The 54,285-nt window shown below is 59.0% G+C and carries 56 protein-coding genes, 3 tRNA genes and 1 pseudogene (1 of these 60 only partly in view); 32 read left to right on the top strand and 28 right to left on the bottom strand.

The window, feature by feature from the left end; genetic code table 11:
- The 4 genes in view from ACR1XY_RS03690 to ACR1XY_RS03675 are tightly spaced (at most 42 nt apart) and all read left to right on the top strand, a layout consistent with a single transcriptional unit that may run on beyond the window.
- Positions 1–266: the 3' portion of an N-acetyltransferase family protein gene (locus ACR1XY_RS03690; protein ID WP_480589994.1), read on the top strand. Its footprint begins 226 nt before the window's first position; the window shows 266 of its 492 coding nt (coding positions 227–492); the start codon falls outside the window, past its left edge; it ends in the stop codon at positions 264–266.
- A gap of 42 nt (positions 267–308) precedes the next feature.
- The gene (locus ACR1XY_RS03685; protein ID WP_480589993.1) at positions 309–989 is read left to right on the top strand and encodes a TerB family tellurite resistance protein; all 681 of its coding nucleotides are present in this window, start codon (positions 309–311) and stop codon (positions 987–989) included.
- 5 nt (positions 990–994) lie between these two features.
- Positions 995–1,972 (top strand): endonuclease/exonuclease/phosphatase family protein, encoded by a 978-nt coding sequence (locus ACR1XY_RS03680; protein WP_480589991.1) that lies wholly within the window; start codon positions 995–997, stop codon positions 1,970–1,972.
- A 38-nt stretch (positions 1,973–2,010) separates the two neighbouring features.
- Positions 2,011–2,385, top strand: coding sequence for a hypothetical protein (locus tag ACR1XY_RS03675; RefSeq protein ID WP_480589989.1), 375 nt, complete (start codon positions 2,011–2,013; stop codon positions 2,383–2,385).
- A gap of 3 nt (positions 2,386–2,388) precedes the next feature.
- Here the strand turns inward: ACR1XY_RS03675 and ACR1XY_RS03670 are convergent, their stop codons facing one another.
- The 5 genes from ACR1XY_RS03670 to ACR1XY_RS03650 all read right to left on the bottom strand — a co-directional run bounded on the left by ACR1XY_RS03670 (position 2,389) and on the right by ACR1XY_RS03650 (position 8,175).
- Entirely contained in the window at positions 2,389–3,933 is a 1,545-nt protein-coding gene (locus ACR1XY_RS03670; protein ID WP_480590533.1) for a Ppx/GppA family phosphatase, read from the bottom strand.
- A 49-nt stretch (positions 3,934–3,982) separates the two neighbouring features.
- Positions 3,983–4,672, bottom strand: coding sequence for an HdaA/DnaA family protein (locus ACR1XY_RS03665; protein ID WP_480589987.1), 690 nt, complete (start codon positions 4,670–4,672; stop codon positions 3,983–3,985).
- Positions 4,673–5,746, bottom strand: a complete 1,074-nt coding sequence (locus ACR1XY_RS03660) for an AI-2E family transporter (RefSeq protein ID WP_480589985.1) — start codon at positions 5,744–5,746, stop codon at positions 4,673–4,675. It lies immediately after the preceding gene.
- A gap of 90 nt (positions 5,747–5,836) precedes the next feature.
- Positions 5,837–6,811 carry an isopenicillin N synthase family dioxygenase gene (locus ACR1XY_RS03655; RefSeq protein WP_480589983.1) on the bottom strand — a complete coding sequence of 325 codons (975 nt, stop codon included), beginning with the start codon at positions 6,809–6,811 and terminating at the stop codon, positions 5,837–5,839.
- Positions 6,811–8,175 carry an FAD-dependent oxidoreductase gene (locus tag ACR1XY_RS03650; RefSeq protein WP_480589981.1) on the bottom strand — a complete coding sequence of 455 codons (1,365 nt, stop codon included), beginning with the start codon at positions 8,173–8,175 and terminating at the stop codon, positions 6,811–6,813. Before ACR1XY_RS03650 ends, ACR1XY_RS03655 begins: the two co-directional genes overlap by 1 nt.
- A gap of 169 nt (positions 8,176–8,344) precedes the next feature.
- Between ACR1XY_RS03650 and proS the strand changes: the two genes are divergently transcribed.
- Both proS and ACR1XY_RS03640 read left to right on the top strand, forming a co-directional pair.
- Entirely contained in the window at positions 8,345–9,691 is a 1,347-nt protein-coding gene (gene proS, locus ACR1XY_RS03645) for a proline--tRNA ligase (protein ID WP_480589980.1), read from the top strand.
- 1 nt (position 9,692) lies between these two features.
- Entirely contained in the window at positions 9,693–10,613 is a 921-nt protein-coding gene (locus tag ACR1XY_RS03640) for a glycosyltransferase family 2 protein (RefSeq protein ID WP_480589978.1), read from the top strand.
- A gap of 110 nt (positions 10,614–10,723) precedes the next feature.
- On the opposite strand, the gene ACR1XY_RS03635 is transcribed toward ACR1XY_RS03640, so the two are convergent.
- Positions 10,724–11,194 (bottom strand): hypothetical protein, encoded by a 471-nt coding sequence (locus ACR1XY_RS03635; protein WP_480589976.1) that lies wholly within the window; start codon positions 11,192–11,194, stop codon positions 10,724–10,726.
- 275 nt (positions 11,195–11,469) lie between these two features.
- On the opposite strand from ACR1XY_RS03635, the gene ACR1XY_RS03630 reads away from it, so the two are divergent.
- Positions 11,470–12,765, top strand: coding sequence for a lipoprotein-releasing ABC transporter permease subunit (locus ACR1XY_RS03630; protein ID WP_480589974.1), 1,296 nt, complete (start codon positions 11,470–11,472; stop codon positions 12,763–12,765).
- Complete coding sequence (locus ACR1XY_RS03625; RefSeq protein WP_480589972.1) at positions 12,758–13,444, top strand: ABC transporter ATP-binding protein; 687 nt, start codon at positions 12,758–12,760, stop codon at positions 13,442–13,444. Before ACR1XY_RS03630 ends, ACR1XY_RS03625 begins: the two co-directional genes overlap by 8 nt.
- Here ACR1XY_RS03625 and ACR1XY_RS03620 read toward each other — a convergent pair.
- The gene (locus tag ACR1XY_RS03620) at positions 13,428–13,865 is read right to left on the bottom strand and encodes a DMT family transporter (protein WP_480589970.1); all 438 of its coding nucleotides are present in this window, start codon (positions 13,863–13,865) and stop codon (positions 13,428–13,430) included. The two genes, ACR1XY_RS03625 and ACR1XY_RS03620, sit on opposite strands and share 17 nt — an antisense overlap.
- Before the next feature lie 92 nt (positions 13,866–13,957).
- Between ACR1XY_RS03620 and ACR1XY_RS03615 the strand changes: the two genes are divergently transcribed.
- A complete protein-coding gene (locus ACR1XY_RS03615) occupies positions 13,958–14,362 on the top strand; it encodes a c-type cytochrome (protein WP_480589968.1) in 405 nt (134 codons plus the stop codon).
- Positions 14,363–14,365: 3 nt separating this feature from the next.
- On the opposite strand, the gene ACR1XY_RS03610 is transcribed toward ACR1XY_RS03615, so the two are convergent.
- On the bottom strand, positions 14,366–15,034 hold the full coding sequence (locus tag ACR1XY_RS03610) for a hypothetical protein (protein ID WP_480589966.1): 669 nt from the start codon (positions 15,032–15,034) through the stop codon (positions 14,366–14,368).
- 59 nt (positions 15,035–15,093) lie between these two features.
- A complete protein-coding gene (locus ACR1XY_RS03605) occupies positions 15,094–15,756 on the bottom strand; it encodes a DNA-3-methyladenine glycosylase I (protein WP_480589964.1) in 663 nt (220 codons plus the stop codon).
- A gap of 150 nt (positions 15,757–15,906) precedes the next feature.
- Between ACR1XY_RS03605 and ACR1XY_RS03600 the strand changes: the two genes are divergently transcribed.
- From ACR1XY_RS03600 to ACR1XY_RS03585, 4 genes are all read left to right on the top strand, one after another.
- Positions 15,907–16,572 (top strand): NnrU family protein, encoded by a 666-nt coding sequence (locus ACR1XY_RS03600; RefSeq protein WP_480589962.1) that lies wholly within the window; start codon positions 15,907–15,909, stop codon positions 16,570–16,572.
- Positions 16,573–16,643: 71 nt separating this feature from the next.
- Complete coding sequence (locus ACR1XY_RS03595) at positions 16,644–17,165, top strand: DUF2478 domain-containing protein (RefSeq protein ID WP_480589960.1); 522 nt, start codon at positions 16,644–16,646, stop codon at positions 17,163–17,165.
- Between the two features lie 87 nt (positions 17,166–17,252).
- Complete coding sequence (locus tag ACR1XY_RS03590; protein ID WP_480589958.1) at positions 17,253–18,500, top strand: D-arabinono-1,4-lactone oxidase; 1,248 nt, start codon at positions 17,253–17,255, stop codon at positions 18,498–18,500.
- Positions 18,497–19,615, top strand: coding sequence for an alanine racemase (locus ACR1XY_RS03585; RefSeq protein WP_480589956.1), 1,119 nt, complete (start codon positions 18,497–18,499; stop codon positions 19,613–19,615). Before ACR1XY_RS03590 ends, ACR1XY_RS03585 begins: the two co-directional genes overlap by 4 nt.
- A 34-nt stretch (positions 19,616–19,649) precedes the next feature.
- Here the strand turns inward: ACR1XY_RS03585 and ACR1XY_RS03580 are convergent.
- Positions 19,650–19,733: transfer RNA gene (locus tag ACR1XY_RS03580), tRNA-Tyr, on the bottom strand.
- Positions 19,734–19,849: 116 nt separating this feature from the next.
- Here ACR1XY_RS03580 and rlmB point away from each other — a divergent pair.
- The 4 genes from rlmB to ACR1XY_RS03560 all read left to right on the top strand — a co-directional run bounded on the left by rlmB (position 19,850) and on the right by ACR1XY_RS03560 (position 22,146).
- Positions 19,850–20,623, top strand: a complete 774-nt coding sequence (rlmB, locus tag ACR1XY_RS03575; protein WP_480589954.1) for a 23S rRNA (guanosine(2251)-2'-O)-methyltransferase RlmB — start codon at positions 19,850–19,852, stop codon at positions 20,621–20,623.
- Positions 20,604–20,918 (top strand): hypothetical protein, encoded by a 315-nt coding sequence (locus ACR1XY_RS03570; RefSeq protein WP_480589952.1) that lies wholly within the window; start codon positions 20,604–20,606, stop codon positions 20,916–20,918. Before rlmB ends, ACR1XY_RS03570 begins: the two co-directional genes overlap by 20 nt.
- 178 nt (positions 20,919–21,096) lie before the next feature.
- Positions 21,097–21,477 (top strand): YHS domain-containing (seleno)protein, encoded by a 381-nt coding sequence (locus ACR1XY_RS03565; RefSeq protein ID WP_480589950.1) that lies wholly within the window; start codon positions 21,097–21,099, stop codon positions 21,475–21,477.
- Positions 21,478–21,675: 198 nt separating this feature from the next.
- A complete protein-coding gene (locus ACR1XY_RS03560; RefSeq protein ID WP_480589948.1) occupies positions 21,676–22,146 on the top strand; it encodes a CoA-binding protein in 471 nt (156 codons plus the stop codon).
- On the opposite strand, the gene ACR1XY_RS03555 is transcribed toward ACR1XY_RS03560, so the two are convergent.
- From ACR1XY_RS03555 to ACR1XY_RS03540, 4 genes are all read right to left on the bottom strand, one after another.
- Positions 22,143–22,709, bottom strand: coding sequence for a hypothetical protein (locus tag ACR1XY_RS03555; protein WP_480589946.1), 567 nt, complete (start codon positions 22,707–22,709; stop codon positions 22,143–22,145). The two genes, ACR1XY_RS03560 and ACR1XY_RS03555, sit on opposite strands and share 4 nt — an antisense overlap.
- A gap of 72 nt (positions 22,710–22,781) precedes the next feature.
- On the bottom strand, positions 22,782–23,099 hold the full coding sequence (locus ACR1XY_RS03550; protein WP_480589943.1) for a phosphoribosyl-ATP diphosphatase: 318 nt from the start codon (positions 23,097–23,099) through the stop codon (positions 22,782–22,784).
- Complete coding sequence (gene hisF / locus ACR1XY_RS03545) at positions 23,096–23,857, bottom strand: imidazole glycerol phosphate synthase subunit HisF (protein ID WP_117872606.1); 762 nt, start codon at positions 23,855–23,857, stop codon at positions 23,096–23,098. Before hisF ends, ACR1XY_RS03550 begins: the two co-directional genes overlap by 4 nt.
- Positions 23,858–23,949: 92 nt before the next feature.
- Complete coding sequence (locus ACR1XY_RS03540) at positions 23,950–25,992, bottom strand: fused MFS/spermidine synthase (protein WP_480589940.1); 2,043 nt, start codon at positions 25,990–25,992, stop codon at positions 23,950–23,952.
- 475 nt (positions 25,993–26,467) lie between these two features.
- Between ACR1XY_RS03540 and ACR1XY_RS03535 the strand changes: the two genes are divergently transcribed.
- Both ACR1XY_RS03535 and ACR1XY_RS03530 read left to right on the top strand, forming a co-directional pair.
- Positions 26,468–26,860 (top strand): DUF302 domain-containing protein, encoded by a 393-nt coding sequence (locus ACR1XY_RS03535; protein ID WP_480589937.1) that lies wholly within the window; start codon positions 26,468–26,470, stop codon positions 26,858–26,860.
- Between the two features lie 118 nt (positions 26,861–26,978).
- Positions 26,979–27,350 (top strand): hypothetical protein, encoded by a 372-nt coding sequence (locus ACR1XY_RS03530; protein ID WP_480589935.1) that lies wholly within the window; start codon positions 26,979–26,981, stop codon positions 27,348–27,350.
- 17 nt (positions 27,351–27,367) lie between these two features.
- Here the strand turns inward: ACR1XY_RS03530 and hisA are convergent, their stop codons facing one another.
- A complete protein-coding gene (gene hisA, locus ACR1XY_RS03525) occupies positions 27,368–28,090 on the bottom strand; it encodes a 1-(5-phosphoribosyl)-5-[(5-phosphoribosylamino)methylideneamino]imidazole-4-carboxamide isomerase (RefSeq protein WP_480589932.1) in 723 nt (240 codons plus the stop codon).
- Positions 28,091–28,224: 134 nt separating this feature from the next.
- Between hisA and ACR1XY_RS03520 the strand changes: the two genes are divergently transcribed.
- The gene (locus tag ACR1XY_RS03520) at positions 28,225–28,626 is read left to right on the top strand and encodes a DUF2147 domain-containing protein (protein ID WP_480589929.1); all 402 of its coding nucleotides are present in this window, start codon (positions 28,225–28,227) and stop codon (positions 28,624–28,626) included.
- A gap of 3 nt (positions 28,627–28,629) precedes the next feature.
- Here ACR1XY_RS03520 and hisH read toward each other — a convergent pair whose 3' ends face one another.
- Together hisH and hisB are read right to left on the bottom strand one after the other, a co-directional pair.
- On the bottom strand, positions 28,630–29,268 hold the full coding sequence (gene hisH, locus ACR1XY_RS03515; protein WP_480589926.1) for an imidazole glycerol phosphate synthase subunit HisH: 639 nt from the start codon (positions 29,266–29,268) through the stop codon (positions 28,630–28,632).
- Entirely contained in the window at positions 29,269–29,856 is a 588-nt protein-coding gene (gene hisB, locus ACR1XY_RS03510) for an imidazoleglycerol-phosphate dehydratase HisB (RefSeq protein WP_480589924.1), read from the bottom strand.
- A gap of 154 nt (positions 29,857–30,010) precedes the next feature.
- Between hisB and ACR1XY_RS03505 the strand changes: the two genes are divergently transcribed.
- Positions 30,011–30,250, top strand: a complete 240-nt coding sequence (locus ACR1XY_RS03505; protein ID WP_170325761.1) for an Lrp/AsnC family transcriptional regulator — start codon at positions 30,011–30,013, stop codon at positions 30,248–30,250.
- Here the strand turns inward: ACR1XY_RS03505 and ACR1XY_RS03500 are convergent.
- The 3 genes from ACR1XY_RS03500 to ACR1XY_RS03490 all read right to left on the bottom strand — a co-directional run bounded on the left by ACR1XY_RS03500 (position 30,247) and on the right by ACR1XY_RS03490 (position 31,371).
- A complete protein-coding gene (locus tag ACR1XY_RS03500; RefSeq protein ID WP_480589922.1) occupies positions 30,247–31,107 on the bottom strand; it encodes a GNAT family N-acetyltransferase in 861 nt (286 codons plus the stop codon). The two genes, ACR1XY_RS03505 and ACR1XY_RS03500, sit on opposite strands and share 4 nt — an antisense overlap.
- An 81-nt stretch (positions 31,108–31,188) precedes the next feature.
- Positions 31,189–31,263 (bottom strand) — tRNA-Gly (locus ACR1XY_RS03495).
- Between the two features lie 33 nt (positions 31,264–31,296).
- Positions 31,297–31,371 (bottom strand) — tRNA-Gly (locus ACR1XY_RS03490).
- A 148-nt stretch (positions 31,372–31,519) separates the two neighbouring features.
- On the opposite strand from ACR1XY_RS03490, the gene ACR1XY_RS03485 reads away from it, so the two are divergent.
- Positions 31,520–31,672 (top strand): hypothetical protein, encoded by a 153-nt coding sequence (locus ACR1XY_RS03485; RefSeq protein WP_480589919.1) that lies wholly within the window; start codon positions 31,520–31,522, stop codon positions 31,670–31,672.
- Positions 31,673–31,687: 15 nt separating this feature from the next.
- On the opposite strand, the gene ACR1XY_RS03480 is transcribed toward ACR1XY_RS03485, so the two are convergent.
- From ACR1XY_RS03480 to ACR1XY_RS03460, 5 genes and pseudogenes are all read right to left on the bottom strand, one after another.
- On the bottom strand, positions 31,688–32,071 hold the full coding sequence (locus ACR1XY_RS03480) for an MAPEG family protein (protein WP_480589916.1): 384 nt from the start codon (positions 32,069–32,071) through the stop codon (positions 31,688–31,690).
- Positions 32,072–32,149: 78 nt separating this feature from the next.
- Positions 32,150–35,587 (bottom strand): pyruvate carboxylase, encoded by a 3,438-nt coding sequence (locus ACR1XY_RS03475; protein WP_480589913.1) that lies wholly within the window; start codon positions 35,585–35,587, stop codon positions 32,150–32,152.
- A gap of 124 nt (positions 35,588–35,711) precedes the next feature.
- On the bottom strand, positions 35,712–36,869 hold the full coding sequence (locus tag ACR1XY_RS03470; RefSeq protein WP_480589911.1) for an alpha-hydroxy acid oxidase: 1,158 nt from the start codon (positions 36,867–36,869) through the stop codon (positions 35,712–35,714).
- Between the two features lie 39 nt (positions 36,870–36,908).
- Positions 36,909–37,431, bottom strand: a pseudogene (locus tag ACR1XY_RS03465) (GGDEF domain-containing protein); the annotation flags it as partial.
- Positions 37,432–38,417: 986 nt separating this feature from the next.
- Positions 38,418–38,570 carry a hypothetical protein gene (locus tag ACR1XY_RS03460; protein ID WP_480589908.1) on the bottom strand — a complete coding sequence of 51 codons (153 nt, stop codon included), beginning with the start codon at positions 38,568–38,570 and terminating at the stop codon, positions 38,418–38,420.
- Positions 38,571–38,879: 309 nt separating this feature from the next.
- Between ACR1XY_RS03460 and ACR1XY_RS03455 the strand changes: the two genes are divergently transcribed.
- Positions 38,880–41,273: an ATP-dependent helicase gene (locus ACR1XY_RS03455; RefSeq protein WP_480589905.1), complete on the top strand. Its 2,394-nt coding sequence runs from the start codon at positions 38,880–38,882 to the stop codon at positions 41,271–41,273.
- On the opposite strand, the gene ACR1XY_RS03450 is transcribed toward ACR1XY_RS03455, so the two are convergent.
- Together ACR1XY_RS03450 and ACR1XY_RS03445 are read right to left on the bottom strand one after the other, a co-directional pair.
- Positions 41,270–41,560 carry a DUF1330 domain-containing protein gene (locus ACR1XY_RS03450; protein WP_480589902.1) on the bottom strand — a complete coding sequence of 97 codons (291 nt, stop codon included), beginning with the start codon at positions 41,558–41,560 and terminating at the stop codon, positions 41,270–41,272. The two genes, ACR1XY_RS03455 and ACR1XY_RS03450, sit on opposite strands and share 4 nt — an antisense overlap.
- A 376-nt stretch (positions 41,561–41,936) precedes the next feature.
- Positions 41,937–42,161, bottom strand: coding sequence for a DUF1127 domain-containing protein (locus ACR1XY_RS03445; protein ID WP_480589900.1), 225 nt, complete (start codon positions 42,159–42,161; stop codon positions 41,937–41,939).
- 906 nt (positions 42,162–43,067) lie between these two features.
- On the opposite strand from ACR1XY_RS03445, the gene mraZ reads away from it, so the two are divergent.
- The 9 genes from mraZ to ACR1XY_RS03400 all read left to right on the top strand — a co-directional run bounded on the left by mraZ (position 43,068) and on the right by ACR1XY_RS03400 (position 52,750).
- Positions 43,068–43,571, top strand: a complete 504-nt coding sequence (gene mraZ, locus ACR1XY_RS03440; RefSeq protein WP_480589898.1) for a division/cell wall cluster transcriptional repressor MraZ — start codon at positions 43,068–43,070, stop codon at positions 43,569–43,571.
- A gap of 4 nt (positions 43,572–43,575) precedes the next feature.
- Positions 43,576–44,568, top strand: a complete 993-nt coding sequence (gene rsmH / locus ACR1XY_RS03435; RefSeq protein WP_480589896.1) for a 16S rRNA (cytosine(1402)-N(4))-methyltransferase RsmH — start codon at positions 43,576–43,578, stop codon at positions 44,566–44,568.
- Positions 44,565–44,933 carry a cell division protein FtsL gene (gene ftsL, locus ACR1XY_RS03430; RefSeq protein WP_480589894.1) on the top strand — a complete coding sequence of 123 codons (369 nt, stop codon included), beginning with the start codon at positions 44,565–44,567 and terminating at the stop codon, positions 44,931–44,933. The genes rsmH and ftsL overlap by 4 nt, the downstream gene beginning before the upstream one ends.
- Positions 44,930–46,717 (top strand): peptidoglycan D,D-transpeptidase FtsI family protein, encoded by a 1,788-nt coding sequence (locus tag ACR1XY_RS03425; RefSeq protein ID WP_480589891.1) that lies wholly within the window; start codon positions 44,930–44,932, stop codon positions 46,715–46,717. Before ftsL ends, ACR1XY_RS03425 begins: the two co-directional genes overlap by 4 nt.
- 22 nt (positions 46,718–46,739) lie before the next feature.
- Positions 46,740–48,221 carry a UDP-N-acetylmuramoyl-L-alanyl-D-glutamate--2,6-diaminopimelate ligase gene (locus ACR1XY_RS03420; protein ID WP_480589889.1) on the top strand — a complete coding sequence of 494 codons (1,482 nt, stop codon included), beginning with the start codon at positions 46,740–46,742 and terminating at the stop codon, positions 48,219–48,221.
- On the top strand, positions 48,218–49,612 hold the full coding sequence (locus ACR1XY_RS03415) for a UDP-N-acetylmuramoyl-tripeptide--D-alanyl-D-alanine ligase (RefSeq protein WP_480589887.1): 1,395 nt from the start codon (positions 48,218–48,220) through the stop codon (positions 49,610–49,612). The genes ACR1XY_RS03420 and ACR1XY_RS03415 overlap by 4 nt, the downstream gene beginning before the upstream one ends.
- 24 nt (positions 49,613–49,636) lie before the next feature.
- A complete protein-coding gene (gene mraY, locus ACR1XY_RS03410; RefSeq protein WP_480589885.1) occupies positions 49,637–50,719 on the top strand; it encodes a phospho-N-acetylmuramoyl-pentapeptide-transferase in 1,083 nt (360 codons plus the stop codon).
- A 150-nt stretch (positions 50,720–50,869) separates the two neighbouring features.
- Positions 50,870–52,270, top strand: coding sequence for a UDP-N-acetylmuramoyl-L-alanine--D-glutamate ligase (murD, locus tag ACR1XY_RS03405; RefSeq protein WP_480589882.1), 1,401 nt, complete (start codon positions 50,870–50,872; stop codon positions 52,268–52,270).
- A 105-nt stretch (positions 52,271–52,375) separates the two neighbouring features.
- Positions 52,376–52,750, top strand: a complete 375-nt coding sequence (locus tag ACR1XY_RS03400) for a glycine zipper family protein (protein ID WP_480589880.1) — start codon at positions 52,376–52,378, stop codon at positions 52,748–52,750.
- Here the strand turns inward: ACR1XY_RS03400 and ACR1XY_RS03395 are convergent.
- Positions 52,747–53,925, bottom strand: coding sequence for a BaiN/RdsA family NAD(P)/FAD-dependent oxidoreductase (locus tag ACR1XY_RS03395; RefSeq protein ID WP_480589878.1), 1,179 nt, complete (start codon positions 53,923–53,925; stop codon positions 52,747–52,749). The two genes, ACR1XY_RS03400 and ACR1XY_RS03395, sit on opposite strands and share 4 nt — an antisense overlap.
- Between the last annotated feature and the right edge of the window lie 360 nt (positions 53,926–54,285).

The raw sequence follows: 54,285 nt of genomic DNA, 5'->3' as shown, positions 1-54,285 counted from the left end.
ATTGCCGCGAGCATACAATCCTGCTGGCCCCTGAGGCGCGCGGGCAGGGCGCAGGGCGGGCCTTGATGTCTGCGCTTGAGGGTGCGGCGCAGGCAGAGGGCGTGCACGTGTTGGTCGCCGGGATTTCCTCGGCCAACCCAGGGGCGGTCGCGTTTCACGCCGCGCTTGGGTACACGCAGGTGGGTCTCATGCCCGAGGTCGGGCGCAAATGGGGCAAACGGTTGGACCTTGTGCTGATGCAGAAAATTCTTTCGACTGACGAATAGGTTGCACCTGACAGTTGCGATTTGGGGCGCTAGGGTGCGCTCATGTCGATCTGGACCCGTATATCCGACGCTCTGAGCGCGCTTGCCCAAGGCGAAAGCCTGACGGCTGTTTTTGAGAAACTGCGCACGCCGCCCGAACGCTCGGTGGCATTTGCGATTGCCGTGATTGCGCTGGGCGCAAAGATGGCAAAGGCCGATGGTCAGGTGACGCGCGACGAGGTGACAGCCTTCCGCGACGTTTTCCAGATCGCGCGCGAAGACGAGGCTGGCGCGGCAAGAGTTTTCGACATGGCCCGAACGGATGTTGCTGGCTATCAGGACTATGCTCGCAAGATTGCCCGCATGTTCGCCGATGACAGCACCACCCTTTGCGATCTGATGGAGGGGCTGTTTCACATTGCCATGGCCGACGGGTTCTATCATCCCAACGAGAACGAGTTCCTGGAAGAGGTCAGCCGCATTTTCGGTCAGTCAGAGGCGCAGTTCCTCGCCCTGCGCGCGCGGTTTGTGCCCGACGCGCCCAAGGACCCTTACACGGTTCTGGGTGTGCCCCGAGACATGCCGCTGCCCGATATCCGTACGGTCTGGCGGCAATTGGTACGAGACACGCATCCCGATGCGATGATGGCGCGCGGTGTGCCCGAGGAAGCCATCCGTTTGGCCGAAAAGAAGATGATCGACATCAACCGCGCCTGGGACGAGATCAACGGCGCGCGGGCTTAACCGCGATGCGACTGGCGACCTACAATATCGAATGGTTCGCCAACCTGTTCGATCGCAACGACAATCTGGTCGTCGATGACAGCTGGTCCGGCCGCCACAACGTCACCAAAGCGCAGCAGGTCGAGGCCATCGCCAAGGTTCTGACGGCGGTCGACGCAGACGCGATCCTGATCGTCGAGGCACCGAACTCTGGCAAGACACAGGACACCATCCGCGCGTTGCAGGGCTTTGCCGAGGCATTCGATCTGCGCACCTCGCACGCGATTATGGGATTTGCAAACGACACCCATCAGGAACTTGCCCTTCTTTACGACCCCAATGCGCTGACCGTGCGGCACGATCCGGTCGCGGGCGAAAGAGCGGCGCCGCGTTTTGACGGGGTGTTTCAAATCGACCTCGATATCGACGCCACCGAAGACCATGTTCGTTTTTCCAAGCCGCCGATGGAGTTGGCGGTGCAGATCCGGGCCGGGGCGCAGGTTCGGCTGATCGGAGCGCACCTGAAATCCAAGGCACCGCACGGCGCCGGATCGCGGGACGAGGCGATCCGAATCTCGATTGCGAATCGCAGAAAGCAACTGGCGCAGGCCGTTTGGCTGTCCCGTAGGGTAAGGACGCATATTGCGGAAGGAGAGCAGGTCATTCTTTTGGGGGATTTGAACGACGGGCCGGGGCTGGATGAGTTTGAGCATCTGTTCGGGCGGTCTTCGGTCGAGATTTTGCTGCAGGCCGGATTGTTCGATCCACACGCGAAAGGAGCGGGTCCGGCCCTGTCTACAGCCCGGTTTGCTCGCGAGGGCGGCCAATTCCTCGAGGCGCTGCTGGATTATATCATGGTCAGTGATAACCTACGCGCCCGGCGTCCTGCCTGGCGGATATGGCACCCGCTGAAGGACGCCGGCCTCCGCGCCTTGCCGGACCTGCAACAGGCACTGCTGACGGCATCCGACCATTTCCCGGTTACGCTGGATATCGACCTCTGACCTTTAATCATGGGGCATCACGGCTTATATTTCGGGTCATGAAACTTTTTTTTCCGATCTGCGCGGTAACAGCGGCTCTGGCATTGCCCGCCCATGCCGAGGAAGAAACCGGCAAATCTCTGATGGAGCAGGGCGCCGAGCTGTTTTTTGAGGGCCTGCGACAGGAAATGGAGCCCGCGCTGGATGACCTGCAAGGTCTGGTCACTCAATTCGGTCCGGCGATGCAATCTTTCTTTGAGCAGATGGGGCCTGCTTTGACAGAGCTGGCGGGTGAGATCGAGGATTGGAGCGCCTATGAAGCGCCCGAAATCTTGCCGAACGGAGACATCATCATCCGCAAGAAACCCGAGCAAGATCAACCCGTCCCCCCGGCAAACACCGAAGAGGAAACGGACGAGGGAACGGAAATCTGATCCTCAATCCCGGACGACTACGCGGGTGTTCGACCTCAGCGCGTTTGCCAGTGATGTCAGCCGCGCCTCGGCCACTTCGTTGAACAACGGGCGTGCTTCAGGTGGCAGCAGCAGGTCAAGCTGACGCTTTTTTGGAAAAAAGCGCAAAGTCCCCATAGGGGCGTCATTCTGCATCCAGAGCATGGCGCCAAAGCGCATGGCCTTGCCCAGAACCTCTGCCTGTTTCTGACCCTTCTCGTCCAGCAGCTTGTAAATCGGCTCGAACCTGTTGCCCTCGCGTTTGTTGCGATACCGGTGCTGCAGGGCGAGGCCGATGAAGACCCGTTCAGAGTGCTTCAGCCCGCCCAGATTGGCACGGGTGACATAGTCAAAACAGACTTCGGCCCGGTAATCGGGATGAGCGCGCCAACTGACGTCATGCAGCAAACAGGCCGCTTTGATCAGGCGCACGCGCGCCTCGGGGGCCGATTTGAAAAGTGGCATGACGAAATCGAACAAGTGCTTGCCGAAGCCCGGCAGGCGGGCGTCCTTGGCCTCGGAAAACCGGCTGGCCTCGATCAGTGGGTCGCAGTCGCGCAGGGATTGCGGCATTTGCTCGTAAAGCAACCCCTCGCGTATGCCATAGCTTGAGATCGCAATGTCTTTTGGTTTGAACGTCCGGATCAGACGCGCCAGCACATCCATCGCATAGGGGATCAGCGCCATACGGGAACTGGAAACACCGGCAAGGCTGCGCATTTCGTCCGGGTCGCCCTTTTCGATGAACTTGATGGTCTGGTGAACCTGCTTGGTGGTCATGCGGTATTCATGCAGTACGTTCAGCGGGTAACCCCGGCGCAGCATGTCCAGCCGGGCGAAGGCGCGCCAACTGCCGCCGACAAGGAACAGACGGTCACGTTGCCTGCCCATCTGGTTGCGCAACTCTTCCATGGTGGCCTTGATGTGGGCTTTACGCGCGCGCCGACCGCCCTTGATGTCACGCAGTTTCAGTGGACCCAGGGCAGAGGTCACACGGCGTCCCACGTCACCGGCACCGATCTCGGCCAGTTCCATGGACGAACCACCGATGTCGCAGATCAATCCATAGGCGCCGGGCCAGCCCAAAAGCACGCCCTGCGCTGACAGCCGCGCCTCTTCCCCACCATCAATGATCGAGACAGTCAGGCCTGTTTCTGATCTGACCTCATCGCAGAAGTCCGGCCCGTCTTTTGCCTCGCGCACGGCGGCGGTGGCGACAACATGTAGACCTGGAAGGCCCAGATCGTCGGACAGACGCCGGAACCGGCGCAGCGCGGCCAGTGCGCGCACCCGTCCGCGGGGATTCAGGCGGCCGGTCTCAGACAGACCCGCGCCCAGTTCGCACATGACTTTTTCGTTGTAGAAATAGGCCGGTGATCGCGCAGCGCCGTCAAAAATCACCATCCGGACAGAGTTTGAACCAACGTCGACCACACCCACACGCGACAGGGCGCGGGCTTCGGGGTTGTCAAACAATGGCTTACCGAAAGACCCCCAGTCTGGAATTTTGGTTTCGACGGTCTGATCCATGTCTTTTCCAAGTGTTCCGGTCACAGTTTGCGAAATCACCGGGTGTGGGTCAATTGTCTGGTTCGACATCGTTTCCGTCCGAATTCAATACTCTGACTGCCAGCGTGCGCGTTATTTCGCGCTTTTCCGAGAGGGCAATTTGATCCAGTCGCGCAACGACCTCGGCGGCGGTTTCAAAGCGACGGTCCATGTGCTTGACCAGATAGGCAATGACCTCGGGCCCCGGGTTAAGCTGTCGGTCGATGAACAGCTTGGCCAGAACAGCCCCCAGCAGCGCGTCGTCGGGCGGGTCGAGCGCCACGTGATGCGCGCCTTCGATTCGGCTTTGCAGGTCGGGCAGCGGCAGTTGCCATAGCTTTGGGGTCAGTCGCCCGGTCATCAGCAGGGCGTGCCCCTCGGCCAGAACCAGGTTGTGCAGGTGGAACAGGGTTTTTTGTTGCTCGGGATCCTCCGCGATCATCGGCACGTCTTCGACCGCAACCGGGGTTTGGGCCAAGGCGGGCACGTCGTCATATCGCAGGTCGTGGGCCTGAATGATGCGCCCTCCGGTATCGGCCGCCCAGACATGAGCCAGATGCGTCTTGCCAGCCCCGGCCGGGCCGCTGAGCACCAGTTTGTTGCCTGGCCACGAGGTTGCTGAAATCATCGCAACGGCGAGTGCATTGGCAGGCGAGACAAAGAAATCTTCACGGCCCAGAGCGGTTTTGGCCGGCAGATCAAAGCTCAGTTGTCGGGGCATTTATTCGTCTTCCTGATTCAGCCCTTCAAGGCCGGTGTACAAACGGCTTTCCAGATAGAGCGAGGTCAGGAACCGGGCCACGACACCCAGCGCCGCAGCAACAGGCACAGCAACCAGCATACCCACAAAGCCGAACAATGCGCCGAACACCGACAATGCCAACAGCAGCCAGACAGGGTGCAGACCCACCGAGCTGCCGACCAGTTTGGGGGTCAGGAAATTGCCCTCGGTCACCTGACCCAAGGCAAAAATACCGGCGACCAGCCCGATATGAATCCAATCCCCCCAGAACTGGAAAAGCGCGAGACCAATCGCCAGCGTGCCGCCGATCAGGGCGCCCAGATAAGGGATGAAGGTGACCAATCCGGCAATGAACCCGACGATCAGGCCGAATTGCAGACCAACGATCATCAGCGCTACTGCGTAATAAGTTCCAAGGATCAGACAGACTGTCCCCATGCCGCGCACGAACGAGGCCAGAACGTCATCGATCTCACCTGCCAGACGTTTGATCGTGGGGGCGTGGTCGCGGGGCAGAAGCTCTCCGATGCGGGCGATCATGCGGTCCCAGTCCATCAACAGGTAAACCGCCACGACAGGCGCGATCACCAGCAGAACGGCTACGTTGATGGCAGAGCCAAGCGATGCGACGACCGATTGCAGCAAATCGCCGGTTTTCGATTGCAGGGTTTCGCCGATTGAGACCAAAGCCTGATGCGAACTGGAATTGCTGTCCAGCAGCGACGGGAATCGCTTCTCGATAAAGCCGCGCAGCTCTTTGAACAGGCTGGGCAGGACCTCGACCAGATCGATCAGCTGGGTGATCAATGCCGGTACCACCATCAGAATCATCAGGACAAAGCCCAAAACGCCGACAATGGTGATGATCCCGGTTGCCGCCATGCGCGACAGACCCAGATTTTCCAGACGGTCTGCAACTGGATCAAGGAAATAGGCGATCGCTCCGCCGATGACGAAGGGCAGCAAAACGTCACCAAGTGCCCACATCAGCAGCACAAATACTGCAGCGGCAACCCCCCAGTACCTGAGCTGATCTTTCACCGGCAAAGCCATGGCTGTCCCCTTGTTGTCGGCTCTTGCAGGTGTTCTTCGCTTATGCAGCGCCTTGATGCAAGCGCTTCATGCCCCTGGGATTTCGGCGTTTCAGTCGCTGAGCGTGCCCAGTTCAGGGGTCGCCTCGTCTGCTTTTTCATCCGGCCAGTTGGTGCGCCAGATTTCCGCCGACCAGTGACCGCAATGCACGGAAGGACGGTCGAAGCTGGGCAGGGAGGACAGCAATGGCGCGACCACCACATCATGACGGGGCACCGCGAAATAGGGAAACGAGTAGCGTTCGTGGCCCGAGCGATTGACGACGCGGTGCGGCGTGGATTTCAGACGACCGCCCGACCACAGCTCCAACATGTCGCCAATGTTGACGACGAAGCCGCCCGGCGGGCAGTTGGGGGTGATCCAGCCGCCGTCGCGGGTCTGAACCTCAAGCCCGCCCACAGGATCGGGGGCGATGATGGTCAGCGCGTCGGTATCCTTGTGCGGGTGGATGCCAAAGCCGTCCTCATCCGGCGCTTGAGGAGGGTAGCGCAGCAGCGTCATGTTGGTCATCGGTTCGTGGAATGTGTCGCGCAGGTGGCGTTCGGGCAAACCCAACCCCACCTCAAGTGCACCAAGCAACATGTCCGCCACGCGATCCAGTTGCGTCCAATAGCCAAGGATGACCGGGCCTGCCTCGGGCACTTCGGGCGGCCAGATATTCGGGCCGTAGAGCGTGCAGTCCTTGCGAATGGGCGCGTCCGGCGCGGTCTCGTAGTGCAGCTTGTAGCCTTCGTACTTGTCGGCCTTGCCGGACCCGTCGTTGGGCGTGAAGAACCCCATCGGAATAAACCCGCGATAGTTCTCGCGGGTGATCGCCTGATCCCATTTGGCGCTTTCGTCGATGGCAAAGATGGCCTGAACGCAGCTGCGGACCTCGGCGATCGTTTGCTGGGCAATACCTGTACCGGTGATCGACAGAAATCCGATCTCGGTACAGGCGTCCATCACCTGCCGGACGGTTCGATCATAGTCGGCATGGGCGGGATCATGCAGCGGGATGATGTCGATTGTGGGGATATGGTCCATCAATGAATCCTCACACCCTGACGGTCCAGCTCGGCATGGACCGGAGCAAGGTTCAACTCGTGCACATCCTGATTGCTTTTCAGAGACAGTGCCGCAGCGATCCCTGCGCCTTGTCCCATAACGGCGCAGCACGCCATGTTACGGGTGGCGGCATGGGCCACCTTGTCTGCACCGTGCGACCGGCCTGCGACCAGTAGGCCCTTTATCCCCTTGGGAAGCATTGAGCGATAGGGGACCTGCATATACCGCCCAGTGGTCGGCAGGATCAGGATGCCATAGCCGTCGATGAATTCGGGGTAGATGCCGATGGTGTCCTCAAACCGGCCCTGATGGCGGGCGTCGTTCTCGGTCATGTTGTAAACGGCGTCGATCTTGCGGGTGTCGCGGATGCCGATGGTCATACCGAAATTCCGTAACCGCGCATTTTCGCAGCCGGGCATGTATCGACGCAGCGCTTCGATGGCCAGCATTGACTGACAGCGGCCTTCCATCTCACCACGGGTCAAGCTGTCGGGGTCGGTGCCGTCAATCTCGGCCAGATGGATGAGGTTCATATAGGTCAGTTCACCCGTGTCATGCATTGCCCCCCATGTGCCCGCGATGGTGTTCAGATGCGGCGGGATCAGACCCTCTTTGATGGCCTGCTGGAACGGCTTCTTGACGAAGGGCGAGAACATGTCGTCCTCCTTGCCACTGGTTTCGATGTTCCATTCTCCACCGCCGCCCCAGTCTTTGTAGGTCTGTGGATCGGCCTTGACGCCCTCCATGAAGGCGCGCTTGTCGACTCCGGCCAGGTGGAACATGACAGAGGCGGCCATCATCTCTTCGCGAGGGGTCTTGAGCGTGGGTGCACCGGCACGATGGGCCACATCGGCATCACCAGTGGCGTCGATCACGACCTTGGCCAGGATCGCCTCGCGTCCGGCCTTGGATTCGGTGATGATGCCGGTGATCTGGTCACCATCCATAATGGGCGCGACGAACTGGCGATGCAGCATCGGGTGCACACCTGCTTCTTCGACCAGCTTGTCGGCAACCAGTTTGAAACCTTCACTGTCTAGCTCATAGCTGAGCGATTGGCTTTCCGGCACCGCCGCGCCCATGTCCTTGGCGCGAGCTTCGAACTCCATACCGATCCCACCGGCCTCAACTGTCTGTTCGTGGCGATACCAGGCGAAGCCCTCGACACCCACGGCGGTGATGTTACCGCCCATACAGCCGAAGCGGTCGACCAGAGACACCTCGGCCCCGGCACGCGCTGCGGCCAACGCGGCGGCCAGACCAGCGGGGCCGGAGCCAACGACCAGAACATCGGATTGGTGGACTACAGGGATTTGACGGGCGGGTTCCTGAATGGTCTGCATCGGCGCCTCTTGAGTTTTACATTCCTGTCACAATTGAAAACCCCAACTGGCGGGTCAATCAGAAAACCGACTGACCTCAGGTCGCAAAATCGCCAATGGCCGATTGCCCCCGGCGGGGCTTTGGAATAAGGACCTTTGAAGTCGAATTCACACCTTTAAAGGTTCATCAATGCGCCTCAGCCGTTACTTTCTGCCCGTTCTCAAGGAAAACCCCTCCGAGGCCCAGATCGTCAGCCACCGGCTGATGCTGCGCGCGGGGATGATCAAGCAAGCATCCGCTGGAATTTACTCTTGGTTGCCGCTGGGCTTCAAAGTGCTGCGCAAGCTGGAAAACATCATCCACGAAGAACAGGCGCGCGCGGGCCACATCGCGATCCAGATGCCCATTATCCAATCGGCGGACCTTTGGCGCGAGTCCGGTCGTTACGACGATTACGGTCAGGAAATGCTGCGTATGAAGGACCGCCACGATCGTGACATGCTGTTTACGCCGACTGCCGAAGAACTGGTGACCGATATCTTCCGCGGCCACGTCAACAGCTACAAAGATCTGCCGCTGACGCTCTACCAGATCCAGTGGAAGTTCCGTGACGAGATCCGCCCACGTTTCGGCGTGATGCGGGGCCGCGAATTCTATATGAAGGACGGCTACAATTTCGACCTGACCAAAGAAGACGCGCTGCACGCTTATAACCGCCATCTGGTCAGCTACCTGCGCACTTACGAACGTATGGGCCTGCAAGCCATCCCGATGCGCGCCGATTCCGGGCCCATCGGCGGTGACGATACGCATGAATTCCTCGTACTGGCCGACACTGGTGAATCCGAGGTCTTTTATGACAGCGCCGTCACCGACCTGACCTTTGGCGACCGTCAGATCGACTATGACAACCGTGAACAGTGCCAGGCCATTCTGGAAGAGTTCACTTCGAAATACGCCCGCACGGATGAAACTCATGATGAAGCGCTGTTCAACCAAGTGCCCGAAGAGCGTCGCCGCGTGGCCCGCGGGATCGAGGTCGGCCAGATCTTCTATTTCGGCACCAAGTATTCCGAGGCGATGGGCGCGACAGTGCAAGGCCCCGATGGCAAACCGACGCCAGTCCACATGGGAAGCCACGGCATCGGAGTCAGCCGCCTGATCGGTGCGATCATTGAGGCCAGCCATGACGAAAAGGGTATCATCTGGCCCGAAGGCGTGACTCCGTTCCATTGCGGTATCGTCAATCTCAAACAAGGCGACGAAGAAGCGGATGCTGCGTGTGAGAAGCTCTACGGCGCCCTGACCGCGCTGGGGCTGGAGCCGCTGTATGACGACCGCAACGAACGGGCAGGGGGCAAGTTTGCCACCATGGACCTGATCGGCCTGCCGTGGCGCATCACTGTCGGTCCGCGTGGCCTGAAGAACGGCGTGGTCGAACTGACCAGCCGCCGCACCGGCGAAAGTGAAGAGCTGAGCCCCGAAGCCGCAGTGACCAAGATCGCTGAAATTTACCAGCTTGCAAACAGCGCCTGATATGGCTGGATCGGACATAGATCTGCCTACGGTTTCCATCATTACCGTAACGCGCAACCTCATTGATGAGGGACGTGTCGAGGCGATACGGGCGGCACTGGAGGCCGCCCAAGATCAAGGCGACGCGATTGTCGAGCATGTCATTTGGGATGGTGCGTCAACCGACGGAACAGTTGCGCTTCTGAAAGAACTGATCGCCGAGATTGAGGCGCGCCCAAGCTTTGTCCCGATCCGCTTTCAAAGTTTGCCGGACAAAAGTCTTTATGACGCCATGAACCGGGGGGTTGAGATTTCCCAGGGCGAGTACGTGGTCTTCCTCAATTCGGATGATCAGCTGGCGTCGCCGGATTGTCTGCAAAAGGCACGTGAAGAGATTGGTTCGGGCCGTCCCGATTTCTGCTTTGGACGAACCATCTTTGTTGAAAAGGATGGAAGCAAGCGGTTGTCGCGAGAGCGCAAGGTCCACTCGATTTTGCAACGCATTCCGTTTTGCCACAATTCCATGTTGATACGGCGCGACGTGTTTGACCGTTTCGGAGGTCACGATCTGGATCTTCGCATTGTGGCTGACTATGACCTCGTGCTGCGCATGTTGTTTGCAGGATGCGAATACCAGATGCTGTCGGTTCCGATTGCGGTTTTCCATCCCGGAGGCGTCTCGGCGGATCAGATGAAAACGGCGCTGGAAATGACGAAGAGCTGGCGCAAGAACTACGCTCCGTTCTTCGGTGGGCGGATGTATTCCGAAGACGAAATGCTGAATTGGTTCCGGATAGGTCAGTTGCCGCTTGGGTTCTGCGTAAATCTGCTGCGCCAGTCCCGGAACCGGCCGCAATTGCGCAAAGCTGCCCTGCATAGTTTGAAAGTGACTTTGAGGCGCACGCTTCAGCCGTGGCGAACCTGGGATTACTTTTCGGACTGACCACCAGAACTCTGCGTCAATGGCTGCGCGCTAGGCATCAACCTCAATACAGCTGAGCACCCGGGGTTGCTAAAACCCTTGTAACGCTTACTCAAGGTCTGGCCGGGCTTCTATGTTCTTTTCGGTTCAGGGCGTTCGGCCAGAACGTCTCCATCCGCGCTGTTGCCGCGTGGCACAACGATCGGACGACCCAGACGCCTTACCAGTTCCCTGAATTCAAATCCCAGAAAATGCAATCCGCAGACCCTTGCGTCAGTTGCGCGATCCGTGATGCACAACCGCCCCTGACGGAACGCGAGGCGATAACCTTTGTCTTTCAGGATATCGGTCAAACTTGCCCAACTTGCCGCAGTGTCGAAAAGTGGGCGCATCGTAGCGCGCAACAGCGCCGCGGTTTCACAATCCAATTCTGAAGATGCGTTTCGGACCAAAATAGGGTCCAACAATTCCGTATTACTCTTTACAAACATGAGCGACCCCCGCTCTTTAAAATGGTTAATTACTTTCCCCCTAATGATAGGGTGACAAAGTTTCGCAAAATAAGCAAAGGACGAAATAATATTGCTTAACGAATGTTGCATTTTGAGTTCAGTACCTCACGCAACTGCCGTATTGAATTCATAACTGAAACAATCAGGGTTTGTCTGTGAACGGTATCACAACCAAAGGTGTAGCCCTCGGTTTTACCATCTCCTAATACCAGTGCGGGAGCTTCGGATTCAGAGGTGATTCGTCCCATATCGCACCCCGAACTGATCGCAAGGCCGCTCATCCCAGGGCAGGGCGCGCATAACCAGCTTGACCATCCGGTGAAATGCCGAAAGGGTCGCGCCGAACAAAAAAGTCCGGAGCAGACATGGCCAAGACGCCCCCGCCCTTTGCCCCATTCGAATGGAAAATCGCCTGGCGATACCTGCGCGCGCGCAAGGCCGAAGGCGGCGTCAGCGTGATGACGTGGATTTCGCTGATCGGGATCACACTGGCCGTGTTCGCTCTTATTGCCACGCTGGCCGTGCGGTCGGGTTTCCGGTCAGAGTTCGTGGGCACCATTCTGGGGGCCAATGCGCATGTCACGGTCTACTCGGCAGGAAGCTTGGATGCGCAGGGGCGTCTGGACCGCACAATCGAGGATTTTGACGGTGTGGCCGACCGGGTCGCGCAGGTGCCGGGTGTGGTGCGCGCGGCACCTTTGGTCAAGGGTCAAGTGTTGATCACCAATCGCGAGCGCAGCAGCGGTGTCGAGGTGTTCGGCATCCAGCCTGACGATCTGCTTGACCTGCCGGGTATTGCTGAAAGTGAACAGGCGGCGGGCGATCTCTCCGAATTTCGCAATGACGAGTTCGTTATCGCCATCGGCTCAGGCGTGGCACGCAGCATTGGGGCCACGGTTGGCGATACGGTCAAGCTGACCTCACCCAACGGGGTGAAGACAGCCTTTGGCACTTCACCGCGCGTCAGTGCCTATCGGGTGGTTTATGTATTTTCGGCTGGACGCTATGACATTGACCGCACGCGCGTCTACATGCCGTTCGAACAGGCGCAGAGCTTTTTCAACCGCGAGGGTGTGGCAGACGAGATCGAAGTGATGGTCGAGCGTCCCGAGGAGCTGACCCCGATCCTGATCCCGATCCTCGAAGCTGCGGGTGAGCGCAGCCAGATATGGACATGGCAGGACGCCTCGGGCGGGTTCCTGCGCGCGCTTGAGGTCGAAGACAACGTGATGTTCATCATCCTGTCGATCCTCGTTCTGATCGCAGCTATGAACATCGTCTCGGGTCTGATCATGTTGGTCAAAAACAAGGGCCGGGATATTGGCATCCTGCGTACCATCGGCCTGAGCGAAGGGTCGGTCCTGCGGGTGTTCTTCATCTGCGGTGCGTTCACCGGCATCATAGGCACGGTGATGGGCGTCGTTCTGGGCTGCGTGTTTGCGATCTATATCGATCCGATCTTTTCGTTTGTGAACTTCGTCATGGGCGGCGGCGTCTGGGATCCGTCCATTCGTGGCATCTATGCCCTGCCGGCGGAACTGCACCTGTCGGACGTACTCAAAGCAATTGGATTGTCGCTGGGTCTGTCCTTTTTTGTCACCTATTTTCCCGCCCGCCGCGCGGCGCGGCTAAACCCGGTCGAGGCGCTGCGCTATGAATGATGTGACGTTGCGGTTGAACGGTCTGACCAAGACCTATCTGAAAGACACGCCAGGCGAGGTTCAGGTGCTGCGCGGTGCCGATCTGGACTTGCGCGCGGGTGAGGCGGTGGCGCTGGTTGCGCCGTCCGGCGCGGGCAAGTCGACCTTGTTGCACATAGCTGGTCTGCTGGACACGCCTGATGAGGGCTCGGTCGAGATCGCAGGCCAGAGTGTGACGGGCAAAGGCGACCGTACCCGCACCGCTCTGCGGCGGCGGGATGTGGGGTTTGTTTATCAGTTCCACCATCTGCTGCCTGAATTCACCGCGCTGGAGAATATCACCCTACCGCAACTGGCCAATGGCGTGTCCGAAAAGGCGGCACAAGAAAGGGCGATGGCTCTGCTGGACCGCGTCGGGGTAGCGCCGCGCGCGGATCACCGCCCAGCGGCCTTGTCGGGGGGCGAGCAACAGCGTGTGGCCTTCTGCCGGGCCTTGGCCAATAAACCGCGCGTCCTGCTTGCGGATGAGCCGACAGGCAATCTGGACCCCGAGACCTCGGATCAGGTGTTTGATGCGTTGATGGCACTGGTTCGGGACGAGGGACTCTCGGCGCTGATCGCCACGCACAACATGGACCTTGCAGCGCGGATGGATCGAAAACTGCGGTTGGACGGGGGCGTGCTTAGGCCAGTTGAGTAATGGCAACCCCTGCGGCCATCACGGCGATCCCGCCTGCGCGTACCCATGTGAGCGGGGTCACCTGCGCCCCGAACAGGCCAAAATGGTCGATCGCTGCTGTGCTGATCAGCTGACCCAGAAGAACAAAGAACACCGCGTTTCCGACGCCGAAATGCGGGGCGACATGGGTGATCGACAGCACGTAGAAGGCGATCAGGACGCCAGCCAGCAACAGATGTTTTGGTGCCTGAGCGACTTTGGATAGCGCTCCGAACCCCGGAAACAGCATCATCACGAGAGCGGATGCGCCGAAGGCGATGGCAAACAGGACAACGGCGGCAGTGGTCGGAGAGCCAATCAGCCGACCCAGGGCCGCGTTCAGCGCCGCAAGGATCGGCACGCCAATCCCGGCGGCCAACATGATGGCTACATATTGTGTCATTGCCCGTATCCTCTCGCTGCGTTGATCTGGATCATTGCGGCAAGCTGGCCCTCGGGCAAGCCTGTAAATGTCAATCAGGGCAGGAGGATGCGATGATCGGACCGATACGCAATGCAGTTTCAATAGGCTTGGTGGCATTGGCATCACAAGCTGTCGCTCAAGACGTTGAGACGGGCGCAGAGTTGTATCAGCATTACTGCGCGACGTGTCACGGGATCGACGCAACCGGTCATGGACCGATGGCTGGCGTGCTGGTCATTCAACCGGTCGACCTGACCAAATTGGCCGGGGAAGATGGCGTGTTTCCGACCGCTCGAGTCGTGGCGCGGATTGACGGGCGCGACCCGCTGGTCAGCCATGGTAGTCCGATGCCGGTCTATGGGCCTTATTTCGACGGTCAGGACACATCGATGAAAACGCCCGAGGGTCAACCGATCCTGACCAGCCAGCCGATTGTGGATCTGGTCGCATATCTGCAGACATTGCAGGGGCAGTAGGCGTTAGCGGCAGATTCCGTCGATTTCGGCGCCGCTCCAGGGGATCACGATGTCGCGCTCGCGCGGCTGACCCGGCAAGGGCGACAGATCGAAATGCGCACCCAGCATGTCATGCAGGCGCTGGGTGCGGGGGGCCTTTGGGTCCAGAGCCCGGCAGCAGACATATTCTTCGACAATCGCGCCCTGCTGTTCGAACCCGTAAGACAGAAAATCGGATGAGGTCTCGATATCGAACAGATACGGGTCCTTGTTGCCGCCGTGTTCGGCCGCGGCCCGCAGCGGGTGATAGCCGGTGGTTTCCCGGTTCTGCCATTGCCAGACGTGAGTCAGCTCATGCGCCAGCAGCATCGCCGCGATCAGATTCATCTGCTCGGGGAAGTCGGACATATAGTCGTCAAGATACCAGTCGCGCGTGAAATAGACTTTGTTGAACAAGGCAACGGCGGCGGGTTTTGCGGTCACGACACCCTCGACCGGTGGTGGAAGGATACGTTCACGGCAGGCGAGACGCGGGCGTTCCTTGCGGTAAAAGGTGATCGGCGCGACAGGGGCACCTTCGACCAGACGCACGTGGTCCAGGTTCAAGGTCTCGCCCTGAACGGCACCGGCAAAGGCGCGCTCCTGATCCGTCAGCGGACGACCGCAGGAGGCGAGCAGGAATAGTAACGTCATCAAAATACGCCAGGCCATGCTCAAAGCCTAATGTGAAGCGCCTTCGCTGCAACCGGTTTTCACAAGCTCATCGCTAATACGCGGCTTATTTCCGTCAGTGATCGCCCGGATTGGTCCATCCATGTGTTAAAGGCCTGTTGTACAGCCGCCATCGCCTTTTTCGAACTGGGGGCTTTGTCGACCACGCCCTCGGCAATCAACCGTGTGGTAACATCGCGCGACAGGATGAAACTGTCCCGCCCGGCAAAGCGCATGGCGTATTGGGCCGAGGCCCCGCCCAGACGCGACCCGCGTTTGCCCAACATCGCCAGCAGACCCACATAATCGGTCGAGGGCCAGCCGCCCAGAATCTGACCGACCCCGCCTTCCTGCCGCAGTTCCAGCAGAAACGCGGCATTGTCCCGAACGGTAGCGATCTTGGTGCCATTGCGCACAATGCGCGTATCCTGCAGCAGCGAGTCGAATTTCTCGTCATCCATGAAGGCACAGCGGCCAATATCGAACCCGTCAAAAGCGGTCTCGAACCCGTCCCACTTGTTTTCGATGACCTTCCAGTTGAATCCGGCCTGAAAGACGCATTTGGTGATGATCGAAAGCCATCGATCATCCGGCATGGCCGTCAATTCGGCCACGCTTTTGGGTTTGCTCAGCTTGGCCTCCAAGGCGTCGGGCCCGCCGTGGCGGTCGGCGGCCATGGTAAAGATGTCGTCGAAATGGTGCATCAGAGTCCTCCGACGGCAAGGTCGCGTGTTCGCCGCCGGGTTGCAAGTATTGGTTCCGAGCCGAATAGTGCTTGTGCGTTCGACTTGACTTCGGACAAAGACCACCCCTCATTCGGCGCCTAAACCGGGCCAACACTCACGGAGACCACTATGCTGGGCTGGAGCCTTTTCCTTGCTGCGCTGATTACATTCCTGCTGACCCACGCCATACCGGCGCGGCCCGCGATGCGTGGGCGGTTGATCGAGGTGATGGGGCGCAGAGGCTATTTTGTCGCCTACTCTGTTTTATCCCTGCTTGTTCTCGGCTGGCTGATCGTCGCCGCCGCGCAGGCGCCTTACGTCGAGGTGATCCCGCCCTTTGCCGTTCTGCGCTGGGTGCCGCTGCTGGTGATGCCGGTCGTGTGCTGGTTAGCCTTGGCGGGGATGTCGATTCAGAATCCGTTTTCGTTCGGCGGGCTGGGGCACCGCCGGTTTGATCCGGAAAATCCCGGCATCCTGCGCACAACGCGCCACCCTTTGCTGGCGGCGCTGATGCTGTGGGCGCTGGCGCATCTGCTGGCCAATGGCAGCCTGTCGCATGTCATCCTGTTTGGTTTGTTCGCGGGCTTTGCCGTGCTGGGCATGTCTCTGATCGACCGCCGCAAGGCGCGTGAGATGGGGATCGAATGGACACGCCTGTCCCGCAATACCGCGCGGTTTTCCCTGCGGGCTCCGCGCCCTTGGCCCGGCATTTGGATTGGGTTGGTTTCACTTGCCGTATTTGCGGCACTGCTTCATCTGCACGCACCTGCGATCGGCCTGTCTCCGTTACCGTAACGCGAGGGAGTGGTCGGGCAGGGTCATGCGTGCTATCTGGAATGTCACAGTTTTAATTCGAGGGTCTTTCAATGTACCTGGCCTATGTCACCACCACCGAACGCGGCGCCACCGACCGCCTGCTGAGCGCCGTTGCCGAGCATCTGCAGGCCAAGGGTGCCCATCTTGCCGGTGTGGTTCAAACCAACAGCGAATGCGCGGACAGCAGCAAATGCGACATGGACGTACGTGTCCTGCCGGACGGAGAGGTCATACGAATCTCGCAGTCCTTGGGTGAACACGCGCGCGGCTGCCGGTTGGACCCGGCGGCGCTGGAACAGGCGGTGGGATATGTCACCAACTCGCTTGAAGACGCGCCGCAACTGCTGATCATCAACAAGTTCGGCAAGCACGAGGCTGATGGGCGCGGTTTCCGCCCGGTGATCGCCGAGGCGCTGGCGCAGGATATCCCGGTTTTGGTCGGCGTGAACGGTCTGAACACTGAAAAGTTCCAGGAGTTCACCGGCGACGCGGCTGAACAAATTGAGCCAAGCGTCGAGGCCGTTACTGAATGGTTTGACCGTGTCACAGCGCAACGCGCGGCTGCGGCCTGACGTAAGTTTCGTTGGGTAACGCACTGTAAACCTGACTTGTTTCAACATTCATGTGCTGCAATCCTCTGACCGCGGAGGAGGCAGCACATGTGGACCAACTGGGCCGGAAACCAGAGAGCCGAAACAGCGGTCAGACGCCCTGTCTCGATTGCCGAATTGCGGCAGGCAATAGCGGAAACACCCAGCCTGCGCGTTGTGGGGTCAGGGCATTCATTCACGCCGATCGTTGCGGGCGGGAACCGGGTTCTGGACCTGTCTGAACTGGATCTACCGACGCTGGGCGACCGGGACGGTGACCGGATTTGGGTCAACGCAAATTCACGGCTGCGGGATCTGTCACCGGAGCTGGCCGCGCGGGGGCTGGCTTTTCGCAACCTCGGCGATATCAACGCACAATCTTTGGCCGGGGCGGCCTCGACCGCGACACATGGCACCGGGCGGACGCTGCCGTGTCTTGCCGCCGAAATCACCGCCGCGAAACTGGTCAGCGCGGGCGGAGATATCCTGTCCACCGACGACATACCGCTTGAGATGGCGCAAGTCACGCTTGGGATGCTGGGCGTGCTGACCGAAGCGCAAATCTCGGTCGTGCCAAAATACAACCTGCGCCGCCGGGTGCGATTGGCCGATTTGCAGGATAGTCTCGCCGACATGCACCAAAACTGGGCGCAGAACCGGAATTTCGAGTTCTTCTACATTCCCTTCACTGGCAAGGCGGTCGAAATCCGTCACGACCTGACTGACGCGCCCGAGGAGGCGGCGCCGCGTGATCTGGACATGATCGCCGTCAAGGTGCTGAAGCTCGCGCGCAACGCAGGCCGGCTTAGTGGCGGGTTGCGCAGTATGCTGCTGAAGTTGCTGATCTTGGCCCACTCGAACGAAGATTATGTCGGTGAAAGTTGGCGAGTACTGTGCAGCGACCGGCATGTTCGGTTCAACGAGATGGAGTACCACTTACCGCCCGACGTGGCCGGAGACGTGATGAAAGAAGTCATCACTCGTCTGCATCGCGATCACAAGGATATCTACTTCCCGATCGAGGTGCGCCAGACTGCGGGCGACACGGCCTGGCTGTCTCCGTTCCAGGGCGGTCCTCGGATATCGATTGCCGTGCACACGGATGCGAATGAAGGCCATCGCCGATACTTCGACGCGCTGGAGCCTTTGTTTGTCGAGGCAGGCGGACGTCCGCACTGGGGAAAGATACACAGTCTGACCTACAAGGAGCTGTCAGGTATTTACCCGGATTTCGACCGCTTCTGCGCGTTGCGGGAACAATTCGATACCGGCGGCAAATTCCTGACACCCGCTTTGACCAAACTGTTTCGGCCATGACTGAGTATCTGAAGGATCTGTCCGACACGTTGCGCGCGTATGGTGTCGACAAACCGGTCACGGTGGTCGATCTGGATCGGCTGGAGACGAATTGTACACTTGCCGTCAGAGGTACGGATGCCGTGTTGGACTGCCGTCTGGTCGCTAAGTCTCTGCCCTGTTTGCCACTTCTCGACCACATCCGCGGGCGGATTTCCACCTCGGGCCTGATGACCTTTTCCGAGCCGATGCTGCTGGCGCTGTTGCAAGCCGAGCCCAAGACGGATCATCTGATCGGCAAACCGCTTCCGGTCAGTTCGGCCGCTCGGGTTCTAGCCGCGTGCCCTGACGCCGCGGCGCGCGTTCAGTGGCTGATCGACACGCCGGAACGGTTGCAGGACTATCTGGCGCTTGCAACGGACAAACAATCCGCCCTCCGGTTGTCGCTGGAGGTGGATATCGGTCTGCACCGCGGAGGTTTTCAACCTGAACACATCGCGGATATCGCACAGGAAATCGATGCCAGCCCCAACGCGCGCCTGTCGGGCCTGATGGGGTATGAGGCACATCTGGCCAAACTGCCGGGGTTTTTGAGAAAACGCGCCACCCTTATGAGTGCAGTTGCCTGTCGGCAGGCTGTTTCCGGTTTGCCCAATGGCGGAAAAGGGCTGTGCCTGAATACCGGCGGCAGCCTGACCTTTCAGTCCTATGGGGCCGACGGCGATGCGACCGAAGTTGCCGTCGGATCGGTTCTGGTCAAGCCAGGCGATTTCGACCACACTTCGACGCAAGAGTTTCAGCCTGCGGCGTTCATCGCCACGCCGATTCTCAAGGCGATGCCTGGTAATTCTCTGCCCGGGTTGGATTTTCTAAGGCGAACCAAAACGGATATCGCAGTGTTCGGCGGGCATTTTCTGGCACAACCCGTCTTTCCCAAGGGGTTTCACTATTCCACGATCTTTGGCCGCTCCAGCAATCAGGAGGTCTGGACAGGGCCACGCGCGGCCATGGTTGCGCCCGGAGATATCGCCATACTGCGCCCGACCCAAAGCGAGGCCGTGCTGAACCAGTTCGGAACCATGCTGGCAGTACGGGATAATCAGGTGGTCGCAGAATGGGAATGCCTGCCGAATTAGCGGCCCGTTGCACTTTGTCATCATCTAAGGAAGATGGTGGGCGACCCTGGAATCGAACCAGGCGTGCGTCTCCGCGAGGGAGTTACAGTCCCCTGCCACACCTTGCGGCCTGTCGCCCACTGTCAGGCGTTGCACCTGACGTGGAGGCGTGATTACTAGCGCACCAAAGGAGCGTCAACAGGAAAATACCGCTTTGACGCAGGAAACCGAATTCCCGGCCCGGAGGCCCAAGAAATGAAGAAACCCAAGTGGGTCGTTGAAAAGGAACAGGCGCGCAAAGCGGCTGCTGCGGAAACTGTTTGGCTGTTCGGTCTGCACGCAGTTCGCGATGCGCTGATGAACCACAAGCGGCAGAAACTGCGCCTGATCGTGACGCGAAATGCGCGTGATAAACTGGCCGAAGCGATTGAATTTGCGGGGATCGAGTCCGAAATGGTTGATCCGCGCAAGTTCTCGGCGCCGATTGATCCGGGGTCTGTTCATCAGGGCGCCGCACTGGAGGTCAAGCCGTTGGACTGGGGCAGTTTGGCCGAGAACTGTATTGGGCGCGAACACCCCCGCGTGATTCTGCTGGATCGAGTGACCGACCCGCACAATGTCGGGGCGATTCTGCGCTCGGCTGAGGTTCTGGGAGCTAGTGCGGTGATCGGCACGCGACACCATTCAGCTCCGGAAACTGGTGCGCTGGCCAAAACGGCAAGCGGCGCGCTGGAACGGCAACCTTATCTGCGGGTTCGCAATCTGGCGGACGCGATCATGGAATTGCAGAACATGGGCTTTTTGGTGCTGGGTCTGGATGGAGAAGCCGGCGACACTGTCGAGTCGGCTCTGGGCGGAAAGCTGGACCAGCCTGTTGCGTTGGTGCTGGGGGCCGAAGGGCCGGGATTGCGACAGAAAACCAAGGAAACCGTGGACCGGCTGGTGAAAATCGACGCAGCTGGCGGATTTGGCTCGCTTAACGTCTCAAATGCTGCCGCAGTCGCATTATATGCCTCAAGGCACAGATAAACAGGAGAGACCCATTCCCAGCCCGTCAAAAATCGCCACCTGCTGCTATTGCGGAACCCGCGCTGCGCTGGTTCTGAAAGGAAAGCAACGTCAAGAGCTGAGTTGTTCAAGCTGCGGTGCGCCGTTGCATGACCTAAAGATGGTGCCAAAACGCAAATTGAACGAGAACAAGTCAAGACGGGACACCATGAACGCAGCCGGTAACAACAAGAAAAAGAAACAGAAAAAGAAGAATGGTGTCTTTTTACGTGTTCTGGATGAAGCATGGGACGTCATCGAAGATATCTTCGACTGAAATGACGTCTGGGCGACACAGTCGATCACAACCCCGTTAAATGGGGTTCCACTGGGCCGCAAAAATTGCATCTTGAGACCCTGATGTCTGAAGACCTAACACCGTTATGCTAACCCGACGTTTCCTTTTTGGCGTGATAGCCGCCGCTTTGATTGCTCCTGCCGCGACGGCGCAAGAGATGCCCGTATACTATGAGGCCGATGGCGCGGCCCTCGCAGGGTATGATCCGGTTTCTTATTTTGAAAGCGACGCACCCGTGCTGGGTCAGCCGGAATACGCAGTCATGTGGAAAGGGGTGGAATGGCACTTTGCCTCAGATGAAAACCGTGAAGCGTTCGAACGTGATCCGCGCGCCTTTGCGCCTCAGTTCGGTGGGTATTGTGCCTATGCCATGTCCAAGGGGATTCTGGTCGGCACAGACCCGATGGCATGGCAGGTGGTCGACGGTCGTTTGTATCTGACCCACTCACTTGAGATAGAGGAAATGTGGCGCGAAGCGACGGCCGAGTACATCCGCATGGCCGAGGCGCACTGGCCCGTTGTCCTGTACGAGCAATAGGCGGCGGTCCGCTTTTTGTGATATGTCATCACAAAAATGCGCACCCCCTCTTTTTTTCTCTAAACTTATGCCTAAATGTCACAGTGACCGCGGAACGGAACTGCCGCGGGTCATTTCACTGTCCCTCGTTCCAACAACTGGCGCTCAGGTTCGACCTGGGCGCTTTTTTCTTTTTTGCAGCCAGATTAGGGTGGCCGCATGAGCGAATATTCCGATGCGTTTCTGAAAGACATCCTACAGCGCACCAAGGTGATTGCTGTGGTCGGCGTTTCAATGAATCCGGTCAGGCCCAGTTATTACGTGGCGAGGTATCTGTCGTTGAAGGGGTTTACGGTCATTCCGGTTAACCCGGGCCATGCCGGGACTGAGCTGTTTGGTCAGACCGTCCGGGCCTCATTGACCGAGATACCCGAGCCTGTGGATATGGTCGATATCTTCCGCCGGTCCGAGGCCGTACCGCCAATCGTCGATGAGGCGCTGGCCGCCTTCCCGAACCTACGCACGGTCTGGATGCAAATCGGTGTCAAGAACGCAGATGCGGCCGCCAAAGCACAGGCGCGCGGCGTGGATGTGATCATGAACCGCTGTCCTAAGATTGAATATCAGCGCCTGTTTGGAGAGCTGCGCATGGGCGGGTTCGCCACCGGTGTAATCTCGTCCAAAATCTAGCCGCCGACATAGGGCAGCAATTCACCGTATTGTTCCACCCGGCGCTTTTCCAAGACAACGTCGCGCGGCACCCATTCGTATTTCGTGTCTTCGATCAGTGGCGACCAGAACAGCACACCGCCATAGCGCCATGGGTCCAGCACCACGCCTTCAAACATCGACTCACCCTTGCGGCTGATGATGGCGGTGCTGTGGTCGATTCTGAATGGGTTGTCGGCATTGGCAATGGCGCGGTGCAGCTCAAGCGTCTGGAAGTTCTCTTGCTTCAACCGGCGTTCGATATCTTCGGCCCAGTGCCAGCACAGCCCGCGCGGGCGCAGGCCCTTGTTGACCTTGGCGTTATGGACCAGAGGAGGGTCGGTGATTTCATATTCCTGCACCAGTTGCGCGGTATAGGAATAGGCGACACGGGCGGCGCGGTCGGCCTCTTCCGGGTCGATATCCGGGCCTAGGCTGCGGATTTCGGTCGCCAGCCGCTGCACCTCGTTCCCCGTGGATGGCGGAGGGGCAGAACACGCGCCCAGTGTCACAAGGGCCAGAACAATGGCCAAAGCTCTGATCATTATTTGCCCTTCGATCTGTGGACCGTGAGGCCCGATCATAATGGGTAGGGCGGGGGGACGAAACCCCGCCGATTAGCCCTTGGGGCGGGCGGCTTTTTCAGCGATGCCGCTGGTGCCCTGGCGCCGCGCCAACTCGGCCAGCACGTCATCCAGCGCCACGTCCCGCGAGGCCAGCATTACCAGCAGATGATAGAGCACATCCGCAGCCTCAGCCGTCAGCCCGGCTTTGTCGTTCTTGACGGCTTCGATGATGGCTTCAACGGCCTCTTCTCCGAATTTCTCGGCGCATTTCTCCGGGCCTTTGGCCAGCAGCTTGGCGGTCCAGCTGGAATCGGGATCGGCGCCCTTGCGGGCCTCGATAGTAGCGGCCAGATCGTGCAGAGTGCTCATGTCAGCCTCATGGGGATGCCTGCGGCGGCCATGTGTTCCTTGGCCTCGCGGATGGTGTATTCACCAAAATGGAAGATCGAGGCGGCAAGCACCGCGCTGGCCCCGCCCTCGGTCACGCCTTCGACAAGGTGATCGAGATTGCCGACGCCGCCTGAGGCGATCACCGGCACGTCCACCGCGTCCGAGATAGCGCGAGTCAGGGGCAGGTTGAACCCAGCCTTGGTGCCGTCGCGGTCCATAGACGTTAACAGGATTTCTCCGGCGCCTTTGGCAACGACGGTCTTGGCGAATTCCACCGCGTCGATGCCGGTGGGTTTGCGACCGCCATGGGTGAAAATCTCCCACTTTCCGGGGCTGACGGTCTTGGCGTCGATGGCGCAGACGATGCACTGACTGCCGAACTGATCCGCCGATTCCGCGATCACATCCGGGTTCGCCACCGCGGCCGAGTTGAAGCTAACCTTGTCAGCGCCCGCCAGCAACAGGGCACGCACGTCATCCTTGGTGCGAACGCCGCCGCCCACGGTCAGGGGGACAAAACACTGTTCTGCCGTGCGCTGGACGACATCGAACATGGTGCCGCGGTTTTCATGGGTGGCGTGAATGTCCAAAAAACAGATTTCGTCCGCGCCGGCGGCGTCATAGGCCTTTGCCGATTCCACCGGGTCACCTGCATCGCGCAGGCCAACGAAATTCACGCCCTTGACCACGCGGCCATCGGCGACATCCAGACAGGGAATGATGCGGGTTTTCAGCATGTCGGCGTCCTTTGTTGCCGCACCTCTACCGACAAAGCTCTGCCGATGCCAGACCTGAGAGTTTTGAAGATGCCGCGCCGCGAGGCGTTGCATTAATGCGGAGTCAGTATTCTTAGTGCCGACAGAAGGTTACCCTTGTTGTCTGTCCACGGAACCCGACCATCTGTGGTCAGCTTCGTCCACCTGCCGGTGTCGACAAACGTTGCGACGCGGTTTTCGTCACGGCTCAGGATTACGACATGCGTATCTGACGCGCCCTGACTTTTGGCCTGCTCGTCGGCGTTGTACTTCTGAAGCGCGGCATGCAGGTCAAGCGTTGCAGCGGAACGCGCCAATTGCGGAGCAAGGTCATAGTACTGGTTCGAGATGTGAAAGACCAAAGTGCCGCCCTGGTTCAACTGGCTTAGATAGGTCTCGATCGCTTCGCGTGTAATCAGGTGCAGTGGAATTGCATCCGAGCTGTAAGCGTCGAGCACCAAGATATCAAACGCGAACTTCTGGTGTTCCAGCACGACTCGCGCATCACCCATATGAGTTTCCGAATCCGGGGCGCATTCGGACATATACGTGAACAGGTTCGGATTGCGGGCAATACGATCGACAGTTTCATCGATCTCAAAGAACTCCCACGTTTGATGGGGTTGCCCGTAGCAGGCCAGCGCACCAGTCCCGAGGCCGACAATGCCAACGCTATCAGTGCTCAAACCGTATTCGGATGTCAGGACTTCCGCCATCGGCCCGTTTGGGTGGTAATACGAAGAAGCAACTGGTCGAGTGCCGGGGTCGGTTGGCGTTTGCCAGCCATGCATGGTGGTGCCGTTCTGATAGACACGGAAACCGCCGCTATCAAAAACAGCATGGGTTCCAAAAAAGCTTCGGTCGCGGTAGAGCATCTCGTATTTTGGGAGCACGGTTGGCACCAGGAACACTACTAGCACCGTTGCAACGCGGGTCGGTGCGTTCCGGAAGGTCAGCAATACCATGGCGACCAATGCGGCAGTTACGATCGTAGTGATGGCGTTTGCATCCGCTGCGCGTCCTTCGTTCAATACGCTGATCGCGACTGAAATCGGGGCGGCAACGGCAACCCCGATCAGGGCATGGCGAAGACTGAATGTTCCAGCCTGAAGCAGAAACAAACCTCCTGCTGCAAGAAGTGTCAGGCCAAACTCAATTTCCCGGTTAAACATCGCAGGCGCGATGATCGAGTTGAACAGCCCGCCGCAGGCACCTCCGACCGACAGTGCAAGGTAGAATATTGTGAGATGTTCTGCCGGTGGTCGGAATTCATAGAGAAGCCTGTGAGCGAACAGGGCCACCAAAAACAGCAGCGGAATATACACCAGCATAGCGGCCAAAGGCTGTTGCGAAGAACCGATTTTGGACAACATTGCAATGCCGATCGCCATCACAAGCAAAACCGAAGTCCTTAGGCCGTCCAGAGTATGTCGGCGCCATTTTGCGAAAGCAAGAATGAACGTCAGGATGTAGGTCGCAAGCGGCACGACCCAGATCAGTGGGATGGCGCCAAGGTCGGTGCTGAGCTTGGTTGTCGTGGCCAGCATCAGGGACGAGGGGATGAAGGCAATAAACACCCACGAGGCAATCGTTTTCGCGCTTAACGCTTTACCCACCTTGCGGGGTTCTTCCGGGTTCGCCGTTTCGGCAGGTCCGCGCAATGCAATCAGGCCGCTGAGTGCCAGAAGGACGCCAAAAACGACAAATCCGATAGACCAGAACAGGCTGATTTCCCGCGCGCCAAAGAAGGGATCGGCAAGCAGCGGAAAAGACAATAAGGCCATCAGCGATCCAACATTGCTCGCCGCATACAGGAAATACGGATCATTGGCCGACGGACCACCCGATCGCGAATACCAGGCCTGCAGCAATGGCGCGTTGGCAGACAGAACGGCAAATGGAACTCCCACGCCGGCCGCAAATAACAAAAGTGTTTGCAGAGCGATGGATTGCGAGGCCTCGAACCTCCAGCCTTCCTGCGTGGCCAAAGGCAGAAAACTAAGCGCCACCAGCCACAAGGCCAGATGTGTTACAAGTTGCCAGCGCAGGGTTAACCAGCGGGTCAACATGTGGGCATACAGGTATCCCAGGATCAGCATCAGCTGAAAAAACAGCATGGCGGTGGTCCAGACTGCTGGGGTGCCGCCGATTTTGGGCAATACGAGTTTGGCAAACAGCGGTTGAACAAAGAACAGTAGGCTAGCGCTGACGAAAATTGACGCACAAAAACTGATGACCGGAGCGTAACTGTGCCAATTTGCCGTTGGCTGTGATGCGTTCGAAAAAGACAAGGTGAAACTCCGGCATAAGCTAGCGGTCCAGCCGTATTGGCGAATCTTGACCTTTTTGCGGCTTATCAGTGCAAATTCACTGCGTTTGTGCGGAATTGTTTACGTTTCGAGATCGAAAGGCGCGCTTGGATGGTCTTCAGGTAAGTGTTCCCCGCAACCGGCAAAGCCCCGCCGATGCCGGACTTGTGATTGCCACATCCCTCAAACCTGTGAACACTGTCCCCAAATTCATCAGGAGATCAATGAGATGCGTAAACTCTTTTTGGCAACCGCTTTCGTAATTGGAGGAGCTGTCACAGCAATGGCAGACGATATCGTCAAGGTGAACACCGACAAATCCGTGTCCGAGGCGTTGGATGCGCTTGAGGCGGCTGTTGGCAACGCGGGCGCGACGGTGTTCGCTCGGATTGATCACGCAGCGGGGGCCGAAAAGGTCGGGCTGACCATTCCGGCCAATCAGGTTCTGATTTTCGGCAACCCGGCGCTGGGCACGCCCGCCATGCAGCTCGATCCGCGTGCCGGACTTTTTTTGCCGCTGAAAGTGCAGGCCTACGAAGATGAAAACGGCCAAGTCTGGTTGGCTTATGAAGACCCGAAAGAGACCATGGACGAGCTGGACGCTGTCGAAAAATCCCCCGTCATTGAAAAGATGCGCGGTGCGTTGGCTAAGTTGACTGCAGTCGCGGCGCAATAACAAAAAACGGATGTGCCGGAAGCATTGACTGCTGGCACATCTTCCCCTCGGCAATTTGTTTGATTGCCGGGATTATGGTAAATTCCCCCCATTTCAGAAATTTAGGGAGGAGTTTTCCATGAAACTATCATTGCATATGATGTGGATTGCTGGAGCGTTTGTTGTGGCTGTATCAGGTGTCGCGCAGGCCCAGGACTTCATGACACAAAAAGAAATTTTGGCGACCATTCCGGGCTCGACGATTTACGGTATTTCGAACCAGGATAACAAAACCCAATGGGCGCAGGCCTACAGCAAAGGCCGCAAAAAGGGAAAGCTTGCCGGTAACTCTGGTGGCAATAAGTATGAAGGCAAATGGTATGTCGATGGCGACATGTGGTGTGAAGAGACCGGCGATTGGGTGGGGTGCTTTCAATTCGTTCGCATAAGCGAAAAGGAACTGCAGCCGTACAAAGACGGGCAGCCCAGGAACAAATGGAAAATACAGTAACCCGCTGCTGAGCGGCTCTATTTACTCAGAGTGGACAAGGCTTCTTCCAGGTCAATCGCGCCGTCATAAAGCGCACGGCCGGAAATTGCGCCGTTCAGTTCCACACCGCAATCGCGCAGCGCTATCAGGTCGTCCAGTGAGCTGACGCCGCCCGAAGCAATCACCGGGATCGACACGGCGCGGGCCAAGTCGGCGGTGGCTTCGATGTTCGGTCCTTGCATCGCGCCGTCGCGATTGATGTCGGTATAGATGATGGCGGCGACGCCAGCGTCTTCGAAACTGCGAGCCAGATCGGTGACCTGCACGTCAGTTTCCTCGGCCCAACCTTTGGTGGCGACCATGCCATTGCGGGCGTCGATACCCACCGCGACCTTGCCGGGGAACTCCCTCGCGGCGTTGCGCACCAGATCAGGGTTTTCGACTGCGACCGTGCCCAGAATCACGCGGGCTAATCCTTTGCCGATCCAGGTCTCGATGGTTGCCATATCGCGAATGCCGCCGCCCAGCTGGGCAGGCACATCACAGGCCTTCAGAATGGCTTCGACCGGGGCTGCGTTGACCGGTTCACCCGCGAAGGCGCCGTTCAGGTCCACAAGGTGCAGCCATTCGCAACCAGCCTCGACAAAGGCACGTGCCTGTGCGGCCGGGTCTTCGTTGAACACGGTTGCCTTGTCCATTTCTCCGCGCAGTAGGCGCACGGCCTGGCCGTCTTTGAGGTCGATGGCGGGGTAAAGGATCATGATCGGCGGCCCTATATCAATGTTACACGCGCGGGATATCGCACAGGCGGGGCAGGGGATGCAACGCGACGCTAAGTCATTCTTGCCCCGGCTGGCGCGGCTCGTCAGACTGGCGGCAAAACAGGGAGGATATGATGAAGAAACTTCTACTCGCAGCAGGATTGGCAGGGCTGGCGACCTCTGCATTTGCCGCCGATCCGGTTGATGGGCTGTGGAAGACCCAGCCGGGCGATACCGGGGGCTATTTGCACGTTTCTATTGGAGAATGCGGCAGCGCGATTTGCGGGACCATCGACAGCGCGTTTGACGGCGAGGGCAACCAGCAACTGGAATATGAAAATCTCGGCAAACAGATCATTTGGGACATGCTGCCCGAGGGCGGTGGCCAATATGACAGTGGCAAGATCTGGGCGCCGGATCGCGACAAGACCTACAACTCGAAAATGACCCTCGACAACCAGAACAAGCTGACTGTCAAAGGCTGTGTCGCGGGTGGTCTGGTTTGCCGTGGGCAGACCTGGACGCGCGTTCAGTAACCTTTACGGAGCCCAGGTCAGGAAATTCCCGATCATACGCAGGCCAACATCCTGGCTTTTCTCGGGGTGGAACTGCATTCCAACCATAGTGTCGCGGCCGATCACGGCCGTGACCTCTTGACCATATTCCACATAAGCTAACCGCTGCGCCGGATTTCTGACGCGGAAATGGTAGGAGTGGACGAAATAGGTGTGGTCACCCGATTTAACCCCGTTGAACACGGGATGCTCGCTTTCCACAACCAGATCGTTCCAGCCCATATGCGGAACTTTCAGCGCGCGGTCCGAAGGTTCGATCCGTACCACATCACCTGCGACCCAGCCCAAACCATCCGTTTCGACGTACTCGTGGCCTTTTGAGGCCATCAGTTGCATCCCGACACAGATGCCCAGAAACGGGCGGCCTTTTTGTTCGACCGCCTCGACCATCGCATCATAGATGCCCTTATGCCCGCGCAACTCGGCGGCGCAGGCCGGAAAAGCGCCGTCACCGGGCAAAACCAACCGATCAGCCCGCGCAACAACATCCGCATCCGAGGTCACAACAACCTGGCCGGCGTCCACCTCGCGCGCCATGCGCTGAAACGCCTTCTCGGCCGAGTGCAGGTTGCCGCTCTCGTAGTCAATAATGGCAGTCAGCATTTACAGCGCGCCCTTGGTCGACGGGATCGCATCGGCCTTGCGCGGATCGGTTTCGACCGCCAGCCGCAAGGCGCGGGCGACGGCCTTGAAGGCGGCCTCGGCGATGTGGTGGCTGTTGAACCCGTGCAACTGATCGATATGCAGCGTGATGCCGCCATGTGTGCTGAGCGCCTGAAAGAACTCGCGCACCAACTCGGTGTCGAACGTGCCAATCTTGGGCGTAGGTAGGTCAACATTCCAGATCAGGAACGGACGGCCCGACAGGTCCAGCGCGCAGCGGACTTGTGCGTCGTCCATAGGCAGGTGGCACTCGCCATAGCGGCGGATGCCCTTCTTGTCGCCCAATGCCTGCGTCAGCGCCTGACCCAGCGCGATACCGGTGTCTTCGACCGTGTGGTGGTCGTCGATGTGATAGTCGCCTTTGGCGCGGATTGTCATGTCGATCAGCGAATGGCGCGCCAGCTGGTCCAGCATATGGTCAAAGAAGCCAACACCGGTCTGGTTGTCGTACTGGCCGGTGCCGTCCAGGTTGACCTCGACCGAGATTTCGGTCTCGGCGGTCTGACGGCTGATCTTTGCGCTGCGCATGGGCGAATTCCTTTTGCTACAAGCGCGCTTATAGACGGGGAAGGGCAGGCTTTTCCAGCCCGCCCGTCGCATTCGGCGCAATCTGTTGCAGGGGATTGAACGTGGGCGCGGCGCGTGTAAGCCTGCAGGCAATTCAACTAAAAAGGCCTGGCCCATGTCCACCTGCGTTTTCATTCAAATCCGCTGCAAACCCGGCACCACCTACAAGGTTGCCGAAGAGATCGCGCTGCGCGAAATTCACTCCGAACTCTATTCGACCAGCGGTGAATATGATCTGCTACTGAAACTCTACATCCCCGAAACCGAGGATGTGGGCCATTTCATCAACGAAAACCTGCTGGTGATTCCCAATATCGAACGTTCGTTAACCACAATGACGTTCAAGGCGTTTTAACCCAGTTCGAACGTCGTCACGCCAAAAATACGGTTCAGATCGATTTCCGGTTGGTGGCTTGAATACATCCGGGCCGTTTCAAATACTTTCTCCAGCCCAAGCTTCGTCGCCAGTGCAAAAGCAGCTTCATTTGGCTGAGGCATGTCGATGAAGACCTCATGCCCGCCATGCTCGTCTGGTAAAGCTTGCAGCAGACTGATGAGCAGGGATTCGGCTATGTCCGTGCGGTCCGCGAACAGCGGCCCGATCTTGTAACCGATCTGACACGGGCGCAGAGTTGCATAGCCTTTTATTTGGCCGTCCTCACAATGTACGCGGGAAATATGGCTCGGCGCACTGATCCAGCTCTGCAGGAAAGCGTCGCGCGGGGACGGGAACAGCTGACGGTCATACGCCGTCAACTCATTTGAAACTGCGGTCAGAGCTTCGGTACCAGCCGATGGCGTCAACACCCGCTGGATACCCGCCACGGACCCGGTGAAACGGAAATTGTTGTAGGCAAAGGTAAACCCCGATTTGCGATAATTGTGCTGTTGGTCAACGACCCCATCCAACCCGACATTGAGCGCAGTGCTGTTAGACAAAGCGCGCTGCCACAGCTTCAACCCATGTCCAGCGCCACGAAACTCGGGGCGAACGATGTAAAAGCCAAGGAAAGCAAACGTTTCGTCGTAATGTACCACCGAGATTGAGGCGATCATCTCGCCGTCCAAGAAACCTCCCAGAAATCCGTTAGTATCGGTGCTGTGGAAACACGCCGTGTCATGATGGCCTGGGTTCCACCCTTCGCGCCCAGCCCAGTCTACGGCCTGCTGCAACTCGTCAGCGGTGAGGGGGCGGATAACGTATTCAGACATGGGTGAATCCTGTATTGCTCAATGCAACCAGAATGACGCAATGCTTTGCGGAGAACCAGAATGTTCAGAAGACTTGGTATCTGGAGCGGGCGAGGCGATTCGAACGCCCGACCCTAACCTTGGCAAGGTTATGCTCTACCCCTGAGCTACGCCCGCATCAGATACATATTTGGTCCGAAGACCTCTCAATGGAGCGGGCGAGGCGATTCGAACGCCCGACCCTAACCTTGGCAAGGTTATGCTCTACCCCTGAGCTACGCCCGCGCCGTTGAGTGAGGAGGGATGTATAAATTCCCACGCGAGGCTGCAAGCGGAAAAACACAAAAATCGGGAAAAATCTTTCGACGGAATTCTGCGCGCCATGCGTTCAAGATTTAAGACACTACAAAACAAGAGGGTTCGAGGAGAAGAAATGACACGGATTGCAGACTTGAAGATGGCCCTGCTTGCGGCACTAATCGTGCTGACATCGGTGCTTTGTACACCGGATCAGGACAGGCTGGGCGAGGTTGAGCCTGTCCTCAGAGATGCACCGCTGGTCGAAACGCGTGTGCTGGCGGGTTAAGCCCCACCGATCAGATCACAACGCCAATACGATATTCGCGATGGCGGCTACCAGAAACGCAGTGAACGTCAGCAGCATCCCGATCTGGCGCAGAATGACGATCTGCGGGCTGCGTCCAAATCCATAAGCGTGCAACAGACGACCGCTCAGCAAAGTCAGGCCCAGCAGGTTCAGCAACAGGCCGCTCGCTCCCTGCAGTTCGACCATCGCGATCAACAGCAGGGCAAAGGGTGTGTATTCCACAAAGTTGGAATGCGTCCGCATCACCTTGAGCATTGCCGTATTACCGCCGTCACCGTAGGAAATCTTATCGCTGCGCCGCTGACTGATGACCCTGACGCTGAGCGCGACAAACAAGATTGCCAGCAATGCGGCGTAGACAGGTGTGATGGACAGCATGGGCGTTTATCCTCTTCGGGTCAAAAAAGGCCGCCCGGTTCCCCGAGCGGCCCCTGTTAGCCCAGAAAGTTAAACCGGTTATTCCAGTTCGACCAGCAGGTCCTTTGCGTCAATCTGCCCGCCGGGCTGAACGTGAACAGCTTTGACCGTTGCGTCACGCTCGGCGTGGATGCCGGTTTCCATTTTCATGGCTTCGATGGTCAGCAGCATGTCGCCTTCCTTTACCTCTTGCCCGGCAGTGACGGCCACTGTGGCGACAACGCCCGGCATCGGAGCGCCGACATGATTGGGGTTGCCCGCCTCGGCCTTGGGCCGGGCTTGCGTGGTCGACGTCACCAGGCGGTTGGGCACCCGGATCACCCGGGGCTGGCCGTTGAGTTCAAAGAACACTTTGACCTCGCCCTTTTCGTCGGTCTCACCGACTGCCTGACAACGGATTTCCAGCGTCTTGCCCGGATCGATCTCGGCGGTGATCTCTTCGCCGGGCTCCATCCCGTAAAAAAAGGTGCGCGTGGGCAGGGTGCGGACCGGGCCGTAAGAACGGTGGCGGCCCATGTAGTCCAGGAACACCTTGGGGTACATAAGGTATCCGTTCAGGTCCTCGTCATCGACCTCTTTGCCCTCCAACTGTTTGGATAGCTCGGTGCGGGTGGCTTCCAGATCGACTGCAGGAACATCCTTGCCTGGGCGCTGGGTGTTTGGAACCTCGTCCTTAAGCACCTTCTTGATGATGGTGTCGGGGAAGCCGCCCGGAGGCTGGCCCAGGTTGCCACGCATCATGTCGACCACCGAGTCGGGGAAGGCCACATCGGTCGAGGGGCTTTCCACGTCGTCACGGGTCAGGCCTTGGCTGACCATCATCAGCGCCATGTCACCAACGACCTTGGACGACGGTGTCACCTTCACGATGTCACCGAACATCTGGTTCACGTCGGCGTACATCTGAGCAACTTCGTGCCAGCGTTCTTCCAGCCCGAGGCTACGTGCCTGCGCCTTGAGGTTGGTGAACTGACCGCCGGGCATTTCATGCAGATACACTTCCGAGGCCGGAGCCTGCAGGCTGGACTCAAAGGCCGCGTACTGGCCGCGCACCGCCTCGAAATAGTCGCTGATCTCGCGGATCGCCTTGATGTCCAGACCGGTGTCACGTTCGGTATGGCGCAGCGCTTCGACCACAGTGCCCAGCGTTGCTTGTGAGGTGTTGCCCGAGAAGCTGTCCATTGCGCAATCCACCGCGTCCACGCCCGCCTCGGATGCGGCCAGAATGGTGGCGCTGGCGATACCGGCTGTGTCGTGGGTGTGGAAGTGGATCGGCAGGCCGACCTCTTCTTTCAGCGCGCGGATCAGAACCTTGGCCGATGCCGGTTTCAGCAGGCCTGCCATATCCTTCAGGCCCAGAACATGCGCACCTGCGTCGCGCAGTTCTTTGGCCATGCCGACATAGTATTTCAGGTCGTATTTGGCGCGATTCGGATCCAGAATGTCACCGGTGTAACAAACGGTACCTTCACAGATTTTTCCGTTGTCGATCACCGCATCCATAGCCACGCGCATGTTCTCGACCCAGTTCAGCGAGTCGAACACTCGGAACACGTCTACGCCTTTCGCGGCCTGACGGACGAATTCCTGAACCACGTTGTCGGGATAGTTGGTGTAGCCAACCCCATTGGCACCGCGCAGCAGCATCTGGGTCATCAGGTTGGGCATCGCCTCGCGCAGGTCGCGCAGACGCTGCCACGGGCATTCCTGGAGGAAGCGATAGGCCACATCGAAGGTCGCACCGCCCCAGCATTCGACCGAGAAAAGTTGCGGCAGGTTTGCAGCATAGCTGGGCGCCACCTTGATCATGTCGATCGACCGCATTCGGGTCGCCAGCAGCGATTGGTGACCGTCCCGCATGGTGGTGTCGGTGATCAACAACTGTCGCTGTGCCTTCATCCAGTCGGCGACCGCCTGCGGGCCTTTCTGCTCCAGCAGATTGCGGGTGCCCATTTTGGGTTCGCCCTTCAATGCGGGGGGTTTGGCCTCTTTCAGGTCGGCGCGCGGTTCCGGACGGTCCTTGGTTTCAGGGTGACCGTTCACGGTGATATCCGCGATATAGGTCAGAACCTTGGTGCCCCGGTCGCGGCGACGCTTGAAGGTGAACAGGTTCGGCGTCGTGTCGATGAACTTGGTGGTGTATTCGTTCGACAGGAAGGTCGGGTGTTTCAGCAGGTTGATAACAAAGTCGATATTGGTGCTGACGCCGCGGATGCGGAATTCGCGCAGTGCCCGGTCCATCCGGCTGATCGCCTTTTCAGGTGTCGGAGCCCAGGCTGTAACCTTGGTCAGCAACGAGTCGTAATACCGCGTGATCACCCCGCCCGCATAGGCTGTGCCGCCGTCCAGGCGGATGCCCATGCCGGTCGCCGAGCGATAGGCGGTGATGCGGCCGTAATCGGGGATGAAGTTGTTCTGCGGGTCCTCGGTGGTGATCCGGGTCTGCAGGGCGTGGCCGTTCAGATGCACGTCGGCCTGGCTGGCGGCCCCGGTCGCTTCGGCCAGCGTCTTGCCCTCGGCGATCAGAATCTGCGCCTGCACGATGTCGATACCGGTGACTTCCTCGGTGACGGTGTGTTCAACCTGCACGCGCGGGTTCACCTCGATGAAGTAGAACTTGCCGGTCTCCATATCCATCAGGAATTCAACAGTGCCCGCGCATTCATAGTTCACATGGGCGCAGATTTTGCGGCCCAGCTCACAAATCTCGGCACGCTGTTCTTCGGACAGATACGGGGCAGGGGCGCGTTCCACGACCTTCTGGTTCCGGCGCTGGACCGAGCAGTCGCGTTCGTAGAGGTGATAAATCTCACCGTGCTTGTCGCCGAGGATCTGAACCTCAACGTGGCGGGCACGGATGATCATCTTTTCCAGATAACCCTCGCCGTTGCCGAAAGCGGCTTCAGCCTCGCGGCGGCCTTCCAGAACTTTTTCTTCCAACTCGTCTTCCGAGTGGATCGGGCGCATACCGCGTCCGCCGCCGCCCCATGAGGCCTTGAGCATCAGCGGGTAGCCGATCTCTTTGGCCTCGGCCCGGATTGCGTCCATGTCATCGCCTAGAACCTCGGTCGCCGGGATCACCGGTACTCCGGCCTCGATGGCCACGCGCCGCGCGCTGGCCTTGTCGCCAAGCGCGCGCATGGTCTCGGCCTTAGGGCCGATGAAGGTGATGCCGTTCTGGACACATGCGTCCACGAAGTCCGGGTTTTCCGACAGCAGGCCGTAACCTGGGTGGATGGCATCCGCGCCGCATTCCTTGGCCACGCGGATGATTTCGTCGATGGAAAGATAAGCCGCGACCGGCCCCATCCCTTCGCCAATACGATATGCCTCGTCAGCCTTGAAGCGATGCAAGCCAAGCTTGTCTTCCTCGGCGAACACAGCGACGGTGCGTTTGCCCATCTCGTTCGCTGCGCGCATCACGCGAATGGCAATCTCGCCGCGATTGGCGATCAGGATCTTGTTGAAGTCGGTCATATCAGGTCCCGGTCTTAGTGGTTTGGCCGTTTTATTAGGCGGACAATACGCGCTCGTATATCAGTCCTTCTGGGTAGAACCGGCATGTTATCGCTCGCAAACGCCGCCTTTTGACGTGATTGTCTTACACACGCTGCGCTGCAGCATCAATGTTCGTGATTGGCGACGGAGTTTCCTGCAGGTTCGGCAGGCCCATTTGACCCATATTTGCGATCAAGTCCTGACGCAGGATGTCTATGACATGCGCAGGTCCTTGTGCGCCCAAGGCGCTGAGACCATACAAAAATCCGCGCCCGAGCATGATAAAGTCCGCGCCCAGAGCCAGTGCGCGCAGGATGTCCAGACCACCTTCGACGCCGCTGTCGAAAATCAGGGGCAGGTTTGTCGCCTCTCGGATCAACGGTAGCACATTGATACTTGCAGGGGCTCCGTCAAACTGACGACCGCCGTGATTCGAGACCCAAAGGGCATCAACACCGGCCTGTTGCAGCCGCTCGGCATCCCCGGCCCGCATTACACCCTTTACGATAAACGGCCCGTCCCATGCGTCCCGCAGCCATTTGACATAATCCATGTCGGGTGAAGTGCGCAGCAGGTAACCGACATGGGCGGTCGGCGGCAGAGCACTGTCCCCGTCGATATACTTGTCCAGCGTGCGCATCCGGGGCATTCCATTCTGCGCCATACCCAATGCCCAGGCCGGACGCAGGGCAATCTGTGCCAGTAGGCGCGGGGTCAGTCTGGGGGGATTGGTCAGACCGGATCGCGTTTGCCGTTCACGGCGCGAGGCGACCGGGACATCAACAGTCAGCACAAGGGTCGAGAACCCCGCCGATTTGGCACGATTCAACATATCTGTGCGAATATCCGGATCTTTCGGAGGGTATAGCTGAAACCAGGCGTTCCGCCCCAGATGAGGGGCCAGATCCTCGGGGCTCTGGCTGGCGACTGTCGAAAGGGTGTAAGGCAGGCCCGTTTCGGCGGCGGCGCACGCCAGCAGCTTTTCTGCGTTCGGCCAGACCAGACCGGCCATCCCGATGGGGGCGATGCCGAAGGGCAGGGGAAAATCCAGCCCCAGAAAACGCGTTCCGGTATCGCATTCGATGGGGCCATGCAGGATCGAGGGCAGAAACTCCACCTGATCCAGAGCGGCCCGGTTGCGGCGCAGCGTGGTCTCGGTTCCTGTGCCGCTTGCCAGATATTCCCAGACGAAAAAAGGAACCCTGCGCTGTGCGCGTCGTTTCAGGTCGGCAATGCCGGGGAATGTGCTGTGCAGGTCCATATGGATTGATCCAACCTGCCGGGCGATTCTGCAAGGTTTTCAGGCGGCTGAGGCCGGTGGCTCGGGTTTGGGCAACCGTTTGTGTTTCGAATCTGCCGCAGTCGAAGTGACCGAGGCTGCATCTTTGGCGACCTGCACCTGATTGCGACCCTTTTCTTTGGCCATGTAAAGAGCATCGTCTGCCGCGCGCATCAGATCCTGCGGCATGGTGCCGTGTGCGGGGTAGTGGGCGACACCCACGGAAATCGTGATGCGTGGCAAGGATTTCTCACCATACCGGACCGAGACAGCCTCAACCGCCTGCCTCAATTGCTCGGCCCGGGTCATGGCATCGTCGGGCGTGTTGTCCGGCAGGATCAACATGAACTCCTCACCTCCGATGCGGCAGGCAACCTCATCCCGGTCACAGCCTTGTTCCAGAGCCGATCCGACCGCGCAGCACCATGTCTCCGGCGTCATGCCCATGGGTATCGTTAAACTTTTTGAAGTGATCGACATCCACGGCAATGAGGCTAAGCGATGCACCGGTCTGCTGGCTGCGGCTGATGGATTTGCGCAGCGTTTCGGTCATGTGGCGGCGGTTGAACAATCCGGTTAGCGGGTCGCGCACCGACTGGTCATGCAGTTGATCGCGCATCCGGACGTTTGCGATCGCAATGCTGATCTGTTCGGCGCAAAGCTGGGCCAGCTTCTTGCTGGAATGAAACACCTCATCACAGCCCTCATGCGCCCGCAGATGCAAAAGGCCAACCGTTTCCCCATGCGCCAGAATGGGAAAGCAGAAATAGGGCCGCCCGTCATGCGGCTCGGCATGTTCACAGACAAAGTCGATCTCGGATGCGCCATATTCATAGGTGCGCCCGCGCCGCAGACCCCAACACCCTTCCGGGTGGAAATGCGCTTTGTGTGTTCCACCATTCCAACTGGCACAGCCATCCAGCACATCGCGGGAGTTGGAATAGACATACACACTGCCTTCGGCCTCGGGCAGGATATGGGTCATAAAGCGTGAGACCATGTCGAACAACTCATCCAGCGACCGGCTGGATTGCAGCCATTCGTTCAACTCGCCCAGCAATCGGACCTTGCGCGCAAGGCGCAGTTGCTCATCCATTAGCTCTTGCTCTTTTTCGGCGCGGCCCCGCAGGCTGCGCACTTGCCGCCGGTTCGCGCGGAAAATGACCAGTGTCACCGCCGACAAGGCAAGCAAGGCCACGCCGCTGAGCACGGTCAGCAACAGCCGGACCAGGTTGATGAACAGGTTTCGAACCTGCGTAATATCCGAATAAAACCCGATCGCACCGATAAAGCGCCCTTCGCGAAGGACGGGGGTATAGACTTCGGCCACATGGCGGGACCGCGGCCCGCTGACCTCAAGAGGGTCGCGTTCGAAATTGTCCACCTCGGTTAGGGGTTTTCTTCATGTTTATAGACGATGTTGCCTCGGCCCAGAACGTCGCTGAAATAGGCGTCGCTGTTGACCATCCCCACATCCGATGGGCGGGTTGACCACAGGACGCGCCCCGCATCGTTGAAAAGCTTGAACCGTTAGATATCCGAGGTCGCGGGCAGCAATTCCAGAAACTCTTCGTCGTGAGTGTCAAGCACGCCGGTACGAAAGGTGGCATCAACATCCTCGAGATGTGAAACCACCTGCCGGTTCATCTGCGTTGCGGCGTGGCGCAGGTCGGATTCCAGCATCCGGTCGACCACCGGAGCCGGAAACGCGAAAACGCCTCAGCCTGACAGGGCGGTTAGCCCTTCCATGTCCAGAACGATGCCAGCAAGTTTCAGGCGGGACGCCGTGCCCGATCCGCCAAGGGTTTTCATGATCCACGCTCCCACAGCTTTGACCTCAGCATCGGATGCAAGCTTTGACAGTGTGTTAACGGGGGCGTAGTGCGTCGAAGCGTATTGGTTAGAATCGGCGGGAAATGCGGTAAAAAAACTGTGCGAACAAGGGGTGAACAAACTCTTTCCCTCGGCGCGTATCCGGCGTAGTTTGGGGGCATGAGCAGTTTCGACGATATGGACGCCTTTGAGGGCGCATCGCTGTCCGCGCGAGCCATGGCCGAGCGGCCTTCGCAGCATCTCGATTGGCTGAACGACGAGCAGCTAAGGGCTGTAAAGGCGCTGGACGGACCAGTACTTGTTCTCGCCGGAGCTGGTACAGGCAAAACCAGAGCGCTTATATCAAGAATTGCTGAGATTCTTCACACAGGGCGGGCAAGGTCCAATGAAATTCTTGCAGTGACTTTTACTAACAAGGCTGCAAAGGAAATGAAGGATCGGGTGCAGCAGTACCCAGTAGACGTCAAGCGCGGTTTGCAATGGATGGGCACGTTCCACGCGATCTGCGTCAAGTTGCTGCGACGCCACGCGGAATTGGTCGATCTGAAATCGAACTTCACCATTCTGGACACGGACGATCAGTTGCGCCTGCTCAAGCAGCTGGTTCAGGCCGCGAATATCGACGACAAACGCTGGCCCGCGCGGATGCTGGCCGGGATCATCGATGACTGGAAGAACCGGGCACTGACGCCCGACAAGGTGCCTGCTGCGGATGCCGGGGCTTATAACAACAAGGGTGTTGAACTTTACTCGCAATACCAGACCCGCCTGCGCGAGCTGAACGCGGTGGATTTCGGTGACCTGCTGTTGCACATGGTCACGATTTTCCAGACCCATCAGGACGTTCTGGATCAATACCAACGCTGGTTTCGCTATATTCTGGTGGACGAGTATCAGGATACCAACGTCGCCCAGTACCTTTGGCTGCGGCTGTTGGCCGGGGCGCATAAGAACATCTGTTGCGTGGGCGATGACGACCAGTCGATCTATGGTTGGCGCGGGGCCGAAGTGGGCAACATCCTGCGGTTCGAAAAGGACTTTCCCGGCGCGTATGTGGTGCGGCTGGAACAGAACTACCGCTCGACGCCGCATATTCTGGCCGCCGCGTCCAATGTGATCCGCGGCAATGAAAGCCGCTTGGGCAAAGAGTTGTGGACCGACGCGGAAGAGGGCGAAAAGGTTCGCCTGATCGGCCATTGGGATGGCGAAGAAGAGGCCCGCTGGATCGGCGAGGAAATCGACGCGATGCAGGGCGGCACGCGCGGTGTGCGGCCCATAGGGCTGGATGAGATCGCCATTCTGGTCCGTGCCTCCCACCAGATGCGCGCGTTCGAGGACCGGTTCCTGACCATCGGTCTGCCCTACAAGGTGATCGGTGGTCCCCGGTTCTATGAGCGGATGGAGATCCGCGATGCTATGGCCTATTTCCGGCTGGTGGTCAGCCCCGGCGATGATCTGGCGTTTGAGCGGATCGTGAATACGCCGAAGCGGGGCCTTGGCGACAAGGCGCAGCAGACGATTCAGATGACGGCACGAGAGAATGGCGTGTCTCTGATCGATGGGGCCCGGATCGCGGTTGATAATGGGTTGATCAAGGGCAAAGGCGGCAAAGCCCTGCGCGAGTTGATCGACGGGCTGGCCCGGTGGAACGCTATGACGCGCGGACCTCGTATCGAGGTGGAAGACGACTCGGTGATTGATGACGGTGCGCCACTGCGGTTCGGGGAACCCGAAGTGTCGCATATCGAACTGGCGCAGATCATTCTGGACGAATCCGGCTATACCGCCCACTGGCAAAACGAAAAGACACCCGAGGCTCCGGGCCGATTGGAAAACCTTAAGGAACTGGTCAATCAGCTGGACAACTTTGAGAATCTTCAGGGTTTCTTGGAACATGTCAGTCTGGTCATGGATAATGAGCAGGACGGTGATGGAGCCAAGGTGTCGATTATGACGCTGCACGCGGCCAAGGGGCTGGAGTTTCCCGCCGTGTTCCTGCCGGGGTGGGAAGATGGGTTATTCCCTTCACAACGGTCGATGGACGAATCCGGCCTTAAAGGCCTCGAGGAAGAACGGCGGCTGGCCTATGTGGGTATAACCCGCGCGGAAGAGGTCTGTACGATCTCCTTTGCCGCCAACCGGCGGGTGTTCGGGCAGTGGCAGAACGCGATGCCGTCGCGATTCATCGACGAACTGCCCGAGGATCATGTGGAGGTGCTGACGCCTCCGGGCCTCTATGGCGGTGGGCAGCCAACTGCCAGCATCGAAACCCGAGCGGCCGAGGCGAATGTCTACAACTCGCCCGGTTGGAAGCGCATGCAGGCACGGCAGGGGCAATACGGCACGTCACAACCCCGCGAAAGCCGCAATTCGGTGATCGATGCCACTGCGCTGGCCAGTTTCACGCTGGGGGAGCGCGTGTTTCACCAGAAATTCGGCTATGGCGCGGTGATTGGCATTGAGGGCGATAAGGTCGAGGTCAATTTCGACAAGGCGGGCACCAAGAAAGTGGTGTCCCGTTTCTTGTCAGCTAAAGATGACGTGCCGTTCTAGAGTCCTTCGATCAACACCATATTTGTCTTTGCTGTGCGGTGCCGGACTTTTGCCAGTTCGATGTAGTCGGGGTCGTCCTTCCATGCCTTGGCGGCCTCCAGCGATGGAAATTCCATCAGAACGATGCCGTTTTCAGACCAAGTGCCCTCAACTACGTCCACCGGTTTCGATGAGACTGTCAGCAAGCGGCCTCCGTGGCGGTCAAAGATCGGCATGAAGCCTTCAAGATATTCCTGATACCCAACCGGGTCGTGAATAGAAATCTGCGCGATGAAATAGGCGGCCATTGGAAGCTCCTGACAATCCATTCAGGGTTCCATTCTACATCAGCCCTTGAAAAACAAAAAACGGCGGTTTCCAGGGAGGAGGAGAGGAAACCGCCGTTCTTTTCAACATCGGGGCAGGGAGGAGGAGAGCCCCGATGTATGCGAGCCCGGGTTTGATCCGGGTATGAGGAAGACGCGGCGACGTCAGGGAGGAGGACGACGTCACCGCGCACTTTCAACACCGGGAAAGGGAGGAGGAGTACCCGATGTGTCAGTTTCCGGCGTTCAGGGCCGGTATAGGGCGCGGCGACATCAGGGAGGAGGAGAGATGTCGCCGCTGAAATACAGGTCCTAAAGGGAGGAGGAAGGACCTGATCTCGGTTATGTCTTTGCGCGCCTAGTGCGCGACGTGTTCTTCGGCCGCTTGCAGTGCAAGGCGGCGGATCATCGAGCGGTGCAGGCCCAGATCGGCCAACTCGCGGTTCGACAGTTCAGACAGTTCGTTGACCGTCTGGCGGTAGGCGCGATATCGGACGAACCGGATCTTTACAGCCTCAATCAGCGAAGTCAGCCCGGTTGCCGGTGCGCTTTTTAGCGCGGAATGATGTGTTGCTGCAGCCATCTGCCTTACTCGATTTTTTTGTTGGTGCCGGTGTGGCCCGGCGTTTGCTTGAGATTGAAAATAGGCGAATGCTGCAATTGCACAATAGCCCGCGTCGTCAATGCTGCTATGCAGCAACTGCATAGATATCAATGAGTTGAACATTCGGGTGATGAAAAGCCTTTAAATAAAGGATTTAGCTATCGTGTTGGCTGGATTCGCATGAGACCGGGCGCCACAAGGTATGTGTGATTGCTTTTTCTTTGTGCGGCTTCTTTTGAAATTTGTGCGTTTTGAAATCGCTGATCGATGGCGAGCCCCGTTGACGGTTGTCTCCAGGCCTATGGGAATTCATGGGTGAATTTTGGCCGGGCTTGGAAACGCGGTTCAACATTGTGTAGTGCGGGGTGATTCGAGGTGGGGAGTTCCACCTGGATAGGTGATTAAGCGCAAGAATCCCTGCTCACTTAAAAAATATTGGGAAATCATGGGACAAAGCGGGCATTGAAAATATACACAATATATAGTGCGCGAAGTAAAAATTTTTCGTATTTGTGGTGAATTGTGTGCGGTTTTCATTTGTCCTCAATTTGTCTATGCTGTGAATCCATCGATGACTCGATGAATTTTCTTGTTGATTTCCATGAATTCCCATGGCATCCCTAGTTTATCCGATGAGGACGAGGCACATGGGGCGCCAAACGACCCCGAACCAATAAAAACAGGTTTCATACAGGCATCTCGCTTTCATCACTCAAGAGATCCGGCGCGCGGGCGAGCAGACATCCCCCCAGGTGGCGCGCGCAGCTGGACATCCCGCAAAGCGGGTCAATGCGGCGGGTTGATCAGTGGCAGCAGATCAACCCGCCGTTTTTCATCCGGGGGACGTGAGATTTAGGTGGGGCGCAAGCGAAAGGGACAATCGTCTTGGCGCGCAGGTTTAGAGGTGAAAGCCACCATAAGGTGGATACGAAGGGCAGGGTGTCGATCCCGGCCTCGTTTCGCCGTGTGCTTGAAGCCTCTGATTCCAACTGGCAGCCCGGTGATACGCCTGAACTGGTGATCGTCTATGGGGACCACCGCCGTAAATTCCTTGAATGCTATACCATGCAGGCCATCAACGAGGTCGATGACAAGATCGACGCGCTGCCGCGTGGCTCGATGCAGCGAAAGATGCTGCAACGCATGTTCCATGGTCAGTCCTTCCCAACCACGGTGGACGAGACGGGGCGCTTGGTGCTGCCCGCCAAGCTGCGCACCAAAATCGGGCTTGAAAACGAGGCGTTCTTTATTGCTGCCGGTGACACGTTCCAGATCTGGAAGCCCGAGACCTATGAATCTGAAGAGCTGGCCGCAGCCGAGGATTGGTTGGACGAACAGCCCGAGGACTTTGATCCTCTTGTGTACCTAGACGGCGTCGGGGACGCGTAGCGGCATGGCCGGCGCTGAAACCCCTTCCGATAAACCTCATATCCCTGTCCTGTTGCGCCCCTTACTGGCCGCAGTGGCACCGGTGTCCGGCGTCTGGCTGGACGGGACGTTTGGCGCGGGCGGCTATACGCGCGGGTTGCTGGAGGCTGGGGCGGACAAGGTAATCGGCGTGGACCGTGATCCGCTGGCTTTCGAAATGGCAGCGGACTGGGCAAGTGACTATGGTGATCGGCTGGTGATGCAGCCCGGTGTATTCTCGCGCATGGATGAATATGCGCAGGGCTTGGATGGGGTCGTGCTGGACCTCGGCGTGTCGTCGATGCAGCTGGATCAGGCCGAGCGCGGGTTTTCCTTCATGAAGGACGGCCCGCTGGACATGCGGATGAGTCAGGAAGGCGAAAGTGCTGCTGACCTGGTAAACACGGCGACCGAAACGCAGCTGGCGGACATCCTGTTTTACTATGGTGAAGAACGGGCGAGCCGACGCATCGCCAAAGCCATCGTAAAGGCGCGGGCAGAAGAGCCGATCACCACGACCCTGCGTCTGGTTGAGATCGTCGAATCCTGTTTGCCGCGTCCCAAGCCGGGACAATCGCACCCTGCGACGCGCAGCTTTCAGGGGCTGCGAATTGCAGTGAATGCCGAATATGAAGAGCTGTTTCGGGGTCTTATGGCAGCCGAGCGGGCGTTGAAGCCCGGGGGGCAACTGGCCGTCGTGACGTTCCATTCCATCGAGGACCGTATGGTCAAACGGTTCTTTCAATCCCGTGCGGGTAAAACCGGGCGCGCCAACCGCTTTGCGCCCGAGATTGAGCAAGGGCAACCGCAGTTCATGCTTAAGACACGCAAAGCTGTAGGGCCGGACGAGCAGGAATTGCAGGAAAACCCACGTGCGCGCTCGGCCAAGCTGCGCGTGGCGGTGCGGACCGAGGCTCCGGCAGGGGAAATTGAGGCCCGCGCCATTGGGATGCCACAAATTGGGGGAAGGGCGAAATGAAGAGTGTTTTGTATGTGTTGACCGCTCTGGCCGTGTTCGGACTGGCGCTTTGGGCGTATCAAGAGAATTACCGCACCCAGCAAGTGGTGAAGGAAACACAGAAGCTGCAGCGCGAGATTGGCATGGCACAGGTGCGGCTGGCCGTGTTGAACGCCGAATGGGCTTATCTGAACCGTCCCGACCGGCTGCGCGAGTTGGCTGACCTGAACTTTGAGCGCCTGGGCCTGTTGCCGCTGCGCGCCGAGCAATTCGGTCGCGCCGATCAGATTTCATACGCCGAGGACCCGGATCTGCCCATCGTTGACCCGATTGAATTGCAGGCGATCACCAACACTCAGGCGCTGGGTGAGGTGCAGATCCCATGACCCGCACGCCCCTGCGCCCTTTGGCCCGAATCCTCGACGCCCGCGCCCGGGGCGAAAACCCCAAGGCGATTGAGCGCGAGAACATCCGCCAGCGTCACGAAGATATGAAAGACCGCGCCCGCGCCCGCGCCGAAGGGCGCCTTTTGGTGCTGGGTCTGTTCTTCTTCTGCGCTTTCTCGGTCGTGGGCGTCCGCATGGGCATGTTGGCCACTTCCGAGGCACAAGAACCGCTGGCCAGCGCGCCCGGTGCCGCGATTGCGATGCAACGGGCCAATATCGTTGACCGGGAAGGGCGCATTCTGGCGACCAATCTGGATACCTATTCCGTCTACGCGCAGCCGCCGCTGATGATTGACCCGGTTGCGGCCGCTGATCAATTGGTGGCGATCTTCCCCGATCTGGAAAAAGAGCGCCTGGTCAAGGACTTCACCGGTAACCGTAAGTTCCTCTGGATCAAAAAGCGTATCTCGCCCGAACAGAAACAGGCTGTGCATGACATCGGCGATCCCGGCATCCTGTTCGGCCCGCGTGAGATGAGGCTGTACCCGAATGGCCGTCTTGCCGCGCATATCCTGGGTGGCTCGGGATTTGGTCGCGAGGGTGTGAGCGCCGCCGAGGTTATCGGTGTGGCAGGCGTCGAAAAACAGTTCGACGACTATTTGCGCGATCCGGCGAATGGCAACAAACCGCTGCAACTGTCGCTGGACCTGACCATTCAGGCAGCGGTCGAGCAGGTTCTTTACGGCGGTATGAAGATCATGAATGCCAAAGGCGCCTCGGCCGTTCTGATGAACGCGCATACGGGTGAAGTTGTCTCGGCCGCGTCGCTTCCGTCCTTTGATCCGAATGATCGCCCCCGTCCGCCGACCTCGGGGTTTGATCCATCAGACAGCCCCCTGTTCAATCGCTATGTGCAGGGCGTCTACGAATTGGGGTCGGTTTTCAAGATATTCACAGCCGCGCAAGCGGTACAATTGGGTCTGGTGAATTCCGAGACGATCATCGACACCTCGGGTCCGATGAAAATCGGTCGCTTTCCGATTGGTGAATTCAACGGCAAGAACTACGGCAAGATCAGCGTTGCGGACGTGATCGTCCACAGCTCGAACCGGGGCACAGGGCGGCTGGCGCTGCAGATTGGCGCAAAGCGTCAGCAGGATTTCCTGCAATCGCTGGGTATGTTTGATCCGACTCCGTTTGAGATTGTTGAGGCCGCCGGCGGCGCGCCGCTCAAGCCCAAGAAATGGGGCGAGCTGAGCACGGTGACCATTTCCTATGGCCACGGGTTGTCGACCAGCCCGATGCATCTGGCTGCCGGATATGCGGCGATTGCCAATGGCGGGCACTATGTCAGCCCTACCATCCTGCGCAAGAACGGCCCCCAGTACGGCCCGCGCGTGTTGTCGGAAAACGCGGCCAAGCAGGCACAGAAAATGCTGCGCAAGGTTGTGACCGACGGCACGGCCAGCTTTGGCGACGTGGCTGGCTATGACGTGGCTGGAAAAACCGGCACTGCAGATAAGCCCAAGCCGCGCGGTGGCTACTACGATGACAAGGTGATCGCGACCTTTGCAACGATCTTTCCGGCCTATGATCCGAAATATGTGCTGATCGTCACGCTAGATGAACCGTCCATTGTGGCCTATGGCGAAAAGCGCCGCACGGCGGGGTGGACGGCGGTTCCTGTGGCCGCAGAACTGATCGGCCGCATTGCCCCGTTGCTGGGCCTGCGTCCCCGGGTTGAGCCTGAGGCCCGCGCTGCTATAACCCTGACCTCAAATTAGGCTGTCCAACAAAAGGTGGGTCATGGGCATAAGGACGAAAACACTCAGCCAACTGGCCCTGACCGCAAGGGGCGGCGCGAATCCCGAGATCACCGGGCTGGCCGTTGATAGCCGCGAGGTCAAGGACGGTTACCTCTTCGCGGCCCTTCCCGGCACCCGTGTTCATGGTGGAGAATATATTCAGTTCGCTATACGCATGGGCGCTGCCGCAATTCTGACCGACGCCGAAGGGGCTGAGATTGCTGCCGAGGACTTGGCCGCATCGGACGCTGCGCTGGTGGTGGTCGAAGACCCGCGTCAGGCACTGGCCGGATGTGCCGCGCTGTGGTTCGGCGCTCAACCGCAGACGATTGTGGCCGTGACCGGAACCAACGGAAAGACCTCGGTATCGACCTTTGTGCGCCAGATCTGGATGGAACTTGGTCACGCGGCAGTAAACCTCGGCACCACGGGTGTTGAGGGCGCATGGACAGCGCCGCTGGCACACACCACGCCCGAGCCGATCACTCTGCACCGCTGCCTCGCAGAGGCTGCTGAGAACGGCGTCACACATGCGGCGATGGAGGCGTCCTCGCACGGTCTGGAACAGCGCCGCCTGGATGGCGTGCATTTAGCCGCTGCGGGGTTCTCGAACTTCACTCAGGATCATCTGGACTATCACGAAACGTTCGAGGCTTATTTCGCCGCCAAGGCTGGGCTGTTCGACCGGGTTCTGCCGCAAGACGGGACCGTGGTCATCAATATGAACGATTCCAAGGGCGACGAAATCCGCAAGATCGCCGAAGCGCGCGGTCAGTCAGTTCTGACCGTCGGGTCGGGCGGTGCCGATCTGTGCCTGAAGAACCAGCGCTTCGACTCGACCGGGCAGGACCTGCGCTTTTCATGGCAGGGCAAGGTGTTCCAGACTCGCCTGAACCTGATCGGAGGGTTTCAGGCTGAGAACGTTCTGCTGGCTTGCGGTCTGGTCATTGCCGCTGGTGAGGAACCTGAGCGTGTTTTCGAAACTTTGCCGCATCTGACAACCGTTCGGGGCCGTATGCAACTGGCCGCGACGCGAGAGAATGGCGCAGCGGTGTTTGTCGACTACGCACACACCCCGGATGCGGTGGCGACGGCGCTGAGGGCGATGCGCCCGCATGTGATGGGTCGTCTGATCGCTGTCGTTGGCGCGGGCGGGGATCGCGACGCCACCAAGCGCCCGTTGATGGGTCAGGCCGCCGCCGAAAACGCTGACGTCGTCTTCGTTACTGACGACAATCCGCGCAGCGAAGATCCGGCCTCCATCCGCGCCGCTGTTTTGCTGGGTGCGCCGGAGGCCACCGAAGTCGGTGACCGGGCCGAGGCCATCTTGCGTGGCATTGATGCTTTGCAACCGGGCGATGCCTTATTGATTGCAGGGAAGGGTCACGAGACCGGCCAGATCGTCGGCGATCAGGTTCTGCCCTTTGACGATGTGGAACAGGCCAGCATCAGCGTCGCGGCGCTGGACGGGAGGGTGGCATGACGCTCTGGACCGCGGCCGAGGCTACTGAGGCTACCGGTGGGCGCGCGACGACTGATTGGGTGGTGAACGGCGTGTCGATCGACACCAGAACCCTCCAACCCGGAGACCTGTTTGTGGCGCTCAAGGCCGCGCGGGACGGGCATGATTTCGTGGCGCAGGCGCTAGAAAAAGGGGCGGGCGCGGCGTTGGTGTCTCGCATCCCTGAGGGCGTATCTGAAGACGCATCGCTGTTAATCGTCGATGACGTGCAAACCGGACTCGAGGCGCTGGGGCGAGCGGGCCGTGCCCGGACGGACGCGCGTGTCGTGGGGGTAACAGGCAGCGTCGGCAAGACCTCGACCAAAGAAATGCTGGCCACCATTTTGGAAACGCAGGGAAAAACCCATGCCAGCGTGGCCAGTTACAACAACCATTGGGGGGTGCCTCTGACACTGGCACGGATGCCGCGTGACACTGAGTTTGCAGTGATCGAGATCGGTATGAACCACCCTGGTGAAATAGCTCCACTGGCGCGTCAGGCGCGCCCGCATGTGGCATTGGTGACGACCGTGGCGGCAGTGCATCTTGAGGCTTTCGAGTCGGTTGCGGGCATCGCCCATGAAAAGGCCGCGATCTTCGAAGGGCTTGAACCCGGCGGCGCGGCCATTGTGAATGCCGATATCGATCACGCGGACATCCTGCGCCAAACCGCGCAGGAACATGGGGCCGGAATCGTGGATTTTGGTCGCAGTGCTGCGGATTACAACCTGACCGACGCAACGCAAAGCGCTGACTCGGTTCATGCCGGGGCGACCGTCGGCGATGCAGTCATCACCTATGATGTGCAGTCAGCAGGAACGCATTTTGCCATGAACGCGCTGGGTGCTCTGGCGGCTTGTGTTGAGATGGGCGTAGATCTGGACGCGGCCATCGCCGGATTGCGCCGGTGGTCTCCGTTCAAGGGGCGCGGCGTGCGGGAAACGCTGCCTTTGGCGACAGGTGCGCAGATCGAGTTGTTGGACGACAGCTACAACGCCAATCCCACCTCGATGGCGGCTGCATTGGATGTACTGGCCGCGTCGCAAGGCGCCCGTCGGATCGCGTTTCTGGGCGATATGAAAGAGTTGGGCGGGCAGGAAATTGCCATGCATGCCGGACTGGCCGATGTCGCGGCAATGACGCAGGTTGATCAGGTTCACTGCATAGGCCCGCTGATGAAGGCCTTGCATCAGGCGTTGCCCGACGAAAAGCGCGGGCTCTGGTTCGAGACCAGCGCCGAGATGGCAAGACACCTGCCGGAATTGATCCGCGCAGGGGATACGGTGCTGGCCAAGGGTTCGCTCAGCATGGCGCTGGCTCAGATTGTTGACGGTTTGCGGAAAATGGGGCAAGGGAGCGCGCTTGACCCATGATTGCCGCCTAGGAAAGGTATTGTAATGCTCTATTGGTTGACCGCCCTGTCGGATGGAGGGGATTTCTTTAACCTCTTCCGCTACATCACCTTCCGTGCGGGCGGGGCCTTTCTGACGGCGCTGATCTTTGGATTCATCTTTGGCAAGCCGTTGATCAACGTGTTGCGTCGCAAGCAGGGCAAGGGGCAGCCGATCCGGGATGATGGGCCAGAGGCGCATTTTTCCAAGGCCGGGACGCCGACCATGGGCGGTTTGCTTATCGTTGGGGCACTGGTGACATCGACACTGATCTGGGCGAGGTTGGACAACCCTTATGTCTGGATGGTGCTGTTCGTGACGCTGGCCTATGCGGCGATCGGCTTTGCCGACGATTACGCCAAAGTATCGAAACAGAACACCAAGGGCGTTTCCGGCAGGATGCGGATGGCGTTGGGGGTGATTATTGCGGTTCTGGCCTCGCTCTGGGCAACATTGCACCATCCCGAGGCGCTGCAGAACCAACTGGCCGTGCCGGTCTTCAAGGATACGCTGGTCAATCTGGGTGTGTTCTATATCCCCTTTGCGATTGTTGTCATCGTCGGGGCGGCCAATGCGGTGAACCTGACCGATGGCCTGGACGGGTTGGCGATCATGCCGGCGATGATTGCGGCTTCGACCCTTGGGGTTATTGCCTATGCGGTTGGTCGGGTCGACTTTACCGAGTATCTGGACGTGCATTACGTGCCCGGAACCGGGGAAATCCTGATCTTTACTGCGGCGTTGTTCGGGGGCGGGCTGGGCTTTCTTTGGTACAATGCGCCACCTGCGGCCGTGTTCATGGGCGATACCGGGTCGCTGGCCTTGGGCGGTGCGCTGGGTGCGATTGCGGTGGCCACTAAGCACGAGTTGGTTCTGGCTGTTGTCGGCGGCCTGTTCGTGGTCGAAGCGCTGAGTGTGATCATTCAGGTGCTGTATTTCAAACGCACTGGGCGCCGTGTATTCCTGATGGCGCCGATCCATCACCACTACGAGAAAAAGGGCTGGGCCGAACCGACAATCGTGATCCGGTTCTGGATCATCTCGTTGATCCTGGCGATGATTGGCTTGGCTACGCTGAAAGTCAGGTAGTACTCCCGCCAGGTTCGGCGGACCTGCGGTCCTCCTGCCTCCTGTTGGGTCCGGCTCGCGCTGATGCGCGAGCCTTTTGTCACTCTTGCCTTCGGTGGTCCCATCTGCGCAGTGTGGCGGCCAATTGGACGTCAGAAAAAGGTAGGTGGCATGATCCCGGTCAAAGGGTTTTCAGGGCAGAAAGTTGCGGTTCTGGGGCTTGGCCGATCGGGTCTGGCCACAGCGCGCGCGTTGCGGGCAGGTAAGGCCGAGCCGATCTGCTGGGATGACAATCCAGCCGCCCGCGAAATAGCCGAGGCCGAAGGGTTCGCCTGCCTAGATCTGCACCGTCACGGGGCGTTTGACGACATCGCCTCTTTAATTGTCTCGCCCGGTATCCCGCATCTCTATCCTGAACCGAATCCGGTGGTGGCTGCGGCGCTCGTAGCTGGGGTGCCCGTGGACAATGATATTGGGCTGTTCTTCCGGTCCTTTGCGGGGCCGGAATGGAACAATTATGACACCCCTCCGCGCGTGATCGCGGTGACCGGGTCGAACGGGAAGTCGACCACTGCCGCGCTGATTCACCATATCCTGACTGAAGCCGGGCGCGCGTCGCAACTGGCGGGGAATATCGGGCGTGGTGTGCTGGATATTGATCAGGGCGGGGATGGTTCGGTCGTGGTGCTGGAGTTGAGCAGTTATCAGACCGAATTGGCCCGGTCGCTGACGCCGGATGTGGCAGTGTTCACCAACCTGTCGTCGGACCATCTGGACCGCCACGGCGGGATGGGGGGGTACTTCGCAGCCAAGCGGCGCCTGTTTGCTGAGGGTGGCCCAGACCGTGCGGTGATCGGGATTGACGAAAACGAAGGCGCGTTTCTGGCGGGACAGCTGGCTGAAGGGCCGGCGGATGACCAGGTGATCCGCGTCTCGGTAGCGCGCAGATTAACAGGGCCGGGCTGGCAAGTCTTTTCGCGCAAGGGGTTCCTGTCGGAATACCGCAAGGGGCGGCAGGCCGGGTCGATTGATCTGCGCCAGATCAAGGGGTTGCCTGGCACGCATAACCATCAGAACGCATGTGCGGCCTATGCCGCCTGTCGCGCGTTGGGGCTTGCGCCGCGCGTGATCGAGGACGCACTGCACAGCTATCCCGGACTGCCTCATCGCAGCCAGATCATCGCCGAAGCTGATGGTGTGACTTATGTGAACGATTCCAAGGCCACCAACGTGGACAGTGCGCTGAAGGCGTTGACGGCGTTCAAGAAGATCCGGTGGATTTGTGGGGGGCTTGAGAAAGAAGGCGGTCTGGCGGTGCTGAACGGCGCGGCGGATCAAGTACTAAAGGCCTATGTGATCGGGCGCGAGGCCGCAGGTTTCGCAATGCAGCTTGAGGTCGAAGCGCAGGTCTGTACCACCATGGAAAAGGCTGTCGCGCAGGCCATGGCCGATGCGCAGCCGGGTGAGACTGTGTTGCTGGCTCCGGCGGCGGCCAGTTTCGACCAGTACGACAACTTCGAACAGCGTGGAGACGATTTTGCCGAACAGGTTCTGAGGCGGTTGGCGAACTAGTCATTTGCAATAGACCGCCGGTTGGGCCAAGCTGCGGTGCTATCAGCTTGACGCGCCATGACAATTACGTTTGGCTCCGGGCAAATTCAACACGAGGTCATGACTATGCCATTTCGTAAGTTTTCTCTGATCCTGCCTGCTATTCTGGTTGCGGGTGCCTGCACCAATACAGGCGCCAATTATCAGCCTATCGTTGATGGTCCGATCGGTCCGAACTACAACGTCGATCTGCAGCAATGCCAGCAGCTTGCCGCCTCGCAGGCCAGTGTGGATGGCTCTACCGCCGGAAATGCGGCAATCGGCGCGGCGGGTGCCGCAGCAGTTACTGGGATTGTTCAGGACAGCAGCGACAATCTGGGTCGCGCAGCCATTGCTGGCGCGCTTGTCGGTGCGGGTGCGGATGTGATCAACAAGAACCAGAACAAAGAGGTTCTGGTACGCAACTGTATGCGCGGTCGTGGATACAACGTCGTAGGCTAACGGGCCGCGATTGCGGTTCCGGCGGCGTGGCCCGAGGACCACGCCCACTGGAAATTGTAGCCGCCCAGCCAGCCGGTGACATCCACCGCTTCACCAATTGCATAGAGGCCGGGGACATCCCTGGCCTCCATCGTTTTGGACGACAAGTCATCCGTATCGATCCCGCCCAGTGTGACCTCGGCGGTGCGATACCCTTCGGTGCCCGAGGGCGTGAGCTGCCAGTTGGACAGGGCCGAGATCAACTCAGTCAGTGCATTGTCGGATTGATCGGCCAAGTTACCCGACATGGGAATGTTTTGGCTCAGGTAGTCCACCAGCCGCGCGGGCAGGTGACGGGCCAGTTCTGTCATCAATGCCTTGCGGCCACTATTTTGCCGCTGCTCGCGCAGCAGGTCAAACAGGGGCAGATCGGGGATCAGGTTGACCCGGATCACCTCACCCTCTTGCCAATAGGAGGAGAGTTGCAGCACCGATGGCCCGCTGAGGCCGCGATGGGTGAACAGCAGTGCCTCGTCAAAACTGGTACGGTCGTTCGACAGCCGCGCGGGCAGAGAAACGCCCGAGAGGTCCTTGAACTTGCCGTCTGAAAAGGTGAACGGCACCAGCGCCGCGCGTGTCTCGGTCATCCGCAAGCCGAACTGTTTTGCGATGTCATAGGCCAGCCCGGTCGCACCCATTTTGGGGATAGATTTGCCACCCGTGGCCAGTACCAGACTGGTGCAGCTCAGGCAGAGGCGCTGGCCCTCGCGGTCAACCTCCAGTGCGAACCCCGCTTCGGTCTTTCGCAGGTCCTTCACCTCGCTCCGCACCCACAGCTCTGCCCCGGCACGCTCCATCTCGGCCAGCAGCATCTGGATGATCTGTTTCGAGGAGCCGTCGCAAAACAATTGCCCCAGCGTTTTCTCGTGCCACGCGATACCGTGGTGCCCGACCAGATCGACGAAATCCCACTGCGTGTAGCGCGCCAACGCGGATTTACAGAAATGCGGGTTCTGCGACAGGAAGTTACGCGGGCTCGCATACATGTTGGTGAAGTTACAACGTCCACCGCCGGAGATGCGGATTTTCTCCCCCGCAGCCTTCGCGTGGTCGATCACCAGCACGCGGCCACCGCAATGGGCCGCGCACATCATGCCGGCTGCACCGGCGCCAAGGATGATCGTGTCAAATGTCATGTGCAGCGCATGGCGTGAATTGGCGGGGATGGCAAGTGGGGCCTGTTTAAGGAACGGACCGGTTTTGTGATAAACTCCTGATGTCAAAGAACCGAAATATGCCCAATGCAGAGGAGGGCGTCCCGATGATCATGCGAATATTCCAAGTCACAGTTCGGCCCGGCAAAGAGGCTGAATTCTCGAAGTTCTTCCACGAGACCGCGATCCCTTTGATGAAGAACACAAAGGGCATTGTTCAGGTCCTGCCGGGTGCGCCGCGTTCTGAAACACCTAGGGTCAGGACTCATAGCCAATAGATGACGAGTGCTGCGAGGGCGATGGCTGACAGGAAGACCTTCGGGCACCTGTCGTAGCGGGTCG

The organism is Ruegeria sp. AD11(2025) (genome assembly GCF_056542405.1).
The sequence above is the reverse complement of the archived record's forward strand: the minus strand, read 5'-3'. Positions and strand labels throughout refer to the sequence as shown.

Bases quoted from the DNA above. Each gene is read 5' to 3' on its own strand.
- ACR1XY_RS03685 (WP_480589993.1), top strand. From the start codon at position 309: ATGTCGATCTGGACCCGTATATCCGACGCTCTGAGCGCGCTTGCCCAA.
- ACR1XY_RS03680 (WP_480589991.1), top strand. From the start codon at position 995: ATGCGACTGGCGACCTACAATATCGAATGGTTCGCCAACCTGTTCGAT.
- ACR1XY_RS03675 (WP_480589989.1), top strand. From the start codon at position 2,011: ATGAAACTTTTTTTTCCGATCTGCGCGGTAACAGCGGCTCTGGCATTG.
- ACR1XY_RS03670 (WP_480590533.1), bottom strand. From the start codon at position 3,933: ATGGATCAGACCGTCGAAACCAAAATTCCAGACTGGGGGTCTTTCGGT.
- ACR1XY_RS03665 (WP_480589987.1), bottom strand. From the start codon at position 4,672: ATGCCCCGACAACTGAGCTTTGATCTGCCGGCCAAAACCGCTCTGGGC.
- ACR1XY_RS03660 (WP_480589985.1), bottom strand. From the start codon at position 5,746: ATGGCTTTGCCGGTGAAAGATCAGCTCAGGTACTGGGGGGTTGCCGCT.
- ACR1XY_RS03655 (WP_480589983.1), bottom strand. From the start codon at position 6,811: ATGGACCATATCCCCACAATCGACATCATCCCGCTGCATGATCCCGCC.
- ACR1XY_RS03650 (WP_480589981.1), bottom strand. From the start codon at position 8,175: ATGCAGACCATTCAGGAACCCGCCCGTCAAATCCCTGTAGTCCACCAA.
- proS (WP_480589980.1), top strand. From the start codon at position 8,345: ATGCGCCTCAGCCGTTACTTTCTGCCCGTTCTCAAGGAAAACCCCTCC.
- ACR1XY_RS03640 (WP_480589978.1), top strand. From the start codon at position 9,693: ATGGCTGGATCGGACATAGATCTGCCTACGGTTTCCATCATTACCGTA.
- ACR1XY_RS03635 (WP_480589976.1), bottom strand. From the start codon at position 11,194: ATGCAACATTCGTTAAGCAATATTATTTCGTCCTTTGCTTATTTTGCG.
- ACR1XY_RS03630 (WP_480589974.1), top strand. From the start codon at position 11,470: ATGGCCAAGACGCCCCCGCCCTTTGCCCCATTCGAATGGAAAATCGCC.
- ACR1XY_RS03625 (WP_480589972.1), top strand. From the start codon at position 12,758: ATGAATGATGTGACGTTGCGGTTGAACGGTCTGACCAAGACCTATCTG.
- ACR1XY_RS03620 (WP_480589970.1), bottom strand. From the start codon at position 13,865: ATGACACAATATGTAGCCATCATGTTGGCCGCCGGGATTGGCGTGCCG.
- ACR1XY_RS03615 (WP_480589968.1), top strand. From the start codon at position 13,958: ATGATCGGACCGATACGCAATGCAGTTTCAATAGGCTTGGTGGCATTG.
- ACR1XY_RS03610 (WP_480589966.1), bottom strand. From the start codon at position 15,034: ATGACGTTACTATTCCTGCTCGCCTCCTGCGGTCGTCCGCTGACGGAT.
- ACR1XY_RS03605 (WP_480589964.1), bottom strand. From the start codon at position 15,756: ATGCACCATTTCGACGACATCTTTACCATGGCCGCCGACCGCCACGGC.
- ACR1XY_RS03600 (WP_480589962.1), top strand. From the start codon at position 15,907: ATGCTGGGCTGGAGCCTTTTCCTTGCTGCGCTGATTACATTCCTGCTG.
- ACR1XY_RS03595 (WP_480589960.1), top strand. From the start codon at position 16,644: ATGTACCTGGCCTATGTCACCACCACCGAACGCGGCGCCACCGACCGC.
- ACR1XY_RS03590 (WP_480589958.1), top strand. From the start codon at position 17,253: ATGTGGACCAACTGGGCCGGAAACCAGAGAGCCGAAACAGCGGTCAGA.
- ACR1XY_RS03585 (WP_480589956.1), top strand. From the start codon at position 18,497: ATGACTGAGTATCTGAAGGATCTGTCCGACACGTTGCGCGCGTATGGT.
- rlmB (WP_480589954.1), top strand. From the start codon at position 19,850: ATGAAGAAACCCAAGTGGGTCGTTGAAAAGGAACAGGCGCGCAAAGCG.
- ACR1XY_RS03570 (WP_480589952.1), top strand. From the start codon at position 20,604: ATGCCTCAAGGCACAGATAAACAGGAGAGACCCATTCCCAGCCCGTCA.
- ACR1XY_RS03565 (WP_480589950.1), top strand. From the start codon at position 21,097: ATGCCCGTATACTATGAGGCCGATGGCGCGGCCCTCGCAGGGTATGAT.
- ACR1XY_RS03560 (WP_480589948.1), top strand. From the start codon at position 21,676: ATGAGCGAATATTCCGATGCGTTTCTGAAAGACATCCTACAGCGCACC.
- ACR1XY_RS03555 (WP_480589946.1), bottom strand. From the start codon at position 22,709: ATGATCAGAGCTTTGGCCATTGTTCTGGCCCTTGTGACACTGGGCGCG.
- ACR1XY_RS03550 (WP_480589943.1), bottom strand. From the start codon at position 23,099: ATGAGCACTCTGCACGATCTGGCCGCTACTATCGAGGCCCGCAAGGGC.
- hisF (WP_117872606.1), bottom strand. From the start codon at position 23,857: ATGCTGAAAACCCGCATCATTCCCTGTCTGGATGTCGCCGATGGCCGC.
- ACR1XY_RS03540 (WP_480589940.1), bottom strand. From the start codon at position 25,992: ATGCTGTTTTTTCAGCTGATGCTGATCCTGGGATACCTGTATGCCCAC.
- ACR1XY_RS03535 (WP_480589937.1), top strand. From the start codon at position 26,468: ATGGCAGACGATATCGTCAAGGTGAACACCGACAAATCCGTGTCCGAG.
- ACR1XY_RS03530 (WP_480589935.1), top strand. From the start codon at position 26,979: ATGAAACTATCATTGCATATGATGTGGATTGCTGGAGCGTTTGTTGTG.
- hisA (WP_480589932.1), bottom strand. From the start codon at position 28,090: ATGATCCTTTACCCCGCCATCGACCTCAAAGACGGCCAGGCCGTGCGC.
- ACR1XY_RS03520 (WP_480589929.1), top strand. From the start codon at position 28,225: ATGAAGAAACTTCTACTCGCAGCAGGATTGGCAGGGCTGGCGACCTCT.
- hisH (WP_480589926.1), bottom strand. From the start codon at position 29,268: ATGCTGACTGCCATTATTGACTACGAGAGCGGCAACCTGCACTCGGCC.
- hisB (WP_480589924.1), bottom strand. From the start codon at position 29,856: ATGCGCAGCGCAAAGATCAGCCGTCAGACCGCCGAGACCGAAATCTCG.
- ACR1XY_RS03505 (WP_170325761.1), top strand. From the start codon at position 30,011: ATGTCCACCTGCGTTTTCATTCAAATCCGCTGCAAACCCGGCACCACC.
- ACR1XY_RS03500 (WP_480589922.1), bottom strand. From the start codon at position 31,107: ATGTCTGAATACGTTATCCGCCCCCTCACCGCTGACGAGTTGCAGCAG.
- ACR1XY_RS03485 (WP_480589919.1), top strand. From the start codon at position 31,520: ATGACACGGATTGCAGACTTGAAGATGGCCCTGCTTGCGGCACTAATC.
- ACR1XY_RS03480 (WP_480589916.1), bottom strand. From the start codon at position 32,071: ATGCTGTCCATCACACCTGTCTACGCCGCATTGCTGGCAATCTTGTTT.
- ACR1XY_RS03475 (WP_480589913.1), bottom strand. From the start codon at position 35,587: ATGACCGACTTCAACAAGATCCTGATCGCCAATCGCGGCGAGATTGCC.
- ACR1XY_RS03470 (WP_480589911.1), bottom strand. From the start codon at position 36,869: ATGGACCTGCACAGCACATTCCCCGGCATTGCCGACCTGAAACGACGC.
- ACR1XY_RS03460 (WP_480589908.1), bottom strand. From the start codon at position 38,570: ATGCTGGAATCCGACCTGCGCCACGCCGCAACGCAGATGAACCGGCAG.
- ACR1XY_RS03455 (WP_480589905.1), top strand. From the start codon at position 38,880: ATGAGCAGTTTCGACGATATGGACGCCTTTGAGGGCGCATCGCTGTCC.
- ACR1XY_RS03450 (WP_480589902.1), bottom strand. From the start codon at position 41,560: ATGGCCGCCTATTTCATCGCGCAGATTTCTATTCACGACCCGGTTGGG.
- ACR1XY_RS03445 (WP_480589900.1), bottom strand. From the start codon at position 42,161: ATGGCTGCAGCAACACATCATTCCGCGCTAAAAAGCGCACCGGCAACC.
- rsmH (WP_480589896.1), top strand. From the start codon at position 43,576: ATGGCCGGCGCTGAAACCCCTTCCGATAAACCTCATATCCCTGTCCTG.
- ftsL (WP_480589894.1), top strand. From the start codon at position 44,565: ATGAAGAGTGTTTTGTATGTGTTGACCGCTCTGGCCGTGTTCGGACTG.
- ACR1XY_RS03425 (WP_480589891.1), top strand. From the start codon at position 44,930: ATGACCCGCACGCCCCTGCGCCCTTTGGCCCGAATCCTCGACGCCCGC.
- ACR1XY_RS03420 (WP_480589889.1), top strand. From the start codon at position 46,740: ATGGGCATAAGGACGAAAACACTCAGCCAACTGGCCCTGACCGCAAGG.
- ACR1XY_RS03415 (WP_480589887.1), top strand. From the start codon at position 48,218: ATGACGCTCTGGACCGCGGCCGAGGCTACTGAGGCTACCGGTGGGCGC.
- mraY (WP_480589885.1), top strand. From the start codon at position 49,637: ATGCTCTATTGGTTGACCGCCCTGTCGGATGGAGGGGATTTCTTTAAC.
- murD (WP_480589882.1), top strand. From the start codon at position 50,870: ATGATCCCGGTCAAAGGGTTTTCAGGGCAGAAAGTTGCGGTTCTGGGG.
- ACR1XY_RS03400 (WP_480589880.1), top strand. From the start codon at position 52,376: ATGCCATTTCGTAAGTTTTCTCTGATCCTGCCTGCTATTCTGGTTGCG.
- ACR1XY_RS03395 (WP_480589878.1), bottom strand. From the start codon at position 53,925: ATGACATTTGACACGATCATCCTTGGCGCCGGTGCAGCCGGCATGATG.